This is a genomic window from Nostoc sp. JL34, from assembly GCF_017114945.1.
Lineage (GTDB): Bacteria > Cyanobacteriota > Cyanobacteriia > Cyanobacteriales > Nostocaceae > Nostoc.
This window is the reverse complement of the sequence record NZ_JABXKQ010000128.1, coordinates 1-54,605: the sequence shown is the minus strand read 5'-3', so window position 1 is coordinate 54,605 and position 54,605 is coordinate 1. Positions and strand designations below refer to the sequence as shown.

The 54,605-nt window shown below is 41.9% G+C and carries 38 protein-coding genes; 20 read left to right on the top strand and 18 right to left on the bottom strand.

The features are described 5' to 3' along the window. Window positions 1–175: leucine-rich repeat domain-containing protein (locus tag HWQ44_RS23140; protein ID WP_292723586.1), on the bottom strand; the 175-nt coding region annotated here is incomplete at its 3' end. A 247-nt stretch (window positions 176–422) separates the two neighbouring features. On the opposite strand from HWQ44_RS23140, the gene HWQ44_RS23135 reads away from it, so the two are divergent. Then, window positions 423–1,316 (top strand): peptidoglycan-binding protein, encoded by an 894-nt coding sequence (locus tag HWQ44_RS23135; RefSeq protein ID WP_292723580.1) that lies wholly within the window; start codon window positions 423–425, stop codon window positions 1,314–1,316. A 93-nt stretch (window positions 1,317–1,409) separates the two neighbouring features. Here the strand turns inward: HWQ44_RS23135 and hemJ are convergent, their stop codons facing one another. From hemJ to psbQ, 4 genes are all read right to left on the bottom strand, one after another. Beyond that, the gene (gene hemJ / locus HWQ44_RS23130) at window positions 1,410–1,991 is read right to left on the bottom strand and encodes a protoporphyrinogen oxidase HemJ (protein ID WP_292723578.1); all 582 of its coding nucleotides are present in this window, start codon (window positions 1,989–1,991) and stop codon (window positions 1,410–1,412) included. A 198-nt stretch (window positions 1,992–2,189) separates the two neighbouring features. Then, window positions 2,190–3,041 (bottom strand): alpha/beta fold hydrolase, encoded by an 852-nt coding sequence (locus HWQ44_RS23125; RefSeq protein ID WP_292723576.1) that lies wholly within the window; start codon window positions 3,039–3,041, stop codon window positions 2,190–2,192. A 119-nt stretch (window positions 3,042–3,160) separates the two neighbouring features. Continuing rightward, on the bottom strand, window positions 3,161–4,273 hold the full coding sequence (locus HWQ44_RS23120; protein WP_292723573.1) for an FAD-dependent oxidoreductase: 1,113 nt from the start codon (window positions 4,271–4,273) through the stop codon (window positions 3,161–3,163). A 108-nt stretch (window positions 4,274–4,381) separates the two neighbouring features. After that, window positions 4,382–4,843: a photosystem II protein PsbQ gene (gene psbQ / locus HWQ44_RS23115; RefSeq protein ID WP_292723570.1), complete on the bottom strand. Its 462-nt coding sequence runs from the start codon at window positions 4,841–4,843 to the stop codon at window positions 4,382–4,384. Between the two features lie 511 nt (window positions 4,844–5,354). Between psbQ and HWQ44_RS23110 the strand changes: the two genes are divergently transcribed. From HWQ44_RS23110 to HWQ44_RS23095, 4 genes are all read left to right on the top strand, one after another. Beyond that, window positions 5,355–5,789 carry a hypothetical protein gene (locus HWQ44_RS23110; protein ID WP_292723567.1) on the top strand — a complete coding sequence of 145 codons (435 nt, stop codon included), beginning with the start codon at window positions 5,355–5,357 and terminating at the stop codon, window positions 5,787–5,789. A gap of 214 nt (window positions 5,790–6,003) precedes the next feature. Further along, window positions 6,004–7,179 carry an alpha/beta hydrolase gene (locus HWQ44_RS23105; RefSeq protein ID WP_292723565.1) on the top strand — a complete coding sequence of 392 codons (1,176 nt, stop codon included), beginning with the start codon at window positions 6,004–6,006 and terminating at the stop codon, window positions 7,177–7,179. Window positions 7,180–7,396: 217 nt separating this feature from the next. Continuing rightward, window positions 7,397–8,848 carry an NB-ARC domain-containing protein gene (locus tag HWQ44_RS23100; protein ID WP_292723562.1) on the top strand — a complete coding sequence of 484 codons (1,452 nt, stop codon included), beginning with the start codon at window positions 7,397–7,399 and terminating at the stop codon, window positions 8,846–8,848. Beyond that, window positions 8,842–10,428 carry a tetratricopeptide repeat protein gene (locus tag HWQ44_RS23095; protein ID WP_292723558.1) on the top strand — a complete coding sequence of 529 codons (1,587 nt, stop codon included), beginning with the start codon at window positions 8,842–8,844 and terminating at the stop codon, window positions 10,426–10,428. The genes HWQ44_RS23100 and HWQ44_RS23095 overlap by 7 nt, the downstream gene beginning before the upstream one ends. A 197-nt stretch (window positions 10,429–10,625) precedes the next feature. Here the strand turns inward: HWQ44_RS23095 and HWQ44_RS23090 are convergent, their stop codons facing one another. From HWQ44_RS23090 to HWQ44_RS23055, 8 genes are all read right to left on the bottom strand, one after another. Then, window positions 10,626–10,907, bottom strand: coding sequence for a hypothetical protein (locus tag HWQ44_RS23090; RefSeq protein WP_292723555.1), 282 nt, complete (start codon window positions 10,905–10,907; stop codon window positions 10,626–10,628). Continuing rightward, the gene (locus HWQ44_RS23085) at window positions 10,904–11,134 is read right to left on the bottom strand and encodes a hypothetical protein (protein ID WP_292723552.1); all 231 of its coding nucleotides are present in this window, start codon (window positions 11,132–11,134) and stop codon (window positions 10,904–10,906) included. Before HWQ44_RS23085 ends, HWQ44_RS23090 begins: the two co-directional genes overlap by 4 nt. A gap of 325 nt (window positions 11,135–11,459) precedes the next feature. Then, on the bottom strand, window positions 11,460–12,953 hold the full coding sequence (locus HWQ44_RS23080; RefSeq protein WP_292723549.1) for a catalase: 1,494 nt from the start codon (window positions 12,951–12,953) through the stop codon (window positions 11,460–11,462). 206 nt (window positions 12,954–13,159) lie between these two features. Continuing rightward, the gene (locus HWQ44_RS23075) at window positions 13,160–14,533 is read right to left on the bottom strand and encodes an alkaline phosphatase family protein (protein WP_292723546.1); all 1,374 of its coding nucleotides are present in this window, start codon (window positions 14,531–14,533) and stop codon (window positions 13,160–13,162) included. Window positions 14,534–14,548: 15 nt separating this feature from the next. Next, window positions 14,549–15,772, bottom strand: coding sequence for a metabolite traffic protein EboE (gene eboE, locus HWQ44_RS23070; RefSeq protein ID WP_292723543.1), 1,224 nt, complete (start codon window positions 15,770–15,772; stop codon window positions 14,549–14,551). A gap of 147 nt (window positions 15,773–15,919) precedes the next feature. After that, window positions 15,920–16,852, bottom strand: a complete 933-nt coding sequence (gene eboC, locus HWQ44_RS23065) for a UbiA-like protein EboC (protein ID WP_334857303.1) — start codon at window positions 16,850–16,852, stop codon at window positions 15,920–15,922. 120 nt (window positions 16,853–16,972) lie between these two features. Then, window positions 16,973–17,956 carry a TatD family hydrolase gene (locus tag HWQ44_RS23060; protein ID WP_292723540.1) on the bottom strand — a complete coding sequence of 328 codons (984 nt, stop codon included), beginning with the start codon at window positions 17,954–17,956 and terminating at the stop codon, window positions 16,973–16,975. Window positions 17,957–18,049: 93 nt separating this feature from the next. Further along, window positions 18,050–18,931 carry an EboA family metabolite traffic protein gene (locus HWQ44_RS23055; RefSeq protein WP_292723537.1) on the bottom strand — a complete coding sequence of 294 codons (882 nt, stop codon included), beginning with the start codon at window positions 18,929–18,931 and terminating at the stop codon, window positions 18,050–18,052. A gap of 475 nt (window positions 18,932–19,406) precedes the next feature. On the opposite strand from HWQ44_RS23055, the gene HWQ44_RS23050 reads away from it, so the two are divergent. Continuing rightward, entirely contained in the window at window positions 19,407–20,609 is a 1,203-nt protein-coding gene (locus HWQ44_RS23050) for a 3-dehydroquinate synthase (protein WP_292723534.1), read from the top strand. Between the two features lie 344 nt (window positions 20,610–20,953). Here HWQ44_RS23050 and HWQ44_RS23040 read toward each other — a convergent pair whose 3' ends face one another. Further along, entirely contained in the window at window positions 20,954–21,655 is a 702-nt protein-coding gene (locus tag HWQ44_RS23040; protein ID WP_292723529.1) for a YdcF family protein, read from the bottom strand. Window positions 21,656–21,967: 312 nt separating this feature from the next. On the opposite strand from HWQ44_RS23040, the gene ctpB reads away from it, so the two are divergent. The 4 genes from ctpB (at window position 21,968) to HWQ44_RS23020 (ending at window position 26,879) form a co-directional block, all read left to right on the top strand. Beyond that, on the top strand, window positions 21,968–23,308 hold the full coding sequence (gene ctpB / locus HWQ44_RS23035; RefSeq protein ID WP_292723526.1) for a carboxyl-terminal processing protease CtpB: 1,341 nt from the start codon (window positions 21,968–21,970) through the stop codon (window positions 23,306–23,308). 137 nt (window positions 23,309–23,445) lie between these two features. Beyond that, complete coding sequence (locus HWQ44_RS23030) at window positions 23,446–24,414, top strand: glycosyltransferase (protein ID WP_292723523.1); 969 nt, start codon at window positions 23,446–23,448, stop codon at window positions 24,412–24,414. Window positions 24,415–24,763: 349 nt separating this feature from the next. Then, window positions 24,764–25,948 carry an AbrB family transcriptional regulator gene (locus tag HWQ44_RS23025; RefSeq protein ID WP_292723520.1) on the top strand — a complete coding sequence of 395 codons (1,185 nt, stop codon included), beginning with the start codon at window positions 24,764–24,766 and terminating at the stop codon, window positions 25,946–25,948. A gap of 118 nt (window positions 25,949–26,066) precedes the next feature. Beyond that, window positions 26,067–26,879: a DUF1838 domain-containing protein gene (locus HWQ44_RS23020; RefSeq protein WP_292723517.1), complete on the top strand. Its 813-nt coding sequence runs from the start codon at window positions 26,067–26,069 to the stop codon at window positions 26,877–26,879. A gap of 317 nt (window positions 26,880–27,196) precedes the next feature. Here the strand turns inward: HWQ44_RS23020 and HWQ44_RS23015 are convergent, their stop codons facing one another. Then, the gene (locus HWQ44_RS23015; RefSeq protein ID WP_292723514.1) at window positions 27,197–33,088 is read right to left on the bottom strand and encodes a translocation/assembly module TamB domain-containing protein; all 5,892 of its coding nucleotides are present in this window, start codon (window positions 33,086–33,088) and stop codon (window positions 27,197–27,199) included. Between the two features lie 260 nt (window positions 33,089–33,348). On the opposite strand from HWQ44_RS23015, the gene HWQ44_RS23010 reads away from it, so the two are divergent. The 7 genes from HWQ44_RS23010 (at window position 33,349) to HWQ44_RS22980 (ending at window position 45,520) form a co-directional block, all read left to right on the top strand. Further along, entirely contained in the window at window positions 33,349–33,795 is a 447-nt protein-coding gene (locus HWQ44_RS23010) for a DUF3110 domain-containing protein (protein ID WP_292723511.1), read from the top strand. Between the two features lie 149 nt (window positions 33,796–33,944). Then, window positions 33,945–34,871, top strand: coding sequence for an N-acetylmuramic acid 6-phosphate etherase (gene murQ, locus HWQ44_RS23005; RefSeq protein ID WP_292723507.1), 927 nt, complete (start codon window positions 33,945–33,947; stop codon window positions 34,869–34,871). Window positions 34,872–35,385: 514 nt separating this feature from the next. Next, window positions 35,386–36,585, top strand: coding sequence for a response regulator (locus tag HWQ44_RS23000; protein ID WP_292723505.1), 1,200 nt, complete (start codon window positions 35,386–35,388; stop codon window positions 36,583–36,585). A gap of 518 nt (window positions 36,586–37,103) precedes the next feature. Next, complete coding sequence (locus HWQ44_RS22995) at window positions 37,104–37,466, top strand: response regulator (protein ID WP_292723502.1); 363 nt, start codon at window positions 37,104–37,106, stop codon at window positions 37,464–37,466. 128 nt (window positions 37,467–37,594) lie between these two features. After that, complete coding sequence (locus HWQ44_RS22990) at window positions 37,595–38,068, top strand: chemotaxis protein CheW (RefSeq protein ID WP_292723500.1); 474 nt, start codon at window positions 37,595–37,597, stop codon at window positions 38,066–38,068. A gap of 126 nt (window positions 38,069–38,194) precedes the next feature. Next, window positions 38,195–41,503, top strand: coding sequence for a GAF domain-containing protein (locus tag HWQ44_RS22985; RefSeq protein WP_292723497.1), 3,309 nt, complete (start codon window positions 38,195–38,197; stop codon window positions 41,501–41,503). Window positions 41,504–41,896: 393 nt separating this feature from the next. Then, on the top strand, window positions 41,897–45,520 hold the full coding sequence (locus tag HWQ44_RS22980; RefSeq protein ID WP_292723494.1) for a response regulator: 3,624 nt from the start codon (window positions 41,897–41,899) through the stop codon (window positions 45,518–45,520). A gap of 198 nt (window positions 45,521–45,718) precedes the next feature. On the opposite strand, the gene HWQ44_RS22975 is transcribed toward HWQ44_RS22980, so the two are convergent. From HWQ44_RS22975 to HWQ44_RS22965, 3 genes are read right to left on the bottom strand one after another with little or no spacing between them, the layout of a single operon-like run. Then, window positions 45,719–46,423: a Uma2 family endonuclease gene (locus HWQ44_RS22975; protein WP_292723491.1), complete on the bottom strand. Its 705-nt coding sequence runs from the start codon at window positions 46,421–46,423 to the stop codon at window positions 45,719–45,721. A 54-nt stretch (window positions 46,424–46,477) separates the two neighbouring features. After that, window positions 46,478–47,374 (bottom strand): ABC transporter permease, encoded by an 897-nt coding sequence (locus HWQ44_RS22970; RefSeq protein WP_292723489.1) that lies wholly within the window; start codon window positions 47,372–47,374, stop codon window positions 46,478–46,480. 25 nt (window positions 47,375–47,399) lie between these two features. Then, a complete protein-coding gene (locus HWQ44_RS22965; protein ID WP_292723487.1) occupies window positions 47,400–48,485 on the bottom strand; it encodes a spermidine/putrescine ABC transporter substrate-binding protein in 1,086 nt (361 codons plus the stop codon). A gap of 338 nt (window positions 48,486–48,823) precedes the next feature. Between HWQ44_RS22965 and HWQ44_RS22960 the strand changes: the two genes are divergently transcribed. From HWQ44_RS22960 to HWQ44_RS22950, 3 genes are all read left to right on the top strand, one after another. Further along, window positions 48,824–50,389 (top strand): extracellular solute-binding protein, encoded by a 1,566-nt coding sequence (locus tag HWQ44_RS22960; protein ID WP_292723486.1) that lies wholly within the window; start codon window positions 48,824–48,826, stop codon window positions 50,387–50,389. A 109-nt stretch (window positions 50,390–50,498) separates the two neighbouring features. Then, the gene (locus HWQ44_RS22955) at window positions 50,499–52,058 is read left to right on the top strand and encodes an extracellular solute-binding protein (protein ID WP_292723484.1); all 1,560 of its coding nucleotides are present in this window, start codon (window positions 50,499–50,501) and stop codon (window positions 52,056–52,058) included. Window positions 52,059–52,241: 183 nt separating this feature from the next. Further along, entirely contained in the window at window positions 52,242–54,545 is a 2,304-nt protein-coding gene (locus HWQ44_RS22950; RefSeq protein ID WP_292723482.1) for an ATP-binding protein, read from the top strand. Window positions 54,546–54,605: the final 60 nt, after the last annotated feature.

Here is a 54,605-nt window from a genome sequence, read left to right as displayed (position 1 = left end):
CAAATTCCGGTGGCAGACTGCTCAGTTGATTACTGCGGAGGTAGAGCGATCGCAGATTGGTGAGTTGTCCAAATTCCGGTGGCAGCGTTGTTAAGCCTGTGCCAGAAAGGTCTAATTCTGTCACCTTGTCTTTGGCAGCTTGTTCAATAATTTGCAGCAGTTCTTCGTTAGTCATTTCGGGTTTTACAGAGGCGATGCCTGACGACGAGTTGCTGCTTGGACGCGCAGCAGAGAAATTGAGCTAATTAATAATGTAGCCTGTATGAAGTATTGCATTGAGGCAATGTGCGTTAGCGTAGCTCGTCGTAGACATCGCAGACTCCAGATGACATCATATTTTACGTTAGAGTATAGTTTTAGACGACATCAATTTTGAAAATGATGTTTATACTTAGAACTCAGTAAATGAAAGCAGGTGCATAATGAAACTACAAGATTTCTTGGGAAAAGATGAGAAATGGTCGTTTGATGCGATCGCAGAAGATGCAGACTTGGCTCGTCAGATTCAGATATTGTTAATCGGCTTAGGTTTGCTAGAATCTCCCGCAGATGGGAAATTTGGCCCTGTTTCTGTGATATCTTTCAAAAAATTTCAAGAATTAGCAAAGACTGAAGAGAGTGGCTTTTTAGGAGCAGTTACAGCCAAGAAACTAATTGAAACCAAAATAGATGATCTTCCTAAACCCCCATTAAAACTAGGCAATGACATCGCTAGTAAGATTGTCAAATATATGCTATCCAAAGGTTATCAGGTATTCACCAACCCCAAAGAATACAATATTGTTTATGTAGAGGGCATAGATGCAGACTGGACTCTCAACAGTGACACGCCCAATCAATTTAACGATCGCCGGATTGTGATTGAAGTAGTAAATGGCGTTCCCAAAATCGTAGATCACTGGGAAGCGACTACAGAACCAGGGAAGTACTACACTTATAATCCGATGAATCCCAAAGGAGCAGCTAGGATTCAGTTTGGACAATACAAAGCTTGGGCTGTGGGTACTCACGGCACAGCAGAGCCTCACGAGGCATTAGTGCAAGTTGGAGATATAACTGTTTGTAGAGATTTCAATCAAGATTTTAAACGGACTGGCGACAAACTTGATACAGGTGATAATTTTTATGTAAATCAACACTACGGCTTTGATTTTCCCCGGAATGATATTCGTCTTGCTAGCGCGGGTTGTTTAGTGGGACGGACTCGTGAGGGACATAGAGAGTTTATGGCAATTATTAAACAAGACCGCCGTTATGTCGCTAATCGTAAATATACTTTTTACACTACCGTAATTCCTGGGGATGATTTACTGTAAACGTTTTCAGGATGAAGTAATAGTTAATTGATAGCATTTATTGTTGTGATGCAACGTTTAGTAAGGTAGCACAGATGTGCTACCTTAGTTTGTCTAACTTTGTTCTTGTGGTTGCCCTATTTGTGCCGTCAATTTCTCTTTATCCAGCCTGCGTTTTTTGGCATAAAGTTGAATAGTGACTGCCATCAAAATAATCATGGCGAAAATAGCCCAAGCAGCGATATCTGTAGGGAGATTATTTTTAAACACAGCCAGCAAGACGATCGCTACTAACATAACTGTAGGCGCTTCATTTAAAGCCCGTAATTGCTGACCACTCCAGCGACACTCATCTACTGCTAATTTCTTCATCAGCCGAGCGCAGTAATGATGATAGCCAATTAAAATAGCCACAAACAGCAGTTTGATATGCAACCAACCCTCTTTTAAAATATCCGGTTCAGTGCTTACTAAACCGATAGCCATTGCGATCGTCACAAACATTCCTGGGTTAGTGATGATAGAGTAAAGGCGCTTTTCCATAATTTGATACTGATTTTTCAGTATCGTTCTTGCTGGTTCAGGTTCAACGTTCGCTTCAACGTGATAGATAAAAAGACGTACTAAGTAGAATAAACCAGCGAACCAAACTACAAATCCGACAATATGAAAGGCTTTAAACCATGAATAAGCCATCAATCCTAATCTCCTTTACTTATGGTTGTGATACATTTTTAATGGTAATAAAAAGTTCACAAATGCAGGCGGGGATAACATTTATAAATTTCGCAAAAATCCCAAATTTATTTTCCACTACAGATAAATATCTATGATTTCTCTATATTTATCTGTGGGTTAATTTTTATAATATCGATTTTTGCCAAAGCTATATTCTCAATGAGCATCTTTACGACGTACAAAGGGTAAAAGGTCTTGCAAAATCACCTCATGGTAGTGTTCTTGAGGATAATGTCCAACGTTATTAAGTTTTATTAATTCGGTATTTGGTACAGAATTGGCAAAGTTTTCGGCAATGTCTACAGGTAGCCAAGGGTCAATCATACCCCATTGAATCAGAATTGGTTGTTGCCATTCTTTAAAGCCAGTTTGTATTTCTGTCATGGCTGAATCAAGCTGTAGATTGCGAATACTAGCTAAAAGACTTCGACCAGATGTAGAAGCGGTCAAAAATGGTTTTCGATAAATATCTAAATCTTTATCTCCTATGCGATAACGGCTTCCACCTTCTAGTGTCCGATCGACTAACAAGGGGTCTTGGGTCATTACTTCGCCTGCTAAAGGTAAACCCATTTGTTTAATTTTCCAGGGTAATTTGGCAGCAGTTGAAATTGGTGTATTTAAAATAGCTAAATTAGCAATTTGTTCTGGATGACGCAAAGCATATTGCAGACCTACAGAACCTAAAAAACCTTGGACAACTAAAGAAAAATGTTCAAGTTCTAGGGCTTTAATAAATCCTTCTAACGCTGTGATAAAAGCATCGGGGGTGTAAGCAAAATCTCGTTTTTCTGGTTTGGCAGAAAAGCCGTAACCAATCCAATCTGGAGCGATCGCTCTTGTCCCCTGATTCGCCAACGCAGGTATAATATGACGCCAACTGTAACTTTGTGAAACTAACCCATGTAGCAACACCACAGGCGCTAAGTCACTTCTGCCGATTGGTAAAGATTCCCGATAAAACCATTCCAGTGAATCTACATTGATTTTATGTTCTGTTATTGACACGTTATTTTCCTATATTGGGGATTGGGGATTGGGGACTGGGTACTGGGGATTGGGTACTGGGTATTGATAAGAAGAATTCAGTCCCCAGTCCCTAGTCCCCAGTCCCTAGTCCCCAGTCCCTAGTCCCCAGTCCCCAACCCCTGAGAAATAATCATCTCACGAATCGCATAAGCTGTAGCGGGTGCTAGTAAAACGCCGTTGCGATAGTGTCCGGTAGCTAAGAGGACGTTACTAAACCCTGGCAGCTTACCAATAACTGGGGCTGGGCGTCCTTCAGGGCGGGGACGTAGCCCTGACCAAGTGCGAAGAATGCTTGCTGTGGCTAATTCTGGACAAAATGCGATCGCTTGTTCTCTAACAGATTCCAGCAGTTCTTGATTTGGCGGTATCTCATCGCCATTGCTGGGAAATTCCACTGTTGCGCCTACCCAATAATCTCCACCGCCCACAGGAACAATATGAACATCATTACCCGTTATCGCTGGCTGGAAGTCGGGATTGCCTAATGGATGCCCCACACGCATTTGCAAGGCTTGCCCAAGTACGGGGCGGATATCAATTATCTGATTTAATTTTGCTGTTAGTGGTGTTGAACCTAATCCTGCTGCAATTACAAACCAATCTGCGGTTATTTTTCCTTCTGTAGTCTCAAGTTGATTGCAAAATTCAGGTATTGAGGTTGGGGCATCCAAAACAGTCACGCCAAATTTGAAAATTACACCATTTTGCTGGGCAGCCTCAACTAAACCTAAGGTGAGGGCAGTTGGATCGAGCTGGCGGTCTTGGGGAGAATAGACAACGCCAGTAATTTTTTCGTTATTAATTTGAGGACAAATATTCTGAAGTTTAGCTGTGTCCCAAATTTCTAAATCCCAGCCTTGAGAGTGGCGAACTTCTACTAGCTTTTCCCATGCTGACATCCCCTCTAGGGAAGAATCAGACAAAAGCATGAGAATTCCCTGACGATTAAAAGGAATTTTGCGACCTGTTAAAGCTGCTAACTCAGGAATCAAGGTTTCATAGCGTTGGATGCTAGTTTGTCGCATCTGCCAAGCTTTACCCTTGATTTTTTGGCTGATTGCGCCCATCAAAACGCCAAGTGCAGCGCCCGTGGAAGCTTGTGCTGGTGATTGGCGATCGCAAACTGTAATTTTCAGCCCTTTTACTAGACTCAGTTCGTAAGCGATCGCAGCCCCAACCACACCACAACCGATAATAACTACATGATTCATTGCTGTTTTGAAGCGAAGATGGGAGAGATGCGGGAGATGAGGGAACAGGGGAAGCAATTTTTACTCTCCCTCATCCCGATCATCCCCTTAGATCATCTTACATTGCGCTTAACTTGCCCCTGTGCTGGTCTTAGGAAGCAGTTCGAGGAATTTGTCAATGTCTGCGAAAGCAGCTTGGGATTGATTCAAGGCAACTAGAGGATTGCCAGCACTAGTAGCTTTATCGAGTTTAACTAGGTCTTTAAAAAAATCTCGCGTTATTTGACGTGCTGTGGGTTGGTCTTTGGGTAGAAGGTTGGGAGTGACATAAGTCAGATTCAGCTTTGCTTCTGTTATGGGCCCATGTATAAAGTTACGCACATTAATCCAATCACCTTGTTTTATTAGAGTTGTCAATTCTTCTGAGCGATCGCGCACAGCCTGAATTTCAGGAACATAAGCCTGAATTTTTTCAAGTTGTACTGCTGTGTAAGTCGGAGGTGCCACCGCAACACCAGGGCCACCACAACTAATCAGGAATGTGGCCAATAGTACTAGGAAAAATGAAAAAATCGAGCGTTGACGCACCATATATTCAACTTAATTGCTTTTGGTTTACCGATTAACAGTGTCATTTTAGATCGCTAGCGCAGTCAATCGTTCTTGTCAGCCAAGGATTTTGCAGAAAATCTTGATATTTTCTCCAAAGAGCAGAGTTCCGTCTGCTTTGGAGTAATTTTTAAGTACAATTACTTAATAGGTGTTAGGCAGTCCCAACAAGAAGCGATTTTTGGCTTCTGTTAGTAACTGAACGTGAGTTCGATGAACCTCTCCCTCCCAGCCTCCCTCTCCGAAACGGAAAAGGAGGAGTAAGGAAAAATTCCGCTTTTTGCTCCCCTCTCCGTGTCGGAGAGGAGCTGGGGGAGAGGTCAAATAAAACTTGTCGAACTCACGTTAACTGATATTGTTAGGGAAATATGATTTAGAGTTGCTAAATCTCAAAGGTCTTGATAAGCTGAAACACCAATATATATAAGCCTTCTGGCGGTTTTTCTCTCTTCACATCCCCGAAGATGCCGACGCAATATAGGAGTGTTTTTTAGTGAACGCAGCTGAACAGGCAACGAACCTTGAACTCGCCAGCAACATTGCCACGGTGGTTAATTTGTTCAAATTCGAGTTTCCTGATGCCAAATCCGATCTCAAACCCTGGAAGAATGACCCGGAAACTAGGGAGTTAGTCGATCCAGATTCTATAGATATTGGCTTTCACTTTCCTGGTATCAGCAAATCTTGGCGAAGTCGCAGTATTTTAATTCAAATCCGATTTTATCAAGATCCCATCAATCATTCCCGCCGTGCGATCGGCGTGGAGGTAGCTGGATTCGATCATCGAGGTGAAGCGTGGCGACTTTCTACGGTAGAAAACTGGAGTGTTGTCGGCGCATCTTCGCCTTCTAGTGAAATCGAGGATAAGCTCAAACAGATTTGCCGACAGATTTTAGAAGTTTTTAATAAACCAGGACTTATGCATTGAAAACCTGAAACCTAGATCCCCCCTAACCCCCCTTAAAAAGGGAGGAACGATAAAAGCCCCCTTTTTAAGGGGGTTGGGGGATCTCTTGTGCGTAAGTTTTATAAACCAACTGAATGAAATCGACTTGTGTCAGAGAAAGTAGTAAGGAATAATACAGAGGAAAGCTTTGTGTAGGCATAGCCCAACCCAGGCATCACTAGCCACCCATATCACAATGACTACTGTAATATTTGTACATGGCACAGGCATTAGGGAACTAGAATACAACGAAACTTTTCAGATAATTGAGCAAAAGATTCACGCCCAACGTCCTGATATCAAAGTTTCTCCCTGCCTTTGGGGTGTATTAGGTGCAAAATTCAATGATAATCGGGCATCAGTACCTTTGGATGATGCAACACTGGCTTTATCTCAAGGAGAAGAAGACGCAGATATTGTATTGTGGGGGCAATTATACCGCGATCCTCTGTATGAATTGCGGCTGTTGTCTTTGAAACCGATTGAGTCAGGAAATCCCTTTGGGGAAGAACCAGGGGATGTTTTACAATCTCGTGTAGCCAGTCTCACTCCGGGATCTCAACTGCAAGCTAAGTTGCAAGAGGCGGGAATTGCAGAGGTATTTGAGCCAGCACGAGAGGCGGTTATCCACAGCGAACCGTATGAACGGGCATTGCTCACAGTTTCCGAATCTGAATTGAGTGAATATTATGAACCAATAGCTAGAGCAGTTGTGGCTCAAGCAATGTTTATTAGCCAACAGCAAGAAAAATTTCCCCCCATACTCACCGATGCCCAATTGCGGGATAAAGTTGTGGAATTGCTGACTCTGGCTTTGACAGAGGCGGAGTTAGGATTGGGTGGCTGGTTATTAAAGCCATTTATTGAACTAGCACAGTACGGCGGAACAAATTATGTCAGAGGAAACCGCCTTGAGTTAACTGATAAAATTTCGCCTATGCCTGGTGATATTTTGTTGTATCAGACGCGGGGTGAAAAAATTAGGGCGTTTATCCAGCAACAAATAGAACAAGCAGAACCGCCAGTGGTTTTAATCGCCCATAGTTTGGGAGGTATCGCTTGTGTAGATTTGCTAGTGCAGCAGCAGTTGTCTCAGGTGGAATTATTGGTAACAGTTGGTTCCCAAGCACCATTTTTGTATGAGATTAACGCCCTCTACAGCTTAGAATATGGGCAGTTATTGCCAGAGCATTTCCCGCAATGGTTGAATATCTACGATTTACGGGATTTTCTTAGTTACGTGGGTAATAGAATTTTTCCTGATAGAGTGCAGGATGTGCGAGTGGATAGCAGACAACCATTTCCCCGTTCCCACGGTGCTTATTGGACAAATACCAAAACCTGGGAGGCAATTATTTCGAGGTTGCCATAATGGTTTACTTTTTACGGAATCTAGAAAACCCCTCTTCCAAAAGGCAGAAATCGGCGGTTAGAAACCGCGTCTATACAGACAAAACCCGCCTACGCGGGTTTGAAAGCCTTAATTTTCTATTAGTCCGCGTTCGCGTAGCGTTCCGAAGGAAAGGCGGACTTTGTTTATGTAGCCGCGAATTCCATTCGCTGGGGCTTGGTGCAACATCATGCAGTTGATGGCTAAACCTGAGCGGACATTTGGGTTAATTGTGGGTATTGAAAAGTACCACGAAACCGCTTGGAACGTGCCAGGTGGAGGGCCAGCCGATGACGCGCTGAAATTTGCTCATTGGCTGCATCAGCACGGTGTACCGAAGGAGAATATCCGGTTATGTTTATCAGCACTGGAAGAAAATCATCAGTTAATTGGGGAATGTGGGTTAACTGTAGAGAAGGCAACAGAGCAAAATATCTCCGACATTGTGACTAACTTTTTATCCCCAAAGTCGGGGGATTTACTCTACATTTTTTGGGCGGGACATGGTTGGATTACCTCAGAACGAGAGCGGAGGTTGTTTTGTGCCGATGCGAATGAACGGAATTACCAGAACTTAAATTTTAATTCTTTATTAGTTTATTTGGCTTCAGATAAATTTCAGATTCGTAATCATATTTGTATTGTTGATACCTGTGCTAATTTTCCTTTATTGCTACGAGGCCAATCAGGTGAATTACCTGGGAAAACTTTTTTTAGTGGACAGCCAAGGAAAGATAGTCAACAATTTGTTTTACTGGCTACGCGGGAAGGAGAGACAGCAAAGGTAAATTCTGAAAATAAAACAGGATACTTTTCTCAAGCAGTGCGGGAGGCTTTAGCCGCAGCTAATGGGAATTTTCCCCCGAATATGAAGGAAGTTACTGAGGCAGTTAAGCAACGATTTACCAGTTTAGATAAAAAACAACTGCCGACTTATTTTTATTCTCGCAGTTGGGATGGAGATATTGAAAAATCTCATTTCAACCCGTTTGATATTCCGCATAATATCCCACAGAGTCAAGCTCGTAAGTTTGTTGGGAGGGATGAGCAAATAGAAGAATTGCATCAGAAGCTGCAAGCAAATGATGTTGTGGCTATTACCGATGTGACTGGGCAAGGTGGCGTGGGTAAAACAGAGTTAGCTATTCAATACTCAGAGCAATATTTGGGAGATTATTCTGGCGGGTGTTGTTGGTTAAATCCCCAAGAAACTGATTTGGGAACCCAGCTATTAGAGTTTGGTATCTCCAAAAAGTTTTTTGATTTCAAGATTTTTGAATCTCTTCAACAATTCAGCCCTGCGGGTAGAGTTTTCTATTGCTGGGATAACTGGCAAGATGGCAAAGTTTTATTAGTCTTTGATGATGTCAAAGACTGGAAGCAAATTCAATCCTATCTACCACTCCAAGGTTCTCGATTTAAGGTGTTAATTACCACTCGTCAAAACACAGGGTTAACATATCCATCACTGCCGTTAGGTGAATTGTCACCAGATGCAGCCTTAGAATTATTAACAACCCTGCTGGGAAAAGATAGCGTTGAAAAGGAATTAGAGTTTGCTAAAAGACTTTGCCGATTTGTGGATTATGTACCTATTGGACTTTACCAAATAGCAGCACAGTGCCGAGAGCCAGGGAGAGTATTATGCTAGCAGACATTCTCGCACAGCTAGAAAAGCAAGCATCAGCAGGCGAGTCTGGTGTAGCAGTAGCTTTTGAGTTGAATTGGCAAAACTTGGAACCAGAGGCGCAAAAATTGGCTTGTCTGTTGAGTTTATTTGCCTTGGCTCCTATTCCTTGGTCTTTGGTAGAATCAACAGCAAGTGCTAGCCATTTGGAATTTGACTTTAAAGCTAACTGCACCGTTTTAGTTGAGCGTTATTTGCTGCAAGAATTGGCAGAGGACACCTACCAAGTTCATGATCGCATTCAGGAATTATTGCGGCAGAAGTTAGAAGAGTTAACTGAAGCTAATGAACTCAAGCGCGGCTTTTGTCAAGCGATGGTAGCCGTAGCGCGAAGTATTCCTCAGACACCTACATTGATAGAATTTGCTGAAGCAACCCTGGCTATCCCTCACCTTGGAGAAACTGCCACAGTTTACCAAGCTTGGTTAAGCGATGATGATTTAATCTCACCTTTTTTGGGCTTGGGTAGATTTTACCAAAGTCAGGGAGGCTACGCACAAGCCTTACCTTGGTACGAACAAAGTTTATCAGCTGCTAGAAAACGTTTTGAGGATGAACACCCCTCTGTGGCAACTAGTCTGAACAATTTGGCATTACTCTACGATTCACAGGGAAGGTACAGTGATGCCGAACCTTTGTATATCCAAGCTTTGGAGATGACAAAACGTATGCTGGGGGATGAACACCCCTCTGTGGCAACTAGCCTGAACAATTTGGCAGAACTTTACCGTTCACAGGGAAGGTATAGTGATGCCGAACCTTTGTATATCCAAGCTTTGGAGATGACAAAACGCCTGCTTGGGGATGAACACCCCTCTGTGGCAACTTGCCTGAATAATTTGGCAGCACTCTACTATTCAGAGGAAAGGTACAATGATGCCGAACCTTTGTACATCCAAGCTTTGGAGATGACAAAACGCCTGCTTGGGGATGAACACCCCTCTGTGGCAATTAGCCTGAACAATTTGGCAGCACTCTACGATTCACAGGGAAGATACAGTGAAGCTGAACCTTTGTACATCCAAGCTTTGACGATGAGAAAACATTTTCTGGGAGATGAACACCCTTCTGTGGCAACTAGCCTGAACAATTTGGCAGAACTTTACCGTTCACAGGGAAGGTATAGTGATGCCGAACCTTTGTATATCCAAGCTTTGGAGATGACAAAACGCCTGCTTGGGGATGAACACCCCTCTGTGGCAATTAGCCTGAACAATTTGGCAGCACTCTACGATTCACAGGGAAGATACAGTGAAGCTGAACCTTTGTACATCCAAGCTTTGACGATGAAAAAACGCCTGCTGGGGGATGAACACCCTTCTGTGGCAACTAGTCTGAACAATTTGGCATTACTCTACAAATCACAGGGAAGGTATAGTGATGCAGAACCTTTGTACATCCAAGCTTTGGCGATCGCTGAACAACGGTTGGCAGCAAATCATACCTCTACAATAAGCATTGGCGAAATTCGGCAAGACTTGCGGCGGAATCGTCAGCCTTGGTTCAGGAGAATGGTTGCTTTTGTCTCCCGTTGGTTTCAGTAATTTAGGTAATCTGTATCCGTTGCATTACCTGTCTGGGATTCAAATCCTAGTCTAATAAGTAGGCAACATAATTAATTACACAATGTCATTGCAAATGCAGTGAAGCAAAATAATGCGATCGCACAACCTAAAACTACTTCTCTACGATATGCTTTGCGAAGAGTGCGATCGCAATAGCTGTAAATATTTTTGTTTATCTAGTTAATGAGTCTCTGAACTCCGTGAACGAGTATTTTAGCTCCGTCAACGAGGCTTTTATCTCCGTCAACGAGGCTTTTATCTCCGTCAACGAGTATTTTATCTCCGTCAACGAGTATTTTAGCTCCGTTAACGAGGCTTTTATCTCCGTCAACGAGTATTTTAGCTCCGTTAACGAGTATTTTAGCTCCGTTAACGAGTATTTTATCTCCGTCAACGAGTATTTTAGCTCCGTTAACGAGTATTTTATCTCCGTTCACGAGTATTTTAGCTTCGTTCACGAGGCTTTTATTTCCGTTAACGGGTTATAGAGATAACGATCGTGGTTAATTGCACCATCTTTTACATCACATTCCATAGGATTTGAACCTAAATCCCAAATAGAAGATGTTTGTTTAATACTAGTAATAATAATTTTTCCATTTTCTTGAATAATTTCAAACTCTTGGTTTTCTCCTAATAGTTCTTTAGGGATTAATAAGCCTTTTTCTGTTGCTGTTAATTTCATGTTAATTACCTCAATTGATTTTGTAAGTTAATCAAATGAATTTGCTTTAGGGCGGGCAAGATGCCATTAGTGTCAACTTAAGGTTAAAACCCATTTGTCAACGATAGGTTTTGTTAGGAACGAAGTATAAAGGTGAACTTTTTTCTGACTTTTATACGCAAGCTGGGAGTGATGCTAATAAACAAAGCATTAATAGTCCCTGAAAAAGTTCGTTTTTTGTCCCTTTCAAACCAAATTGTTAAGCATAAATGCTTATTGATATAGGAAGTTTGAGCTTAACTTGACACCTATGGCAAGATGCCCACCCCACAAAATTGGATAAGGCTTACCAGTTACCTACAGGTTGAGCAGTAGCACCCAGCATTGAGGGATCGATTGAAATGCCCAATCCTTCAGCTACACGACGACCATAAGAAACATCTGCCCGGAAGAAGTGGCAAAGTTGGCGCATTTGGATGTCTTCCCTTGCTTGAGAAAGACTACCGACAATATTTTTTGCCAGACGCTCTTGCTGTTCAGGAGTTAGTAAGCGATACAGATTACCTGCTTGCGTATAATCGTCGTTTCCTTCACGATGACTGTAACGATCGACTGTGACATCGCCTAAATGATTAGGTGGTTCTGCATAAGCTGGATTTTCTTTGGGCGTACCCTCAGCACTATTCGGTTCATAGTTAGGAACGCTACCGCCGTTGTTCCCCGATGCCATAAAGCCATCTCGCTGATAATACATCACTGGACATTTGGGCTGGTTAACGGGTAGTTGCTGATAGTTACCACCCAAGCGATACCGTTGAGCATCTGGGTAAGAAAAAATTCGAGCTTGCAGCATTTTGTCTGGAGAGAAACTAATGCCAGGAACCACCGCACTAGGGCTAAAAGCGGCTTGCTCAACTTCGGCGAAATAATTCTCAGGGTTACGATTTAACTCTAATATCCCGACTTCAATTAAAGGATATTCTCCTTGTTTCCAAACTTTGGTCAAGTCAAAAGGATTATCAGGATGTTTTTCCGCTTGCTCCTCGGTCATCACCTGAATACACATCCGCCACTTAGGATAGTCACCTTGAGCGATCGCTTCAAACAAATCGTGAGTCGCATGATCGGGATCTTCGCCCTTAATCTTAGCCGATTCTTCCTCTGTCAAGGTTTGATGCCCTTGCAGAGTCTTAAAGTGAAATTTACACCAAACGCGATCGCCTTCAGCATTAATTAAGCTGAAAGTATGGCTACCAAAGCCGTCCATGTGGCGATGGGTTTTGGGAACTCCCCGATCTGAAAACAGGATCGTCACTTGGTGAAGCGATTCTGGACTGAGTGACCAAAAATCCCACTTTGCATTCTGGTCTTTGCAATTGGTTTGGGGATTACGCTTTTGGGTATGGATAAAATCAGGAAACTTCAAAGGGTCGCGGATGAAGAAAATAGGGGTATTGTTACCTACAAGATCCCAGTTGCCCTCCTCAGTATAAAACTTGAGGGAAAAACCTCTAGGGTCGCGCTCGGCATCTGCTGAACCTTTTTCTCCTCCGACTGTAGAGAAACGCAAGAGAAGTTCCGTTTTCTTACCAATTTCAGAAAAAAGTTTGGCTTTACTGTAGCGGGTAATGTCATTGGTAATAGTCAAAGTACCGTGAGCCGCCGCACCTTTAGCGTGGACAACTCTTTCAGGAATACGTTCTCTGTTGAAATGAGCCAGCTTTTCTATCAGGTGGAAATCCTGGATTAATACAGGGCCACGCGCTCCAGCCGTGAGTGAGTTCTGATTATCGCTAACTGGAATACCGTCAGCAGTTGTCAATTTTTGGTGTTCAGTCATGGGTAAAGAAGCTCTCCATTAAGTTACTCAGATTGCCCACAGTACATTTTAGTCAGTAGATTGACGGATGCCTACTGATACAACAATCTAATTCATAGTCATAACGACTTTATATATAAAACATACTCGATATGATTATGAATTACAAGGAATTTTTTTGTATTTTGGTAAGATGTAGAGACGATATATCGGCTCTATACTGCCTTTCAGGTATTTAAATGTTTGAGAATCAACGAGCAAACATCTGTCGGCTCAATTTGATGTTTATTAACTAGGTGAGTTTGATGAGTGATAAATAGAGGCCCTTCATCTGGAGAAGTGGTGATATTACCGTGAGAGCCACGCACCAGGGAAGCATCCAGAGGGATCACATCCATTAAGTAGCGAAAACCTAGTTGTTTCTTAAGTAACTTGAGAGCAATTTTTCCTTGAGGAAATTTTATTTGCGGATCGAGGAACAGTTCTACAGGATCGTAACCAGGTTTGCGGTGGATATCTACAGTTCTAGCAAAATCAGGCGCTTTCGCATCATCAAGCCAATAATAATAGGTAAACCAAGCGTCAGATTGTGCGATCGCTACCAACTCACCCGATCTAGGATGATCGAGATGGTAGGCTTGTTTTCCCTGTTCATCCAATACCTGCGCTACGCCTTCAGTCGCTTCTAAAAGCGATCGCACTTTCGAGATATACGCTGGATCGTTGACATATACATGAGCAATTTGGTGATCGGCAACGGCAAAGGCAATGCTAGCCCCAAAATCGAGCAGTTCTCGCCCTAATTCTTCTCGGATAGCTATTAAACCGTTTTCTCGTAGTACGCGGTTCAAATCCACCGCTTTAGAAACTGACGTAATGCCATATTCAGAAAGAATAACTACCTGAATATTACGTGCTTGATAATATTCAATTAAATCGCCACAAACAGCATCAATTTCTTGCAAATCTGCTTGAATTTGTGTTTGATTGTTACCAAATTTTTGCAGACAGTAATCTAAATGTGGTAAATAAACCAGTGATAATGTCGGGCTGTAACGTTCCTCAATCCATTTTGCCGAATTGGCAATCCATTGGCTAGAACTAATGGAAGTTTTTGGGCCCCAGAAATCGAACAAAGGGAAATTTCCTAAATCAGATTGAATTTGCGATCGCACATCACTAGGATGGGTATAAATATCAGGTAATTTTCTCCCATCTGCGGGATACATTGGGCGCGGCGTAATCGCATAATCTGCTGTAGAGTACATGTTGTACCACCAAAAAAGGTTGGCACAAGTGAAATTTGGATCAATTGATTTAGCTATTTCCCAAACTTTGGGAGCCTGCACTAGTTTATTAGACTGCCGCCAAAACTTCACTTCACATTCATCACGGAAGTACCAACCATTAGCGACAATTCCATGTTCATCAGGCAATTTTCCTGTTAAATAAGTAGCCTGAACTGAACAAGTTACAGCAGGTAACACTTTTTTGATGGAAGCTACCTGTCCTTTAGCAGCCCAAGAAGATAAAAACGGCGTGTTTTCTCCTAGTAAGCTGGGCGTTAACCCCACGACATTTAGAACAACTGTTTTTTTCATAAACTTAGTTTCTTATTAATTTGCGACGAATTCTTTTAATACCCACTCATATTCACGCTGAATAGAAGTCAGCATATCTATCTTCATTTCTGACGGCAATACATCCCAAGTGTAAGTTTCAATTTCTAAATGTGAACAAGCATTATTTGTCTGAAGTAGCTGTAAAACAGTAGCAATGTCATCTTGCGTAGATTGCAATATTTGATAATCATGAATAAAAATTGGGACATGGAAGTGAGTACGCCATTCTTCAGCTAGAGATTGCTCTAAATGTGGTAATGCAGTTATTAAGTCATGATAATGATGCAGTGTATCATCGCTGCGACGTTCTATTACCTGGTGAAGATAGGTAGATTCTGCAAAAGGACGTAAACGCTCAACTATCAAACTACGCTTCTCAACCTCAGCAGGTATTTTTACTTTAATTGCAGCGCTGATTTGAATTTTTCCAATTTTAATTCCTGCCGATTGCAAACGTGCAAATACAGAAGCTGGCTGCTCATATTCAACGGAAAAATGGCAGGTATCATAGCAAATGCGAACGTGTTCTAGGAATTTAGTCTCTGCTAAATTCTGCTCAATATTTAATTTTTCTGATAAATAACTACCACCGATTGGCAATAAACAATTTTGATAGAAGTCAATTACTTCTGAGGTGTTTTCAATTAAACCATCAGGCTCAGGTTCTAAATCAATATGGAGTATCTTTCCTGTTTCTTCGCAGATGCGAATCATTTCTACAACAACAGATGCGATGTTCAAACAACTCTTTTTCAAAACAGTCTCGAAAGTTGCTTGGTCTTTTACCCACCAAGGTTTATAGGATAATGGTAGTGTAGAAATTCCGCCATCAAGTTCTTGGGGTAATAGACTAGCTAAAATATGTGCCAAGTTTAATGTATAATTAACCCGTTCTTGTGTAGACCAATCTGGTGCATAAACTTGGTCTTTTACCACCTGTCGATGAAATCCGCCATAAGGGAATCCGTTTAAGGTGAAAACATATAAATCTTGTTGAGTTAGCCAAGTTTTAAATTGAGCTAAATTATTACTTTCTAAAAGTTGTTTTGCAGCAACATCTGCTAACCTCAAGCCAATACCAAAAGGTTCTGTCGGCGATAAACGTGATTTGAGTTCGGGAATATACTTTTCTAAATTCGTGAAAACCTCTAGCCAACTTTCACCAGGATGAATATTGCTGCAATAAGTTAAGTGAAAATTGTTGTTCGTAATTTTCATTTTCTAGCTCTATCCCTTGTTTATGTAATTTGTTTTATTTGGCTTAAACTATTTCACAAAATACTTGCTAGATATTCATAGTTAGGGGCGCATAGATGTGCGCCCCTACAGCCGATTAATGGTATTACTGGGTGTATACATTCAAATTTAAGTAACAGCAAATACTTTTGCTAACTTCATCGAAATGGGTAACAAGATTAGAACTAATAAACCGTAATACAAACCAGCAAAACCAGATGCAATGGTTGCATCTAAGACTATTAGAGATAAAACGCCTATTTTCACGGCATTTCGGATGTTTTCAGCTATCGGTTCGCGCGCCGCTTTGATAAAGTTAGGCAAGATTCTGATAGCTAAGAAAATAGCGAATGGTAAGGCTGCGATCGCTGTATAATCTTCTAATAATCCTAAAGCTAAAACTGCTGTCAAAACTGTTGCAATTAGCAGTAATGCAAGTACTCCTGTAATCTTCTTACCTCCGTGAACTTCACCCTGACTAATTGCAGTGATAGCAGCAATATAAAGAATAGGAATCAACGCTAAATACCAGCGTTCTCCGATTATTTCTGGTACAGCACTTACGCCTAATAATAAGTTACTGCCACGACACAAACCCATATTTAAAGGGCCGAAAAAAGGATGATGTTTGGCGAGTGAGTTATAGAGGAGGCATGAAAGAGTGATAAAAATAGCGATCGCAGCACTCAACAATGATACTTGAAATGCAGCTAAAATCCCAATCGCAAACAGTATACTCCCCAATAAAGTAGCATTTTGACTAGATACGCGACCACTAGGAATTGCTCTATTTGGGCGCTCTTTTGCATCTAATTCTGCATCAAAAACATCGTTAAAAACTATACCGCCGCCATATAAACCAGTTGTAGCCAATAACAACCAAGTTAATGGAATTAATATGGCAACACTTGCTTCACCATTAATTAATTTAGTAAAAATTATTCCAGAGCCAGAAGCAGCAAAACCAAGAAGAATATCCGCCCAAGCAGTAACAATATTAGCAGGACGCATCAATTCCAAATAACCCCGCCAGCTTTGAAAATTTAAGCTTGCAACATTCACTTATCTGCCTCCATGCCTAGTAATTTCTCAAAATAAACCGCATATCACAAATGAATTAGATATTTATGCAATTCCTCTTCCTCAGTACAGACGCGATTAATCGCGTCTCTCCGCCATTTTCTATTCAATCAACACAAAATCTGAAACTGATTTGATTCCTGGTTCCTGTCCCCGCAGCACAGAATTACCACTGAACAACTGGCGTTGATCGACAGATTGCGGATTGAGCCAATCTGAAGCTTGCATCTGCCCAGTTTGACTGTAAGCAGCAAGGGCATTTTCATAACAAACTGCTTGCACATGTTCTTCAGGAATGCCCCTATCTAACATCAACTGAGCAGTTTTTGGGACTGCCAAAGGATCGCTAATACCCCAATCAGCACTACTATCTACAATGATGCGATCGCATCCATACTTGCGGACAACTTCAACCATCCTGGCGTTACCCATCTTCGTTTGTGGGTAAATCGTAAAAGCTGCCCAAAAACCGCGTCCTAATACTTCTTCAACAGTTTCTTCGTTGTTGTGGTCGATAACTACTTGTGAAGGATCTAAACCATATTCAATACAGCGATCCATACTCCGACTAGCACCCGCCTTTTTATTTCGGTGAGGAGTATGAATTAGTACCAACGTATCAAGTTCTTTGGCTAATTCTAACTGTTGACAAAAGTACTTATCTTCTGCTTCTGTCATATCGTCATAGCCAATTTCACCAATGGCAACAACTCCTTCTTTACAGGCATAAAGTGGTAGCAGTTCCATAACTTCATCTGCTAGCGCTTCGTTATTAGCTTCTTTCGGATTTAAGCCGATTGTGCAGTAGTGTTGGATGCCAAACTGACTAGCACGAAACCGTTCCCAGCCTACAAGACTACTGAAGTAGTCTTTAAATGAGCCAGCGTTGGTTCGGGGTTGTCCTAACCAAAAGGCTGGTTCAATAACGGCGACAATTCCATATTCCCGCATTACTAAGTAATCGTAAGTAGTACGGGAACACATGTGAATGTGAGGATCGATGAACATCATGGTTTTAATGATTGGGCATTGAGTATGGGGCATTGGGCATGAGGCATTGAGTATGGGGCATGGGGCATTGGGCATTTTCCTTGTCCTCCTCGTCTCCCACGTCTCCCTTGTACAGACGCGATTAATTACGTCTCTCCCCAGTCCCTTTTATTTGTAAACAAAGAGGCGTTAGCGCAGCTCGCCGCAGGCATCGCGGCTAAAACTGCTCCAAGTCAGATTACCTTGTTGAATGGATGACTGTAAATCTGGGTAATAAGAAAGTAATGCTTGCGCTTGGGGTAAAGAAGACTCAGCACAAGCTAACGCTGCTGCTTCTTGCTCGTGTATATCCCCATTAGCCAGTACTTTTTCTAAATCTGTGATGATGGCACTATCGGCAAACCGCCCTACAGACCGCCAAAGTTCTGGCGTAACTGAGCGTTTAGCTGCCCAACGTTCATGGGCATAGTCTGCCAACATTCTCGCCAATTCTGGGTTAGCACGCCGATCTAGACCCCAAATCAGATGCAACGGACTGCCGACAAACACAGCCTTCAGTACCATCTGATTCCAAGCAGCATTATCTAAGTAATTTGCTGGATAAGGGTTACGCAGTGCTATAGCTTGAAATACATTACTCATATTGCTGCGAATTCCCTCAGCAGTACGGTGGCGATGTAATTCTGGATGTGGTAAAAGCGGCAAACTTTGATAAAGGACAACTAACTCCCCCATATCGGCAGTGGAGAAGACTTGATCAAGCGATCGCACATACCTCTGGGGATCATGGTGGGGCAAAGCTAAAAGCAAGAGTGTGCGACCTGCTTGATCTACACTCCAATGACCAGGATACCAACCGGGAATCACATCCTGTGCTGCTTCCAAGTCCTGGAATGTTAGCTGCAAATCCTCTTTACCTAGATAACGCGGCACAGCACTAAAAGCCGTAAAAAACACTCGTTCCGCAGCGCTGTTAGCAATCTGCGCCTGCTTCTGTTCCAACCAAGCAAAAGCTTTTTCTGAAACAGACTTTAACAGCCAGTGATGCAGTAACTTGTTTACTTTACTCATGATAAATTCAGGAGAAGTTGTCCAACTTTTTTGTGACAACCAAGTATAAAATCTACCACTAAACTTGATATTTTGGGTTTGAAGCAGTTAAATAATATACTACTAAGATCATAACTTTACTGAATCTATAAAAATCTCCTGACTTTAAAGAAGATACTGTAAAGATACGATTTTGATTAGATAAATTCTCAAACTATCTTACGGAAAAAACTTAGAATTCTATGTAATAATGATATGAATTGCCAACCTTAGACATAAAGTTTAGGCAAAAATAAAAACTATTATCTAATGTTATTATTCATTTTATCTACTAAGTGAAGACGCTTCAAAAGAATGATTTATTTAGTAACTAGATTTGTCTAGTAAACTATTTAAACATTTGAGGCGTTTCATTGATAATGGTACTATTTTTGCTGCCAATAAAAATTGTAGTAATTCATCTATTTACAGTTACTTAAAAAGCAATAATATTCAAATGGCTATTCAACAAAAAACCGCTCTTAATCTGCAACCAATTAACCAATGTGTCCGTGTGACCTTCAATTATGATGTTCACTTCACTAAAGGTTTATTTCAGTTAGATAATCCTTTACTTGCACAAGTGATTGCCGCAGATAGAGAGACAACTCCAAAACGAGTGCTAGCAGTGGTAGATGCAGGATTGTTGCAGTCCGAAGATGGGTTGCTAAAAAAATTATCAGCCTATGCCCAGCGTTATGAAGATGTGCTAACACTAAGCGGTGAACCGATAGTAGTGCCGGGTGGAGAAACAGTTAAGAATGATTCTCGATTTATAGAGCAAATTCATCAACAGATCAATGCATCTGGATTGTGCCGTCACTCCTACGTTTTAGCAATTGGAGGTGGAGCCGTCCTAGACATGGCAGGATACGCAGCAACAACGGCTCACCGAGGAATTCGGCTGTTACGAGTACCGACAACAGTATTAGGGCAAAACGATTCTGGTGTAGGGGTAAAGAACGGAATCAATGCCTTCGGTAAGAAAAACTTTTTGGGTACATTCATGCCACCTTATGCTGTCTTGAATGACTTTGATTTTCTTACTAGCCTCGACGATCGAGATTGGCGATCGGGTATTGCAGAAGCGGTGAAAGTAGCGCTAATTAAAGATGCAGATTTCTTCGATTTCATTATGACTAATGCTGAGAAATTGGCTAATCGAGATATGGACATAATGGAAAGACTGATTTATCGCTGTTCTCAGTTGCACTTAGAGCATATTGCTGGTAGCGGCGATCCCTTTGAAATGGGTTCATCACGTCCTTTAGATTTTGGACACTGGGCTGCTCACAAACTGGAGCATTTAACTAATTACAGCTTACGTCATGGTGAAGCTGTAGCGATCGGCATTGCTTTAGACACCACCTATTCATATTTAACAGGGCAACTCTTGCAATCAGAATGGCAAAGGGCTTTAACTACACTCAAAAAATTAGGCTTTACTTTGTACGTATCAGCACTGACAGAGCAGTTAGATCAACTAGACCATCCGCATTGTCTATTTAGGGGGCTGACCGAGTTCCGTGAACACTTGGGAGGACAATTAACAATTACCCTTCTACAAGGAATTGGAGAGGGAATAGAAGTTAACCAGGTGGATTTGTCTTTGTATAGAGATGCTATTTTGATGCTGCAAGATTGGGAACTTTTGCATTAATTCTCCATTGGGTGCAATTACCAGAAGCGATGTTTAACAACAAGCCCAGAGGTGGAGAGTAACATTTTCTTCACCTTTGCCTAATTGCGATTATTTTATTCTGCAAAAATATAGCTGAATTTTTACGGCGATCGCTACTTCGTGGTTCGGAATTGCAAAATACTTTTTAGTTCCTCTTCTTCTTCGTTGAGAACGTGGTAAGTTTCTCAACATGAAAAGCTAGTTGTTGACTTATCAGGTGCTTATATCTCGGAGGATAAATATACAGCATCGGTTGGTATATGAGGTCATCGAATTCGAGCAAGTAGTCAAGATAATTCGCATGTGGACGCATTACGAGTAAGTTATCTCCTCAACCCACCTTGGTGTTCACAATGAAAACCTCGATTCTCCCAAGCTTGCATATCTACATCAGTAAGTCTTGTCACATTTGAGCATTGCGGTTGAATAATTTGACTTAAAATCGCCCAAAATAAGCTGCGTGTTACATCTAATCCAGTTTTGAGCCAAGATTCACTATTACCAGGAACACCCAACTCCTGAACAATCTCTGACTCTACCCAAATACCATGAGCGCCCAAAAGAATCTGTGCTATCCATTTGGCTCTAGGTAAGTGACTTGGCGAGGTAATCAACATGACTTTATGCACTCCCCAACGCCGCAAAATTGGAATACCATAATAAAAATTTTCAAAGGTAGAATTCGCACAGTTTTCTAACCAAACGTTTTGTAACCCTGCTAATTCCGCCTGAAAAATTAACCATATACAGGGGTCTGGGGAACCATGAGAAATTAAAATTGGGGTTTGCGGGTATTGTTTTGCTTGTTGGGCAACATAAGTTTCTCGGCGAATACTGCCACCAAGCACAAAGAAGGCATCTACATTTGGCTGCGAATAAGCAAAAACTAAGGTTATAGTAGTAAAAATCAGCCAAGCACCCAAGACAACGTACAATACACCAGTTAGTTTTTGTAACAATTGCCACAGATTAGCAGAATGTTTTTTAATAGAAATTAATGATTTGATGGTAAATTTGCGTTTCATGACTTCGGTAAGAAAAGCTGATTTAATAGCTGTCTAACAGTGCTACAATTCAGTGAGCAAAGTGCTATCTTATGAAAGTAATCTAGAATGCAAACATGACGCTAATCAAAGTGTCACATGGTCAGTATACCCTTCCGGAGAAGACTAACAAACTGAGAAATGATTGTTAATAACTAATGCGGCATTTTGGCATCATTTAAGCATAAAAATGATGAAGGAGCATAGTTGATTTTGGGGTATAAAAACTTAAAAATTTCTGGAAAGCCTGATTGCTAAACTGTCAACAACACAATTATTCCAGCTAAAGTATACATGAACCAATCTGCGAAAAGTTACTCACCGCTCCAAGTAGCCTTGATTGGTGGAGCGATCGCCACAACAGCTACGATGTCTGTATTCGGTCCTGCTTGGACTCGTGGTGTCCGTGCTGCTCTAGCCCTACAAGACAGCCCGAAAGTGATAGTTGACCAAGTTTGGCAACTGGTGAATCATGAATATGTTGATGGTAAATTTAATCAACAAGATTGGCAAGCAACCAGGCAAAGCCTGTTGAGCAAAGACTATTCTTCTAAGGAAGAAGCTTATGCTGCCATCCGCGAAGCTTTGCAAAAGTTGGGAGATCCTTACACTCGGTTTATGGATCCCCAACAGTTTGAAGCCTTGACTAGCCAAACATCTGGGGAAGTCTCTGGCATTGGCATTCGGATGGAAGTGAACGAAAAAACTCAGCGGCTCACCGTTGTCGAAGCCATAGAAAATTCTCCGGCGCTGAAAGCTGGGATCAAAGCAGGCGATGAAATTTTGGCTATTGACGGCAAACCCACTCTCAAAATGAAAGTGGATGACGCCTCCAAGCTAATCCGTGGCAAAGCGGGTACTCCTATCAAACTAAAGCTGGGACGGGCGGGGCAAAATGCCTTTGATTTAAAACTGACGAGGGCAAGTATTGAAGTCCCAACGGTACGCTATACCCTCAAACAAGAAGGGAATCGCCGCGTTGGCTATATTCGTTTGCGAGAATTTAGCGCCCACGCAGCAGACCAAATGCAACGAGCCATCCGCGATTTGAACACTAAGAAAGTTGATTCTTATGTCTTGGATTTGCGAGGAAATCCTGGCGGTTTGTTGCAGGCGAGCATTGAAATCGCTCGGATGTGGTATGATAACGGCGGAATTGTCAAGACAATAGACCGTGTGGGCACCAGTGAAGAAACTAAAGCCAATCGCACTGCTCTAACAAATCGTCCTTTGGCGGTCTTAGTAGATGGTAATTCAGCTAGTGCTAGCGAAATCCTCACAGGAGCGCTCAAGGATAATAAGCGAGCGGTAGTTGTAGGTGGTCAAACCTTTGGCAAGGCTTTAGTGCAGTCAGTTCATGAACTCGCAGATGGTTCCGGCTTGGCTGTCACCATAGCCCATTACTACACCCCGGCGGGAACGGATATTAACCATAAAGGGATTGCCCCAGATATCAAGCTAGACTTGACAGAGGCGCAGGAGCGTCAGTTAGCTTCTAATCCAGATTTAATCGGAACTAAGAGCGATCCGCAATATGCCCGTGCGATCGCAATTTTATCAAATAACAACTTTGCCCAGCCGCCAGCAAATCAACCGACTCGACCCATGAGCCGCGCTGGTGACTTGAAATTTTAGGTGAGTGATTTGTTACCAAGTGTTCATATATTCCCAAATTCGGATTTTTGGATTTATGGAAACTGCTTGATATTACCGTTCCAAGATTTTGATTTGGGAATACTAGCTAGTAATCCCATCTCCAAAATCTCAGATTTATGAATCATCAGCCAGTTGATGCAACCACCGCCACCAGCTTTTTACCAAAGGTGTCGGTGGTTGTTCCTATTTATAACGGTGAGGCGGATTTACCAGAGTTAATCAATTGTCTGTTGTCTCAAACTTACCCAAAAGACCGGGTAGAGTACTTGTTGGTGGACAATAATAGTAGCGATCGCACTCTCACCATGCTCAAAACATCTGCTGAAAATTGCCCAATGACAATTCGCCCTTGGAGCGAAACCCAAATTCAAAGCTCCTACGCTGCTCGTAATACTGGGATTCGCGCCGCTACGGGGGAAATTATCGTTTTTACCGATGCAGATTGCCGTCCACAACCGCAATGGGTAGATGCATTAATTCAGCCTTTTGTCAACAAAGAAGTGATAATTGTCGCTGGGGAAATTTTGGCACTACCAGGCACAACTCTGCTAGAACAACACGCAGACCGTGAAGAAACTTTGTCGCAAAAGCATACCCTTAAACATTCCTTTCGTCCCTATGGTCAAACGGCTAATTTGGCGATTCGACGCATAGCCTTAGAAAAAGCGGGTTTATTTCGTCCCTATCTTACCACTGGTGGCGATGCCGATATTTGTTGGCGGATTTTGGGAGAAAACATCGGGCGTTTGGAATTTGCCCCAAATGCGATCGTTCAGCACCGCCACCGCGCTACACTTCAAGAACTGCAAAATCAATGGCGGCGCTATGGACGCTCAAATCGCTATCTGCACGAACTGCACGGTGTCGATTTAATGCGAGAGATGACACCCAGAGAATACGGCTATCGTTTGGCACGTTGGTTATTGAAGGAAGTACCAAGAGATATTAAAAAGGCGATAGCGGGTCAAGCCACCCTTGTAGATTTATTAAATACTCCCATTGGTTTGTTCACCGCTAGGGCGCGGACTGCTGGGCAAAGAGACGCCAAGCTGCCAGAAAATGCCAAGAGAATCGATCGACTGTAACAATATTAGTAGTGCGTCAAGCCAACTAGGCTGGGTGAGATGTCTGGGTTAACCGCTCCATCTTTCTCCGTGCATCTGTTCCTTTAACCACGGCTTGACATCGTTTATTTAATTGTTTTGGTTAGCGATGTCTAGCGACAAGCCGCTCCGCATCTACGCAGTTTTATGCTGACTCTGGACTCAAATTTACAGTATACTTTTTTGCTTTAATTACATACTTACCCAGACTTAAATTAGCTTATCAAAAATCCGTGTCACCAAGCATTGTTGGCTTCACGGACTACTAGTTATCTTGTGCGATCGCATTAGCTTGAGTACATCAGTTAAATTAATAAAAAAGCTCGGATCGATGAATCAAAGCCTAAGTGCTGCTCCCACCCTGGAAGAACACACTCATGAAAATCCTGTTATTACCAAACCCCAGTTATTTGCGAAGCAATTAATTGTCCTTGTTTTGGAAATGCTTCTAGCATTACCTTTGGGTTTACTCCTGGCAAAGTTCCAAATTGGCAGGATTGCCTGGATATTTGGCGGGATTGCCGCTGGTACAGTGGTTCTTCAAGGATGTCGAATTTTTTATCAATATTCCCCCCAACCTAACCGCACTGCGAGAAAAGTGGGAATGGCACTTGTAGGCTTAACTGTCGGCGCTTCCAATGCCCACAGTAATCTAGCTAGTGTTGCTTCTGGTATTCCCATATTTATTTTTCTTACCTTGTTTCTGCTGCTGAGTGGAAGTTGCATTGGTTACATTTACTCCCGCCTCAGCAAAACCAACATATTGACAGCAATGCTAGCTACAGTTCCTGGTGGTGTAGGAATTATGGCAGCGATCGCCGCCGATTACAATAAAAATGTTAGCTTGGTTGCCCTAGTTCAGGCGATTCGCGTCACCTCAGTAGTTGTTCTAATTCCCTTCATTGTGAGAACATCATCTGGTAATTACTATCCTCAAACACTCCCAATCAACAGTGCTTGGCTCAACCTCGATCCATCTCAACTAGGATTACTTTTGGTAGTACTGGTAATCACTGGATTAGTAGTTTATCCAGCTATATTATTTAAAATTCCTGCTGGCGATTTCTTTGGTGCATTGTTGATTGGTATTGGGTTTAATCCTTTGCTACATTGGCTGCCTTTTGTGGGTGATATTAGCTTTAGTCCACCGCCAATAATAAACTTATTGGGTCAAATGCTCCTGGGAATTACTGTTGGTGAGTATTGGGGAGACAAACCCAACTTTAAAAAGCGGACTATCGGCTATGCCTTGATGTCTGTAGGGATGACCCTCGTAGCCGGAGCGATCGCTGCTATACTTGCGATGCAATTAACCTCTTGGGACTGGTTAACTTGTCTTTTAGTCACAGCACCAGGAGGATCGGCAGAAATGATCCTGGTTTCCCTGGCATTGAATCATAATGTTGAAATTGTCACAACTGGTCATTTAGTGCGACTGATTGCGATTAATAGTTCCCTACCACTTTGGGTGTTTTTGTTTCGCCGTCTGGATGAGCAACTTTCTGAACCAGTTTAATTCATGAAGGGATTGGGGCATGGGGCAGATAAAACTTCTTAACTCCTAACTCCTAAAGATGCAACTTCAATGCTGATTAGCTTATTCTTTTGTTATCCAAATATTAAGGATGCTTTAGATGGTTGCCCAAATCCAAGAACTTGAAGCCCAACACTGGGTTAAAACTCGTTCTTCCCTCGACCCTAGCGAATCCACTTTCCTGATTTGGAAGGGTAAAATTTACGCCTTTATCCCCGGTGAGAAAAGACAACTCCTGTTTAAGATCCTGGGATTGAGTGTTAGCCGATGTATTCCCACAGCAGAAGGTAGCTGGGATTTTACTTCTAGAGAACTGACTTACTACCTCAACCCAAAAACAGATGAAGTCTTACCCAAATGGGAGAATCCTTGGACAGGTGAGACAGTTCCGGTGATTCACGTTGCCAATAATCCTGTGCAGGGAACGTTTGAGGGAAATTTCCCCGCCCAAGTAGATGGTGACAGCACAACCTTCGTTTTTGACATATTTCCCTATTACCCCAATCCCTTGGCAGACGAACCCAAATTTGCCGAATACAGCCCAAATCCAATTTATCAGGCAGCGGAACTGTTTAAATTAACAGTGCCAACCGCAGATTTATTCAACCCAGAACTTTCCTCAGTTTCTCAACTCAAACTGAGTTGGGATCGGATTGGTCAATGGCTTCCCTGGATGAAAATGGGCGATCGCCCCGGTCAACTTATCTACAGTGCTGTTGGCAGCAAAGTTAATGGTTTAACAGAACTTCCCCCCGTGCTGCAAGACGAAATTAATAACCGTATTCCTCTATATAAACAAGCCCCAAAAGCATTAATAGATGGGGAAGATATGACTTCTTGGTTATACTTCCAAAAACATTTTCAAGCTTATTTGGCTGGTGAAATCTTCCCGCTTCCTCAAGCAGAAGAGTGAGGAGTAGGGAATTAGGAGTTATATTATGTCCGGTTAATTACTTATGATTACCGCATCCGTGCAAAAGTCAGGAAAACCTCTTTCTCCCTGCTCCCTGCCCCCTGCACCCCTGCGGTCTAAATAATAAGTCTTTACTCGAACATGATATTAGGAATTTTATTCCCTCCTACCCTATACCCTGGAGATAATTTTGTCGGGTGTGTTATGCCGTAGGCTAACTTATATCTTGCACTAGGCGACTAGAAGTCGATTTTCGGTGCGTTAGGACTAATGTCCATAACGCACCCTACCAGATTCCAGACGTGGATCAATTTCCTTTAAAACCGCGTTTGATACTCCACGACTGCACGACTGTCATCAGTTAAATTAGTGGAAGCCCGCACACGAAATTCATCGTTTATCCGGTAATTAACACCCCATTGAAAGGGGTCATTAGTTGTCAAAATCTTGATACTAGAAACGGATATCTTAGAAGAGATATCAACCCCAGCCTCCGCTGCCAATTCCAAAGTTGAAGTGCTTCTTCCCGCTTCAGGATTCTCAGAAATAACGGTAGGAAATATTCGCAGTTCACTTAAGCCAAAAGCACTTCCAATCTGGTTAAAAGCTGACTGAAAATTATTGAGCACAGCTGAACCTGCGATGTTAATCAGACCTAAAGTACTGTCAGCACGTCCTTGGGTGTCTACAAATCCACCTCCTAAAAGAGCAACAATTTCGGTTTGGCTACGTGACGGACTGCTTGTTAGTTCTAGATTTTCATTGAGTTTGCTGGCAAGACCGTTGATCGTGGCTTCGACTCGAACACTCTCTAAGGCTGATAAACCAGTGGAATTTACCCGACTGAAGTCATTACTTTGAGTTACGTCTAGTACTTTGGCAAATAGCCGAATATCTAAGTTGGGGTCGCGAGGTTGAGAGGGACTAAAAGTTGCGGTGTGTTTATAGCCACGAGCAAGGTTAAATTGGGTAGTAAATAAATTCACCCCTCCTTGTTCTAACCGAATAGTGCCATCGGGGACAGGCTGATTGATTGAGCCGTTAACGATGAGATTACCAGTGGCGCGGAAGCTGAGAATTGGGGCACGGGTAATTTGGACATTTTTGCCTAGTTCTAAATCTAGATTATTAAATCTGGCGTTTGCATTTCCTGTCCCATTCCCAATTTCCGGCTTGTTCTGCTTATTGGCTTTTGTGGGTGATACACTGAGACTACTATTTGCAGATGTATTAGCGTTGGTAGATTCTGCCAGCAATACCTGACCATCAAATAAATTTACTCTACCGCCAATCATGGGATTCAGGGCAGAACCAGTAATCTGCAAATTGCCGCTAGCACCTCCCTGATAAAGTCCCTTGAGATTCAATGCTAGCTGATCGAGATTAACGGTTAGGGGATTCTTGATAGTCGCATTCTCATTGTTGAAAATGGGAATTTCTCCAGCAGCTTCTACCTTCCCACGGCTAAATCTACCTTGAAGATTTTCTACTAAGATACTGTCAAAATTAAACAGCACTCTACCTGTAACACGTCTCAGCTTCCCTGGTAAAGCTTGGGCTGAAAAAGTAGCATTATTGACAGTAGCAATTCCATCTACTTGGGGTTTTTGCAATGTTCCCCGCACCTTTAGGTCTACTTCTCCTTCACCTTTCTCAAATACCACTTGATTAGTCAATGCGTTTAACAGTGCCAATCCCTCATTTTCCAACTTCATATCCAGACTAATTTGGTCACTGTCTGGTGCAACGGTTGCAAAAGGCAATTTATAAGGAATGCTGCCAGTAATATCAACAGGTTTTGGCCCAGCAACTGCTACAGTACTACCAAAGTTTAAGCGTCCGTTGGCATAGCTGAAACTTGCTGTTGCTGACTCTATTTTGTTCTGATTTAGTATTCCTTCTGTGATTTGCAATTCCCCTCTAGATTGGGGATTAGCAATGCTGCCTGCTAAAGCTGCTGTACCGTTAAGATTACCTGTGATTCCAACTGGCAGTTTGACAAAATTATTCAGTACTTGTACCGGAAAATTATTCACCCGCAGCTGGCCAGATTGTTCATCACCGCCAACGTTACCTGTGAAGGCAATCAGCCTGTTTTGAGATTCGAGCCGTAAAGGTCGCAAACTCAAAACACCGTTTTCAAAGTTGCCTTCGGCAATCACTTTGTCGGCAGTATAATAACGATTTCGTTCTTTCTTTTTACCCCAGGCAAAGTCTTGTCCATTCAAATTAAAATCCACTGATAATCCACTGGCTGTAGCTGTATTTACAGCCACTTCTCCGTTGAAAGTCCCCTTTAAGTCTGCCAAATCCGGTATTGGAGTAGAATTAAGTCGCTGTTCTTCCTGTTCTGCTATCAAAGCTTCAATTTCAGAAAACCGTTGGATTTGGGTTAATAAGGGTTGATTTTGCGCTCCTTGGGGGTTGGTAGTCAGATCCGCTGCTGTGCCATAAATTGGTGCTGAACCACCTTGCAAATTTTGTAAATCAAATGCCTGTGCTACAGCTAGAACATCTTGGATCTCTCCCTGGTTGATGTTCAGTTTACCTTGTAGTTGAGGCCCTTTAGGGCTTTGAGCAAAAGTCCCGACAAGGGCATAGCTACTTTTACCTTTGACAAATTCACTACTGGCGAGTGTGGCTTTACCGTTAGCGTAGCGGAATTGAGCAGCTATTCGATCGCCGCGAACCCGGCCAATTTGCGGATTAGCGATCGCTAAATTCCCCGTTGTTGCAAACGTCTGCTGATTAAACAGCAAATCCCCAGTTAACAAGCCAGCTATCTTACCAGTACCCAGGCGAGTAACTGGTGGCGGAGTCAAATTCAATATTTGTAAGGGGAAATTGGCAACTTTGAGTGCCCAATCATTCCCTTGAATATTGCCTGTGGCTGATGCTTGCTGCCATTTTACTAAGAAAGATTTCAGGCGATTATTGGCATCTAAATTGAAGGCAAGGCGATCGCTATTTCCTGCTAAGTTCAAATTCAACCCGCGTCCCTGTGCTGAATCGATATTTCCAGTTAACAACGGCTCAAAAGCAATATCTTGAACAACCAAGTCTCGTAAGTTGATTTGCCCTACTACATTTGGCAAGGGCAACTTACCAGTGATTTGACCATTAAAATCTACTCTCCCCGCCACAGCAACCTGATTAGGAAGATTAATCGGTAACTGTTTTAAGTTGTAATTCTGCGCCTGGACGTTGAGATTTAGGGCAATAATTTCCGGTATACCTGCTTGTTTTGCATTGGCTAATATGTTACCAGTAACACTTAAACCGGGAGCAGTTGCTCGCTCAATAGTCAGCCTTTCACCACTCCAAGCGATCGCAGCACTCAAGGGTTGCTCTAGACCAGGGATACCTTGAGATAATTGCACCTGTCCAGCAGCACGTACATCAGCTAATTTGGATGATCCGAGCGTGCCAGCTAATTGCAACTGACCGCCAAACTGACCCCGCAATTGCTGATTGAACCGATTTAATTCCACACCGTCAGCATCAACTACAGCTTGATAGCGACCATTAGCTACTTGGATATTAGAGGCTGCGATCGTTCCACCTGCAACATCCAGCCGTCCCTGACCACTGGCTTGAATAGTTTGCGGTTGGAAGGATTCAACAGAACCCGCCACGTTTGCTTGACCAGTTAACGTCCCTCGAAACTGTGGTGGTACTGCTGCTAACTGCTGTAACGGTACATTAGTTGCCTGAACTTGCGCCTGATATAAACCATTACCCACTTGGATATTAGAGGCTGTAATAGTTCCACCCGCAACGTTTACCCGCGCCTGACCGCTGGCTTGAATAGTTTGCGGCTTGAAAGAATCAACAGAACCTGCCACGTTTACTTGACCAGTTAAAGTCCCTCGAAACTGCTTTGGTACTGCTGCCAACTGCTGCACAGGTACATTATTTGCCTGAACCAGTGCCTGGTATAGACCATTACCCACTTGGATATTAGAGGCTGTAATAGTTCCACCAGCAACGTTTACCCGCGCCTGACCATTGGCTTGAATAGTTTGCGGTTTAAAAGAATCAACAGAACCCGCTACATCGAACTGACCATTTAATGCCCCTTGAAACTGCTTTGGTACTGTTGCCAACTGCTGTACAGGAACATTCTTAGCCTGAACTTGCGCCTGATAGACACCATTCGCCACTTGGATATTAGAGGCTGTAACCGTACCCCTGCCAATAGCAAGGCGACCTTCACCACTGCCACGGAGGGTTTTCAGGCTGAAATTCTCTCTATTGCCTGCGATTTGAAACGTACCCGCTAATGGATTATTTAAAGCTGGGGGAGACTGTTTCAATATTTGTCCCAACCGCACACCATTAGCTATAAGTTGAGCCGAGAAGCTTTGGTCTTGTAGTTGGATATTAGAAACTGCAACTGTGCCGCCACCAATTTGAACTCCTGCACCATCACTGCGAATTGTGGCAATTTCAAATGGTGCTGTGCTGCCTGAGAGGATGAGACGACCATTGAACAGTGCCCCAGCCAAAGAGACATTTTGCAGTTGACTTTTGTCTACAAAGGGTTCCAATTTTACCCCAGAGGCAACAGCTACAGCTTGCCAACGCTGATTGGCGTAACTACCAGTTGCCCGGACTGTACCACCACTTACATTAACAGCTACATTACGAAAAGAGACGGTGCGATTTGGGGCGATTGCAACTTCACCTGTTCCGGGGTAAGTTCCGTTAGGAGCTTGGTATTGCACCACCGTTTGGACATTGGTGGGAGCGCCAGTTAGTTGGGCTGTAGCTGAGACATTACCGATTTGAAAAGCAGGTGTTGTTTCATAAACTTTGGCGATCGCATCCCCTGGAACATTCTTGGCAGCGAAATTTAAATCTAGTCGAGGTGTTTTACCAAGTTGAATTGTGCCAGCGCCCGTGATGTCACCACCAACTTTGGCTTTCCCTTGAATATCTTTTAGGGTAATTAAAGAGGAACTAGTAACAAGCTCAAACTTACTACTGATGCTATTAAAATCAACTTTATCAATTCGGGCAGTTTGGATCGTGGAAACTGAGCCTGAAAGAATTGGCTCTTTAGTTGATCCGGTAATTTGCAAAGAAGCTTGTACTTGTCCAGCGATCGGTACAGGTAATTTTACCTTGAGAGTCTCCTGAGCATTCGCTAAACTCACGGCATTTACACGCGCTGCCAACTTAAAGCCTGCTTTCGTGTCGATGATTCCCGTAGCCACTAAAGGAATTTTGCCGTAGTTGCTAGTAACATTATTTAACTGCAACTCTGTTCCCTGGAAGTGGAGGTTTCCTTGGCTATTGCTCAACAGTTGCGGGACTTTGGGTATTTGAAGCGTTACCCCTTGCACGGTAGCGTTGCCAAACAATAAAGTTTGCTGTCCTGGTGTCAATCGAATTAACAAGTCACCATTGGCTCGACCCGCTTGTAAGTTTACTGGTAACTTAATCAACCGAGTAATATTCTCAGCCAAAAAATCTTGTGCTTGCACCTGGAAGTTCCCTGCTAGCACCTTGGAACGTGTCTCTCCCTGAATGGAAATATTGCCACCACTGTCTGCTTGACCCCCGACTTCAAACCGTATCAACTGGTTGTTTGCTAAAAGTTGAGCAGAGCCATTCAACTGGGAAAATGTTACTGGCGATGATGATGAGGGAGCTTTTACTCCCCTTGCTTCCTCTGCTCTCTCCTGCGGCATCAATGCCAGCTTGGCATTGCGAAACCGCAGGTTGTCCAAATCGGTTTTAATGGCGCCGCCTTCACCTGACGACGCTATAGTAGTGGAAATCCAGCGCCCTTGGTCATCCTGTTCAATGAAAATATCTGGGTTGACTAAGGTGACATCTAGCTTTAAATGGTGGTTAAAAATTAGTTGCAACAGATCAAAACCCACCTCTACAGATTCGACTGTGGCCCGATCTTGATCTGTGGGTGTGGCTGGGATAGCTGAAGCCCCAAACTGCACTCCCGTCAACGAAAATTGTGTGACTCTTCCCAGTTTTACTGGACGGTTGAGTGTAGTCGTGAGACTTTGTTGTGCCAACGGTGTTAACTCTGTTTGCACAAAAGTCCATAACCGCCAAATACCGACAAGAATTCCTAACAGTAAAAGTCCGCCCAAGGCAATGCTACCCCGACTCAACACCAGCAACCACAGACGCTTGCGGTTAGTGTAAGGGAAGTGATGATCTTGATTGGGAGATTTAGTCATTTGCTTTCACTGTATTAATTGCCGGATATCGCTGGCACACACAAGCATTAACTGGCACATTGATTCAGTATGCCATTTCCAGGATACGCCAACTAAACCCAAGACCCCATTGGTTGAGTTACGGTATTTGCTCGATCCAATACTTATGCTTAATAATATTGGCGTTTTCAGGAAAATCTGAATAGAGTGAAAATTGTTCCTGTGACTTTCCTTGAGACACAATCTCGAACTTTAATATGAATAGACCTTAAAAAGGACAGATGATTACACCAATGCGTGTCTTTGTGTTAATTTTTAATGCTCGAACGGAAAATGAGGGGATTCACACGATTCGGGAGGGCGATGCCGAAGGCGGCAAGCTACGCAATAAAATTCTGATGTTCGAGTCAGAAGACGATGCGACACGCTTTGCCCTGATGTTAGAAGCTCAGGATTTCCCCGCGCCCACACCGGAGCCGATGGATGCTGAGGAAATCAAGGAATTTTGCGAAAGTGCTGGGTATGAATGGGAAATCGTCCCAGAAAACAGCCCTTTAGTTAGTAAAGTCCCAGAACTTAATGTGGAAGAAACCGACTGGCAAGCAGATGCCCAGAAGGGGGATACTGTTGAAGACACCTTCCCTCTCAATCAACAGCCACTAGAAGAACCAGAATTGTCTGATTCTGAACTAGAGAAGATGCGTCGCAAATTGGAAGGGTTGTTGTAATTAGTCATTAGTCATTAGTCATTAGTCATTAGCCATTAGCCATTAGCCATTAGCCATTGGCCGCTAACTGACTAATGACAACGGACATAGATAGATGCCCAAAGAAAGGGCGGCGTAGGGTAGAACAAAGGACAAAGGACAAATGACAAATGACAAATTTGCAAGAACGCGGGCATCTTTTAACCGAGCTGGTAAATCCTAACAGTCTTAACTTAGACCAGCTCAGTTCTCTGGAATTGGTGGAGTTGTTTAATGATGAAGATCAAAAGGCTGTTGCAGCAGTTGCAGCGGCAAAAATTCAGTTGGCTGAAGCAATTGATAGCACCGCAGAGCGTTTGCGCCACGGAGGACACTTATTTTATATCGGTGCAGGGACAAGTGGTCGGTTAGGGGTGTTAGATGCTGCTGAGTGTCCACCTACTTTTTGTACACCCCCAGAGTTGGTACAGGGGATTATTGCTGGTGGTGCTGGTGCGCTGGTACGCAGTTCTGAGGATTTAGAAGACAGCATCGAAGATGGTGAGGCTGCGATCGCTGGGCGACACGTTACCCAACTGGATGTTGTAGTTGGTATTACCGCTGGTGGGACAACGCCATTTGTCCACGGTGCGCTTCATGCTGCTCGTCAGCGGGGAGCCACGACTATTTTTATCGCCTGTGTTCCATCTGAACAAGTTAGCTTTGATGCCGATATTGACATTCGCTTATTGACAGGCCCAGAAATAATTGCCGGCTCAACTCGCCTGAAAGCTGGTACAGCCACTAAATTAGCTTTAAATATCCTTTCTAGTGGGGTGATGGTCAAGCTAGGCAAAGTTTATGGCAATCGAATGGTGGATGTGGCGGTAACAAATCAAAAGTTACGCGATCGCGCTTTGCGAATTTTGCAAGACCTCACGGGTTTAAGTCGGGAAGCTGCTGGTTTTTTACTAGAACGTAGTGGTAAATGGGTCAAGCTAGCGCTATTAATGCACTGGACTGGTTTAGAAAAAGACGAAGGCGATCGGCTTCTTTCAGAACACCAAAGTAATCTCAGGGCAGCTGTTATGAGCTATGAAAACCACAAGCAACCTTGAAGAAATTTTCCTAAATAAATAGTCTATACATGGCTGCTACTTATCTTAGTAGCACGCCTTTTTTTAAGAACAATATTCTCTAGAAAAGCTGACATTAACTGATAAAAATTAGTGAACAGTAAAGTTAAGTAAATATTTTTAACATTTATTGTCAATCTCAGTAACTAATCTATTTTTAACCAAAATTCAGAACTTATACGGATATAATTCCGGATGAAAATTCTTAAAATAATATATCAAATACTGAATTCATTTTTATGATGTGAACTATGGCAACCTACTTGAGTAATGAAATATTAGCAGAAAAGAAAAGTCTGCCAATAAGAAACTCTGTGCTAGATAAATATATATTTACTAGCAATAGCTTTGCGAACTTCCCATCTTTCTGCTTTTAATAATCTTGATTTAGACTGCTACAGACCAAATGTATTTGCACTGATTCACATATCTGCTGACCACTATATAGCTAGCATAGGTTTTTCAAGAGTTAGCTTTTTTATAAAAGGAACAAACTATGTCCCCTCGGGAAGTTATTTCAAATAATCTAGTAAATGAATTTAAAACTTGTACTCAGCTGCAATATAATGGCAAATTAAATATTAAGAGTTCAAAGGGCAGCCAATGGACTTTTTACTATCGGCTGGGACGAATAGTTTGGGCAACGGGGGGAACTCATCCCTTTCGACGCTGGCGTAGACATATGGCTCAAAACTGTCCCCAAATTGATGTTGATAAGTTACAGTTGCGTTTGCAAGACCTATCGATTGATTATTGGGATTATCGTCTTCTAGAAATATTGTATAAAAAACAGAAAATCCAGAGGGAACAGATTAACTCTATTGTCGATAACACGATAGCAGAACTATTATTTGACCTAGCTCTGCAAGGAAACTTTGCTTCTATAAGTTGCAATCGTAGCCAAGAAGTGATCCTAGAAACCCCAATGAGTTTCACGAGTGCAGAAATGTCTGTAAAGCATATGCAAGACTCGTGGAAAATTTGGTCAGAAGCCGGTTTAGCAAATTTTTCTCCTGACTTGGCACCAGTTCTGCGGCGACCAGAGCAACTTGAGCAGATGGTAAGTCCATCTGTCTATAAAAACTTTGTGAATTTAATCAACGGCAAATTAACTCTGCGAGATTTAGCCATGAAAATGAAGCAGAGTGTACTGCCACTTACCCGTTCGTTGCTTCCCTATGTCCTTAAAGGAATCATTGAATTGGTGGAAGTCCCAGACTTGCCTTTAGGAGTTACTGAAGTCAACAATAACTCCACCACCACACAAGTAAAGAAGCGGATTGCTCCACTAGTGGCTTGCGTTGATGATAGCCCTCAGGTATGTAAAATGCTAGAGGATATTATCACTTCACATGGATTGAGATTTATCAAGATTCAAGATGCTGTACAAGCTCTACCAACCCTCATTCAGGATAAACCAGACCTGATTTTCTTGGATTTGATTATGCCAGTTGCCAGTGGTTACGAAATTTGCACTCAGTTGCGACGAATATCTACTTTTGCCAACACACCAATAATTATATTAACAGGCAGTGATGGTCTTTTAGATAGAGTTCGTGCCAAAGTAGTTGGTTCTACAGATTTTCTCACTAAACCTGTAGTGGCTGATAAGGTAATGGGTATAGTGCGTAAATATTTACCTACACCGACTGTCTCCACTGACAAGAGTAAATCTAATTTAGAGATTTGTAATTAGGGAGAATTAGAGGCTATTTTTGATTCTAAATTCTTCTTCAAAATTTATATATTTTTCCACCTCAGTAAAAATTAAATTCCTGAGGTAAAACAATTTTAGTTTTTGTATTTGAGATTTACCCCAACAATTAAGTCAGGAGCTTGCCAATTAATTTTAGATTTTGGCAGACAGAGTTTAAATTTATTTTCGTGTTTTAATTCGCTTCATATTAGATATTTTTGGATGTGTAATCAAAAATTCAAAATTTCAACCTCGGCGATAAAAATATTTTGCATCTATATATATTAATTTACGTTTATTACGTACTTTTTCTGAGGTTGATACATAAAGATTGAATCAAAATTAGACAAATACAAATTTTTGTATTTATAGCAGTCCTATTTGATTTGTGAAATATTGGTTAGGGCAAAGGGGTTAGGGCTAGTCTCTAGTCCCTTCCATGTCTTTTTTAAGAAATCATTTAGGATTTGTATGCCTAATTTACTTACATTTTGAGAAAAATTTAACGAGTAATTGCCATGAATACTGTTTTAGTTGTTGAAGATGGCTTAACAGATATGGAAATAATCAGCCGTTACTTACAACAGGCAGGTTATTCTGTGATTAGCGCTACCAGCAGTGAAGAGGCTCAAGAAAAAATAGATAAAAATAAACCAGACCTAATATTTCTCGACGTAATTTTACCAGGTAAAAGTGGCTTTGAAATTTGCCGAGAACTGAAAAATAATCCCAACACTAGTAAAATACCCGTGGTTTTTTGCTCTACAAAAAATAGTGATGTAGATAAAATTTGGGGTAATATGTTAGGCGCTGATGGTTATCTCTCAAAACCGATCGATCGAGACGAATTAGTGGTAATTTTAAAGCGATTAATTAATTAATTAACAAAAATGTTGTTAATCAACAAACACTAGAAGTTATTTTTTCTAAAGTATAACCTCTGTGAAATCAAATAATAACTGCAAATAGTAGCTAAAGGTAAATTATCAAGGATAAAGGATCAATAAGTTTGGAAACCAAGGAAAAGTTTTTAAGTTTTAATTTGGGAGTAAGTGATACAGCCGTAATTTCGTTACAACACATTACAGAAGTTTTGCAAGTATCATTACCAGAAATATGTGGCGTTCCTCAGATGCCCAGTAGTGTTTTGGGTATTTATAACTGGCGTGGTGAGATGCTTTGGTTAGTAGATTTAGAGGGAATGTTAGGTTATCCTCCAATTTCGCAAGGGCCAAATTTACTTTCAAGAATGATGGCGATTGTTTTGGAAAATAAGGGTAAGTACTTGGGACTATTGGTGCGACAGCTTATAGATATTGAATGGCTGGATACTAAAGAAATGAAACCCGCAACTGCTGAATTATTTTATCCTAAAATATCACCTTTCTTACAGGGATACTTTATTAATGATTCGGAGGACATGATTTTTAATTTGAATGCCATAACGATTATCCAAGCTCCTATGTGGGCAATTCATAATTGAATACTTCGTAACAGTTGATCAAGAGTAGTATTTTCACAATCCCTAATCTTTAATGCTCAAATATCAGATTGCTCTTATCTGCCACATATTAAATTATTACTCATTACAAATTTTGAGGTTAATCAAATGACGTTCTTGTATAACAATAGCCATGAAAATGATCATCTAATCTCTGAATTAGAAAATCAAAATGGTAACGTGAATATATCGAATATTGCCAGTAATGAAATATCTTTATTAAATGCGATTGCTCAGGAATTTAAAGCTTGGCGGCGACAGTTGCAAGACATTGCAACTCATATGCGTCAAGCACCAGACCTGGATACACTACTCAAAATTACTGTAGCGCAAATTAGAGAAAAGATTGGTTGCGATCGCGCTTTAATTTATCAGTTTACTTCTCGAGAATCAGGTAATGTTTTAGCAGAATCCAGAACACTAGGTTGGACACCGACTTTAGGCGAAAATATTCCAGGAATTATTTTTGGCTTATATACCAATCAAGACTATATAGAATCTGTAGTTATTGACGATATCAATCAAATACAACTTACACCCTATCAAAAGCAACTGCTAGAAAAATTTCAAATTAAAGCTAGTTTGAGTTTACCGATTTTAGTAGAAGGGAAAGTATGGGGATTACTATCAGTAAATAATTGCTACTCAACGCGACAGTGGCAAGAAGTAGAAATTAGTCTTCTGTCTCAAATTACAACAGAACTGACCTATAAATTGCAGAGCTTTGAATTCCAAAAAGAACAGCAACAGCGGATACTAGCAAAAAAATCGGTAGCTAAAGTCATTGACAAAATTCTGCGGGCATCAAATGTCGATAAGCTTTTTCAAACAACCACTCAAGAAGTACGTCAATTACTAAAATGCGATCGCGTCGGTGTCTATCGCTTCAAACCTGACTGGAGTGGCGAGTTTGTTGCTGAGTCAGTGGGTAATGGCTGGATAAAAATGGTCGGGCCTGATTTTTCCATGGTCTGGGAAGATACCCACTTACAAGACACAAAAGGAGGACGTTATGCCAAGGGTGAAACCTTCATAGCCAATGACATTTATCAAATGGGCCATTCTCAATGTCACATTGACATTTTAGAGCAGTATGAAATGAAGTCATACGTCATTGCGCCAATATTTTCTGGAGAAAAATTATGGGGTTTGCTGGCAGCTTACCAAAATTCTGGGCCTCGTGATTGGCAACCTTGGGAAGAAACTTTTGTGACTCAAATTGGGCTGCAATTTGGTGTGGCTATCTCACAAGGGGAATATCTGGAACAAGTGGATAAAAAATCTGAGCAACTAGCTCAAATACTTGAACAAGAAAAAGCTTTAACCAAAATAGTCAACCGCATCCGACAATCCTTAGATGTAGATAGCGTCTTCAAAACAACCACCCAAGAAGTACGCCAATTATTGCGATGCGATCGCGTTGTAGTTTTTCGCTTCAATCCTGATTGGAGTGGTGAATTTGTCGCTGAGTCAGTGGGTAATAATTGGATAAAACTGGTAGGCCCCGATCTTAAAACTGTCTGGGCAGATACCTATATGCAAGAAAATCAAGGGGGTCGATATGTCCAAGGTGAAAGCTTTGTCGCTAATGACATCTATAAAGTAGGTCATTCTCCCTGCCATGTTGAGATGTTAGAGCAGTTAGAAGTTAGAGGCTATGTGATTGTACCTGTATTTTCTGGAGAAGAATTATGGGGCTTGCTAGCAGCTTATCAAAACTCTGGGCCTCGTGATTGGCAACCTTGGGAAGTCAGCTTTTTAACTCAAATTGGCTTGCAATTTGGTGTAGCTATATCACAGGCAGAATATCTTGAACAAGTGCGAGTTAAATCTGGACAACTAGCTCAGTTAGCAGAACAAGAAAAAGCTGTTACAAAAATCAGTAACCGCATCCGGCAAATCTTCGATGTGGAAGATATTTTTAAGATAACCACTCAAGAAGTACGGCAATTATTGCGATGCGATCGCGTCGCAGTCTATCGCTTCAATGCCGACTGGAATGGTGAATTTGTGTCTGAGTCAGTAGGTCATGGTTGGGTAAGACTGGTAGGCCCCGATATCAAAACTGTCTGGGAAGATACCCACTTACAAGAAACTCAGGGAGGTCGATATGTCCAAGGGGAAAACTTTGTTGTAAATGACATCTACCAGGTAGGTCATTTCCCCTGCCACATTGAGATGTTAGAGCAGTTTGAAGTTAAAGCTTATATGATCGTTCCTGTATTTGCTGGGGAACAATTGTGGGGCTTGCTAGCAGCTTATCAAAATTCGGGAACTCGTGATTGGGAAGAATCGCAAGTCAATTTGTTGGCACGCATTGGCAGTCAGTTAGGACTAGCATTACAACAGACCGAATATTTGCAACAAGTAGAAGCGCAGTCAGCAAAATTAGCAGAAGCAGCAGCACGGGAAAAGGCAGCCAAGGAGTTACTACAACAACGATCTATTCAACTTCTAACAGCCCTTAGACCCGCCCTCAACGGCGACTTAACGGTACGCGCACCGATTACCGAAGACGAGCTAGGTACGATCGCCGATGCCTACAATAATACCCTACAAGCGCTGCGGCAAATCGTTATTCACGTACAGGGCGCTGCTCAACAAGTTGCCCAAACTTCTAGTAATAGTGAGGCTTCACTAGCGGGACTGACCAATCTGGCGCAACAACAGTCTGAAGAAATTACCGCAGCCTTAGGCGAAATTCAACATATGGTGGACTCTACTGAAGCTGTGGTGGCAAATGCCGAGTTAGTGCAACTAGCAGTGCAACAAGCCAATCAAACTGTAGAGTCTGGGGATACCGCTATGAACTTGACTGTAAAAGCAATCCAAGGAATTCGCGACACCGTTGCTCAAACCAGCAAAAAAATTAAACGCCTCAGCGAATCCTCACAAAAAATCTCTAAAGTGGTGAATTTGATTGGTAATTTTGCCACACAGACAAACGTACTGGCTTTGAATGCAGCCATTGAAGCCACCCGTGCAGGTGAATATGGCAAAGGCTTTGCAGTTGTAGCTGATGAAGTCCGTTCTTTATCTCGCCAATCAGCAGCAGCAACCATCGAAATTGAAAAATTAGTTCAGGAAATTCAAGCAGAAACTGGGGAGGTTGCAGTAGCAATGGAGACTGGTATTCAGCAGGTAGTTGAAGGTACAAATCTTGTCAGTGACACTCGCCAAAACTTAAATGCGATCGTTTCTGCAACTGCCGAAATTAGTCAGCTAATCGAGCGAATTACCGCAGCGACTCAAAAACAAATGGCGCAATCTGTAACAGTAACTAAATCAATGCAAGATGTAGCAGAAATTGCTAATAAAACTTTTGCTGAATCTCAAGAAATTGCTAGTGTGTTCCAAGATTTATCAGGGATGGCGCAAGAGTTATTAACAGCTGCTGGTAAGTTTAAAGTGAATTGATCAAAAGTTAGGACTTAAGTAGAGTGGCGTGAATAATTCAAGGTTTGTAGTGAGGACTTTAGTCCTCATTTGAGGGCTGAATCCCTTACTACGAAATAATCTCAGTATTTGTTACATTACTTAATGTACCTTGACTTATTCTCACAGACTTACTTAGGAGCTATGGCGACAAAGCATTTTTTTGATAATTTTTGACATCGTAACGATATTTCTAAATGCTTTGTCCATATTTGATTGTGAGTTTTGATTTCGACTAAAGAAGAGTGCAATTGGCAGAAAATATTCTTCAGCATAAAAGTTTTTAATTTGCTGTTGATCAACTCCTAACTCTTAACTCCCAGTTCCTAACTCCCACTTCCTAATTCCCAACTCCCAACTCCTAACTCCTTAATTATGATCACAGATAAAGAAATTCGCGAGCAAGGATACATCTACTTTCTGGCTGAAGCCCCGGAATTAGTCCAAATTATTGAACAAGAACTATTTAGTTTATCGGAAGGTTATAGCACTGCCAAAGTTCATAACTTAATGCGGGCTACTCATACACTTAAAGGTGGTGCTGCTAATGTTGGGCTAGAAGTAATTAAGATGATAGCCCATTTTTTAGAAGATGTATTTAAGGCTCTATATAATCCAACAGTAGTAGTTGATGCCGAATTACAAACACTTTTGCTACAAGCTTATGAGTGTCTAAGCATAGCATTAAATACTGAACTAATAGGCAGTACTGTTAACGATGAAGAACTGCTACATAGAGCCACTTCAGTATTTGCACAGTTGCAAGAAAAACTAGGTGATGCATTTGGGGCTGAATCTCATATTCCCACTTCTGAAGAATTGGGATTTGATATTGTGCAGTCCGTTTTTGAAGTGGGAGTAGAGCAGCGTCTCAATAGTATTGCTGACGCTGTTAACAATCCACCAAATATTGAGGAATTTATCGAGTTCTTACACTCTCAAGCTGAAGTATTTATCGGATTGGCAGAATCTCTAAATTTACCTGGATTAGGAGAAATTTCTCAAACAATTTTATCAGCACTGCAAGCAAATCCTACCCAGGTGCAGCAAATTGCAGAAATTGCCCTTGCAGATTTACAAGAAGCACAAAAATTAGTATTAGAAGGCGATCGCACATCTGGTGGAGAGCCTTCTCCAGGTTTGCGAAAGCTTACAACAGTGGCAAATAATGAGTTATCTGAAGAATTGCCAAATAATTCATTGGCTGGCACATTTATTATCAATGAAAAAGAATTCTACCAGTTTCTTACTACATCTGATAACCAGAAAAATGAATCGGTAAAGCCAGCAACTGCCAAGTTTTATTTAAAAGTAATTCGCTACATTTTTGGCTGGTTTAATCATCAGATGCAAATACCAGAGGTAGAACTTAGCTTGACTTTGTTGGTTCCTACATTAGAAAGAAAAAGTCTACTTAATTATATCGAAAATTGGCTGGAAAAGTTTATTGATTTTGTCCAAAATGAAGAAGATAGTCAAAGTCTTTGTATTTATCGACGGGGGATCATCTTAATCATTCTATTTGCAGTTGCAAAATTCCAATATTCCCTAAAACCCTCTGACAGCTACCTCTTAGTAATTAAAATTCTCCAGAACCAAATTCATAAATTAGCAAAAGAATATAAAAATTATCCTCCTGTTACTGGCGAAGAGAAAAACTGGCTTGATAGTCCCAAGTTACAAACACTGCTAGTTATTAAAGAAATATCTGTATCTCCTCAAGCAATTGACAACTTACTAGAAACAATATGGGGAGAAGACGCTAATCAAAATCTTGCTGCTGAAGTCGTGACGACCCAGACTGATGATTCTTCAGAAAAGCTTGATTCATTAACTGTCAGTGAGCAGGTAGTTATAAATACTGCTGAAACAGCTATTGAAGTTGTACCCGATTTAGCTACACAAATCAACAAAGAAATAGAATATCAATCGCAATATGTTCAAACTAAAAATTTTCGTCAACCTTCATTTATTCGAGTCGATACAGAAAGACTGCAACATCTCAATTATCTAGCTGGAGAATTACTGATTTACCAAAAACGGCGTAGTTTGCAAGATGAACAAGTCAAAGAAATAATTGAACAATTAATACAACAACTCACTAGACACCAAACTACTTTAAATGAATTACGTGATTTACCATTACAAATACAAAATATTACCTCCCAACAAACGCAAAATTTTGCAGTGAACTTTGACTCTTTAGAAATGGATGTATATACAGAATTTCATATGACATTGCATGAAGCAATAGAAGAAACACTGCAACTACAAGAAACCACAGAGTCTCTTGACTTGCTTGTGACGCAAGCTGCTCAAATTAGTGACAAACAAGAAAATTTAACTCTTAATATTATAGATAGCTTAGTAGAAGCACGAATGTCGCCCTTGGGCAATATCCTGAATCGCTTTCCTCACATGGTAGATAAGTTGGGGAATGTTTATGCCAAACTTGTAGAATTAAAACTTACTGGTACTGAAGTACTAGTAGATAAAGCGATCGCAGAAAAGCTCTACGATCCCTTGTTACACTTAGTGCGTAATGCTTTTGACCACGGTATTGAAGCTCCGCAAGTTCGCCGAGAGCTTGGTAAACCAGAACAAGGTTTAATCGAAATCTGCGCCTATCATCAGGGTAGCCAAACTGTTATCGAAGTTCGGGATGATGGTCAAGGATTGAATTTAGATAGAATTCGCAGAAAAGCTGCTGATTTTTATCCCATACAAACTGAAGAAAAAACTAGAACCTATGCTTCTAATTTAGCTGAACCTGAACTTTTAGATTTGATATTTTCGCCTGGATTCTCTACTGCTAATAAAGTAAGCGAAATTTCTGGGCGCGGTATGGGTTTAGATATTGTGCGTACTCAGTTACACGCACTTAACGGCTCAATTTCAGTTCAATCTTTACCCAACCAAGGATCAATATTCATACTCAAAATTCCTTTTTCTATGACTACAGAAAAATTAATGCTAGTTCAAGCCAAAGGTGTTATTTATGCCCTGCTTTTGGACAGTGTAGAAAAAATCTTGATTCCCTCCGAGCAACAGATTAAAGAAATTGAAGGAAAAAAAGTCTTGCATTGGAACACAGACAATGATGAAACTATGGTCAGCCTCCGTCAACTTTCAAAGTTGATTGATTATAATGATTCATTCTTTAATAGTGCTACTTCATACAATACATCAAATACTCACGATCCAAGCGTAGCGAAAAATCCGGTACTTTTGCTACGACGAAATCAGGGAAAGGTTGCTTTAGAAGTTGACCAAATAATTGGTGAACAAGAACTGGTAATTAGACCTTTAGGAAATGCGATCGCACCGCCAAAATACATTTATGGTTGTAGTAGTTTAGCTAATGGTAATCTCATCTTAGTGATTGATGCTTCCTTGCTAGTAAAGTCTAGTGAAATCCAACAAACAACACTTGATATCAGGGCGCTACCAGTAGCTTCTTCGCCAAATAAAAAAGCTTTGCCGATATCAGGACATACTTTTTCATCTACACCATTACTTGTTGCATCTACTTCTACAACAACTATAGAAACCCAACCCAATTATTCTCAAGAGCCAGAAAATAAATCACCAAAATTTATTTTAGTAGTAGATGACGCAATTAGTCTCCGACAAACTCTCTCTCTCACTCTACAAAAATCTGGCTATCAAGTAATACAAGCTCAAAATGGTGTAGAAGCTCTAGAAAAGTTGCAGTTACATCCAGAAATTCAAGTTGTTGTCTCCGATTTAGAGATGCCACGGATGAATGGTTTTGAGTTATTGAGCAATTTCCGTCAATACCCCAATTTAGCAAAAATACCTGTAGTAATTCTGACTTCTCGCAGCGCTGAAAAACATCGCCAGCTTGCCCAGGAATTGGGTGCTAAGGCTTACTTAACCAAGCCTTATTTAGAGCATGAATTTTTGTCTACAATCAAAAGTTTAATTAACAGTAACAAAGATGATTCTAAGCATTTACTTATGGTGACAAATTATTGATTAAGTAGTCATTATTCATTAGTCATAGGTCGTTGGTAAAACCAAGATTTTGGTGCATATTCCGTCCTTTGTGGGCAGAAAAATTTTGTCTTTCACCGGACTAATTCAAACCACGTTAAAGAGTGGGCGTGATATTTCAAGCAATAATGACTAATGACTATCGCATTGCGGTTTGATCTTTTTGGAAATACCATCGCCTTAATTACCAGGTAGATTATTTGGATCTACACCTAGAGAACGTAAATACTGCACTAACTGTTCAGCCTTTTGCCGCTCCTGTTGTGCCTGTTCTGCATCTGTCAAATAGCGGTTTCCTTGCTCATCATACCAACATAAAAACTCCTGTTGTATCCCGGCAATTACAGCTTGGTGTCGCCCAATACCTAACCCCACCTCTGGCATCAAATAGGGTTCACCTATTTGTAGTTGGTAATTTCCATCTATCAACTTATATACTTCAAAAGGTTGATGTTGGTCGCGTCGCCAAAACTCAGGGTTATAAATTACGTAGTTCAATACACCGAGTTTTCTATATGTATCTAGCTTTTCGTCGTATTCACCTCCTGGAGTATGGGATACCATTTCTAATGTGAATATTGGAACTATCCCATTTTCTTCCCAAACCGCATAACTTTTGCGTGATTTACCACCCTTTTTGCGTTCTACTCCCAGACTTAAAAAAGCATCTGGGACTACGGGTACTCTGGGATTTACTCCTGTGGTGTGATACACTCCCATATCTACTCCGAAGTACCAATCCATGCGATTTGCCCAAATGGAGTTAAGTAAGAAGAGTAAAATATTGGGCAAAAAGTTTTGATCTTCGTTATCCACCGGGGTATCGTCTGAACAGGGAAGTTCATCGGTAGTTGGTAACGCATTTTTGAGATCGGGTGAGAGCATAACCGTTGTCTCGCTGGCGTTTGATGCCTTTATTATAAATGAGCCAACAAAAGTTTAGCGTTTGGGTGCAGCTTCCCCAAACTTAATTAAAAGTGCGATCGCAATACTAACAAGCAAAATTAACATCATACTTAAAGCTGAACCAAATCCCCAATTTTGCGTTGCTCCAAGAAACTGGTTATAAATTAACCGCGCTGCCGTCATACTAGAAGCACCACCGAGTAATTCTGGATCGACAAAATCCCCCAACCCAGTGATGAATACAAGCATTGAAGCAGCCGCAATTCCAGGTAAAATTTGCGGTACGGTTATTTGGTAAAAAGTTTCCACTGGATTTGCACCTAAATCAGCCGCAGCTTCTAACAAGCGCTTGTCTAGCTTTTCGAGAGAAGCATATAAAATCAAAACCATATAGGGTAATAAGCTGTAACTCATGCCAATCAATACAGCTTGACTATTGTTAAGTAATTCCCAAGTAGGCAAGCCTAAATTGCTAAATAAACTGTTCAATAAACCAGTAGGACGAAGAATTGTAATCCAAGCATAAGAACGGAGTAACGAGGAAGTCCACAAAGGTAGAACAAAGCCTAATAGCAGCAAATTTCGCCAACGCTGCGGCGCTATCTGAGCAATCCAATAGGCGACGGGGAAGCCCAAAATTAAACAAATGATGGTAGTACCAAATGCAAAAAATAGCGATCGCCCAATGACTTGCACGTAAAGGGAGTCAAATATTCTGATGTAGTTTTTGAATCCGTTGGGATTGACCACATCTCCCGGTCGGATGTCTGCAACTAAACTCAACTCGAAAATTATCAAAGTTGGCAGCACCAACAAAAGTAATAACCAAATCGCAGATGGTGCCAGTAATACCAAAGGTTGCAGCCAATTTCTTACGGGGTGCTGCAATTGTTCTATTTTAGAAATCTCATTTTTTTCCAAATTAATCATTCCTAACTCCTAACTCCTAACTCAATTAACTGCTAGTTAATTGAGTCCAATAACGATCGTAAACCTCTTCAAATTCTCCTACAGGTGTAACACGTTCACAATTTTTTAACAGTGACTCTGGGGGAAACAAATTAGTGTTGTTTTGGATTGTTTTTGGCAATTGCTCAAATCCGGCGTTATTCGGTGTAGAAATATTTAGGCGTTGAGTGATTTGGGCTGCGATTTCTGGTTGCAAAATCATGTTAATCCAAGCATAAGCTCCAGCTTGGTTGGGGGCTGTTTTGGGAATTACAATAGTGTCTGTCCATAATGAGGAACCACTGCGAGGAATTACATATTTGAGTTTAGGATTTTCTTGAGAGATTTTAACTGCATCTGCCGAATAACACATTGCCAGTAGCAAATCTCCTGCCAGAATTTGATTTTGCCAAGCGTCAGTGTCAAAACGGGCGATCGCAGGTTTTAGAACCTTCAATTTTTCATAAGCTTGTTTGATTTCTTGTTCATTTTTTGAGTTATAAGAATAACCGAGCATTCGTAAGGTTGCACCCATCACTTCTCGAACATCATTGAGCAAAGTAATTCGCTGATTAAGTTGCTCTTGATTTTGCCAAAGGTAATCCCAGTCTTGTGGTGCATCTTTAATTTTTTCAGAATTGTAAAGTAAACCTGTCGTACCCCAGTTAAAAGGGATACTATAGCGGTTATTGGGGTCATAACTAGGATTTTGAAAACGGGGAAATAAATTCTCTAGACCGATTAAGCGATCGTGATTTATTTCTGTTAACAAGCCTTTGTCTACCATCTTCTGCACCATATAATCAGATGGGTTGATGATGCTGTAAGTGCCACCGCCTCCAGCTTGTAATTTAGCCAGCATGACATCATTGGAATCATACACATCTGCCAGCACTTTCATGCCAGTTTGGGCGCTAAAAGTTTTCAGTAATTGATTGTCAGTATATTGTGTCCAGGTAAAGATATAAAGTTGGTCACGCTGACCATTCGTATTAGAATTAGCACGGACTTCAGCCAGCCTCCAGCCACAACCACCTAAAGATAAGCTAGAAAATGCTGTCACCCCTTTTAAAAATTGGCGTCTGTTAGTCATTAAGTTAATAGTTAATCATCTTTTGTATTGTTGTCGATTGATTCTAAATATGCCTTTAATTGGAGTGCCCATAGGTAGTTTAAAGATTAACTTAAGTGTATCTACCTGTGCAACTGTTAATAAATTACTGCTGTCAGCTAGTGTTAAACACGGTTTTTAATCAAGCTTGAGTTATAAAAATTAACAAAGCGAGCGATCGCCAAATTATCAACGAAACTCAGTGTGGCAAGCTGAACTGCACTTCTGTAGTAGCAAAAATTACAGGTTTTGTCCTTACCTTAGCAGTTAAAACTGTGACAGGAGTTTTGGATTCATAACTGTAAGGAGGTAATTATAAAATGTCTTATTGGCAAAGCTTTCGCTCTCAGTGGCAGCGAGTTCGATATTATCTGATTTTTCTGACTGCCATCTGGTTGAGCTTAGGGGTTCCAGGTTGCAGTTTCTCTCCACCCAATTCTCAAACAGCTTCATCTCCAGGGCCTACCCAGATAAACCCGGCTGTACAACGTTTTGACGGTGTGACGATTAACGTCATTACCCAAAAAGGGGTACTGGATGTTGCACTTAATCGGCATATCGGTAAGTTTGAATCTCTGACTGGTGCAAAGGTGAATATGGTAGCTTTTCCGTTTGGAGACCTCTACCAGAAACTACAACAGGACTGGTCGAGCCGCACTCCTAAGTACGATATGGCAGTCATTCTTTCTAAGTGGTTAATTGACTTTATCAATACCAACGATCTAGAAGATTTAACCAATCGGGTTCAGTCTGACTCGGCCTTGCAATGGCAGGATATTGCTCCCATCTTTCGAGATGTGAGTGCAAGGTATAAACAGCACATTTACGCGATCCCGTTGGATGGTGATTTTCAGATGGTGTACTATCGCAGCGATCTCCTCAAAACTGCTGGATTAGAGCCTCCGACAACTTGGGACGATTATCTGGCGATCGCTAAACAGTTTCATGGCAAAGACTTAAATAATGATGGGGAACCGGATTACGGCTCTTGTATGGCAAAAGGCCCTCGCTTTGCCGGTTACTTGCTGTTTGCCTCAATTGCTAGTTCCTGGCTGCAATCTCAGGGAACAGCACAAGGAATATTTTTTGATCTGGAAACCATGAAACCTTTGGTTCGCAATCCAGCGTTTGCTAAGGCGTTAAATATCTATAAAAAAACGATGGAGTATGGCCCGCCCAATGAAGCAAACTTGAGTCTCTTTGAAGAAAGACGACTGTTTACCAGCGGCAGATGCGCCTTGACTCTGGAATCGGGAGATATTGGCACATTAGCAATCAATCCGGCTACGTCGAAAGTAATTGACAAAGTAGGCGCTGTTGTGACTCCGGGCAGCACTCAGGTACTCGATCGTCAAACAGGGAAATTGGTAGCTTGCGATAAGTTTAGCTGTCCATATAGCATTGCTGGGGTTAATCATGCGCCTTTTACTGCCTTCGTGGGTTGGTCTGGTGTTGTGTATGCAAAGGCAGTACCAACAGTCAAGGATGCTGCATATTCGTTCCTTTCCTATATGAGTCAGCCTGCTCAGGCAAATGTGGATGTCACTATCGGCGAGACAGGTATCAACCCTTACCGGATTTCTCAATTTCAAACCATTGATTCTTGGCTCAAAGCAGGGATGTCGCCCGATGCTGCCAACAACTATTTAGGTGCGATCGGTGTCAGCCTGAATAGTCCAAACATGGTTTTGGATCTGAGGATTCCTCATAACCAGCAATATCAATTGGATGTCCTCGATGTTGTTCTCGCCGATTTCTTAGCAAGCAAACTGACGACACAGGAGGCAATGCAGCAGATTGAACAGGGATGGGAGCAGATTACCAACAAAGTGGGGCGTGAGTCTCAACGCGCTGCTTACCGCGCTAGCCTTGGGCTAACCCCATAAGGGGCAGTGGTAGATAAAAAAGCTTAATGATCGCTCGTCAGATTGTCAAATCAACCCACAGTGGAAAATTAAAACCAATTATATACCGATTACAACTATGAAGGATAAAATGTCTCATTGGCGGAGCTTTTGCTCCCACTTTCAGGTAGTTCGATATGGTCTGATTTTCTTGGCTGCCCTCTGGTTGAGCTTAGGAGTTCCAGGTTGCAGTTTTTACCCACCCAATTCTCAAACAGCTTCATCTCCTGGGCCTACCCAGACCAACCCGACTGCACAACGCTTTGACGGTGTGACGATCAACGTCATTACTCATGATGAAGCCATTTATACGGGGACTAAGCGACATATTGCTGAATTTGAATCGCTGACTGGAGCGAAGGTCAATCTAACGGGTATTCCCTTTAAAAATCTTTACACCATATTGCAAAAGAACTGGTCTGGTAACAATTCAAAGTACGATATAGCAGTTATCTTGCCTCAATGGTTGATTGACTTTATCAACGCTGGTTATCTGGAAGATTTAACTGCACGAGTGAAGACTGATGCTGCTTTGCAGTGGGATGATATCGCTCCGATCTTTCGGAATGTCAGTGCGACTTATAAAGGGCGCACCTACAGTATTCCGTTGGATGGCGATTTTCACATGGTTTATTACCGCAGCGATCTGTTAAAGGAAGTTGGTTTAACGCCTCCAGAAACGTGGGATCAGTATTTGGCGATCGCTAAACGGTTTCACGGTAAAGACCTAAATGGCGATGGTAAAGCAGACTATGGCTCTTGTATTTCAAAGCGTGCTCATGAAAATAGCACAAGTATGTTGATATCTATTGCTACTCCTTTTTTGCAATCTCAGGGAACAGTACAAGGGGCATTTTTTGATCCAGATACGATGAAACCCCTAGTGAACAATCCAGCTTTTGCCAAAGCACTGGATATTTACAAAAAAACGATGGATTATGGAGTTCTCCAGGATGAAAATCTGGGTGGTTCTAAAGCTAGAGAATTATTTATCACTGGCAGGTGCGCTCTGACTATTGATTGGGGCGATGTCGGGCCTCTAGCTATAGATTTGTCTGTGTCTAAAGTGATGGATAAAGTCGGTGCTGTCATCACTCCAGGTACTACTCAAGTCCTCGATCGCAAGACCAACAAATTGGTCGCCTGTAATAAGTTTACCTGTCCTTATGCTATTGATGGTGTCAATCACGCGCCCTACGCAGCCAATGTCGGTTGGACTGGTGTGATTCATGCCAAGGTAGCACCGAGGGTACAGGATGCCGCATATGCGTTTCTCTCCTATATCAGTCAACCTACTCAGTCCAATGTAGATGTAACCATTGGTACAACTGGCTTCAATCCCTACCGAATTTCGCAATTTGAAAACTCAGATCCCTGGATTAAAGCAGGACTGTCGTCCGAAGCTGCCAACAACTATCTTGGAGCAATTGGAGTAAGCCTGAACAGCCCCAACATAGTTTTGAATTTGAGCATTCCCCATAATCAGGAATATCAATTTGAAGTCCTCGATGCGGCTGTATCTGATTTTTTAGCGAACAAACTTACCACAGAGCAAACAATGCAGCAGATTGAACAGGGATGGGAGCAGATTACCAATAAAGTGGGGCGTGAGTCTCAACGCGCCGCTTACCGCGCTAGCCTTGGGCTATGAGGGGGACAAGGAGAAATAACAAATGCTCAATCCTTAATCTCCACTCCCCAATCCCCAATCCAACTGTTCATCTCACAGATGAAGTGGGCATCTTAGAAATAATTGGGCAAGAATAACATTAGGAGTGATTAACAATGCACTGCCTATCTCAGTAGTTTGAGACCGCAAAAGGAGCCACAGAGCGTGCGAAATTGGAACCTCAGCACAAAAATTATTGCTTCTTATTCAGTGCTAATCGCAGTGATGGCTGGAACAATAGCTTCTGGGATGTACTGGCAGTTGTACTCTAGTCAACGACAGGCAATCCGTAATCGTCTTTTGGCGATTGTCAGTCTAGCAGTTCCCCAAATCGACAGCGATTATCACGGATTGGTTCTCCAGCGTAGCGATCGCACCTCAGCCTTTTACAAAATTAATCAAGAGAAGCTTGTAGCAATTCAAGCAACCAGTAAAGATATTAAGCGTATTTATACGGTACGCCAACAACCAAATAAAAAATTTGTCTATGTCTTAAACTACGACCCTGCCGATCAAGGCAAAGGTGTATTGATTGGCATGGATTACACAAAGTCATTAGATGATTTGTATGCAGCCGTTGCCCACAATGCACCGTTTGTTGAGGAGGAATTTCACCAAACTGCAAATGGCGAAACCATTCTTTACGGCTATGCCCCAATTACCAATCTCCAGGGGCGGGTGAATGGATTCTTGGTGGTTGAACTGGACGCAAGTTCTGTAGTTCGCCAGGAATATTCGGTAGCCGGATTTGCTCTGATAAATTTTTTCGCTGTGTTGTTAGTAACTGTAGTTTTAGTGCGTTGGCTATCGCGATCACTGGTAGTGCTACCCATTTTACAACTCAATAGCGCTGCCAAGCAATTAGAAACGGGGAATTGGAATGCCACTCTACCAAGCAATGTCTACGACGGGCTACGCCTACGCACCGATGAACTTGGAGAACTCTCCGTATCTTTTAACAGCATGGCCAAACAGTTACAAACCTCCTTTGCCACCTTAGAACAAAAGGTAGAAGAACGCACACTTGAACTAGCAGAAGCAAAAGAGAAAGCCGATACTGCAAACCTTGCCAAGAGTGAGTTTCTTGCTAACATGAGCCATGAACTGCGAACTCCGCTCAATGGCATCCTGGGCTATGCCCAAATTCTCCAAAATGGTGAACCCTTAACAGAACGAGCTAAAAAAGGTGTAGATATCATCTATCAGTGTGGTAATCATTTGCTCAATCTGATTAATGATGTCCTTGACCTCGCCAAAATCGAAGCCCGCAAGTTGGAATTATATCCCAGCGATGCGTATTTACCGGCACTTCTCGAAGGCATTGCTGAGATGATGCGCGTGCGTGCTGGTCAAAAAGGAATTCCCTTCATCTATCAACCTGATGCTAATTTACCTGTTGGCATTACAGTCGATGAAAAACGCCTCCGCCAAGTGCTGATTAACTTATTGGGCAATGCTATTAAGTTTACTGACGAAGGTGAAGTTAGATTTCGCGTTAAAACTCACAAACTGGAAACTGCAACCTATCAAATTCGCTTTGAAATAGAAGATACAGGGGTCGGAATATCGCCAATCGGACTCACAAAAATCTTCCAGCCCTTTGAACAAGTGGGCGATCTGAAGAAACAAGCAGAAGGTACTGGATTAGGACTAGCAATCAGTCAGCAAATCGTTTCTCTGATGGGTAGCACCCTAAATGTAGACAGCCAGGTTGGACAAGGTAGCACCTTCTGGTTTGAGGTGGAACTTCCCGAAGCTCAAGAATGGGCAACAAGTCTGCGAACAACTAAGCAAGGGAAGATTATAGGATTTGAAGGCAGCAAGCGCCAGGTGTTGGTAGTCGATGATCGTTGGGAGAATCGGTCAGTTTTGGTCAGTTTACTGGAACCTTTGGGTTTTGCAGTGATTGCCGTCAGCAACGGTCGAGAAGGATTGGACAAGGCGAAGGAGATTCATCCTGACCTGATTATTACAGACTTGATGATGCCAGAAATGGATGGTTACGAGATGCTGCGGCAATTGCGACAGATTCCAGAGTTGCAGAATGTTCCTGCGATCGCCTCTTCAGCTAGTGTATTTGAAAGTAACCAAAATGAGAGTATCACAGCCGGAGCCGATGCGTTTTTACCCAAGCCTGTAGAAGCCCCAGCGCTGCTGAAGTTGTTGGAAAAATACCTGGGTTTGAAATGGATTTATAACCAAAACTCCATTGTTGTAGAAGCAATGACAGGCAACTCAGAGGCAATGTCTCTATCCACCCCAGATGAGATCGTTCCCCCAACCGCAGAGGTTTTGTCACAATTGCACACATTAGCGTTGCAGGGGCGCTTGATGGCCATCGAGCAACAGCTAAAAACTTTGGAAAAAGTGGATGAACAGTACCAACCGTTTGTTAAAGCAGTCCGTAAGTATGCAGATAATTTTCAGATTGAAAAAATCCGAACATTTCTTGAACAGCATCTTTCCTGATCGAAGGACTGGGGACTGGGGACTGGGGACTGGGGACTGGGGACTGGGGACTGGGGACTG

Excerpts from the sequence above, each read along its gene's own strand:
- HWQ44_RS23135 (WP_292723580.1), top strand. The coding sequence starts at position 423 with ATGAAACTACAAGATTTCTTGGGAAAAGATGAGAAATGGTCGTTTGAT.
- hemJ (WP_292723578.1), bottom strand. The coding sequence starts at position 1,991 with ATGGCTTATTCATGGTTTAAAGCCTTTCATATTGTCGGATTTGTAGTT.
- HWQ44_RS23120 (WP_292723573.1), bottom strand. The coding sequence starts at position 4,273 with ATGAATCATGTAGTTATTATCGGTTGTGGTGTGGTTGGGGCTGCGATC.
- psbQ (WP_292723570.1), bottom strand. The coding sequence starts at position 4,843 with ATGGTGCGTCAACGCTCGATTTTTTCATTTTTCCTAGTACTATTGGCC.
- HWQ44_RS23105 (WP_292723565.1), top strand. The coding sequence starts at position 6,004 with ATGACTACTGTAATATTTGTACATGGCACAGGCATTAGGGAACTAGAA.
- HWQ44_RS23100 (WP_292723562.1), top strand. The coding sequence starts at position 7,397 with ATGGCTAAACCTGAGCGGACATTTGGGTTAATTGTGGGTATTGAAAAG.
- HWQ44_RS23095 (WP_292723558.1), top strand. The coding sequence starts at position 8,842 with ATGCTAGCAGACATTCTCGCACAGCTAGAAAAGCAAGCATCAGCAGGC.
- HWQ44_RS23085 (WP_292723552.1), bottom strand. The coding sequence starts at position 11,134 with ATGAAATTAACAGCAACAGAAAAAGGCTTATTAATCCCTAAAGAACTA.
- HWQ44_RS23080 (WP_292723549.1), bottom strand. The coding sequence starts at position 12,953 with ATGACTGAACACCAAAAATTGACAACTGCTGACGGTATTCCAGTTAGC.
- HWQ44_RS23075 (WP_292723546.1), bottom strand. The coding sequence starts at position 14,533 with ATGAAAAAAACAGTTGTTCTAAATGTCGTGGGGTTAACGCCCAGCTTA.
- eboE (WP_292723543.1), bottom strand. The coding sequence starts at position 15,772 with ATGAAAATTACGAACAACAATTTTCACTTAACTTATTGCAGCAATATT.
- HWQ44_RS23060 (WP_292723540.1), bottom strand. The coding sequence starts at position 17,956 with ATGCCCAATGCCCCATGCCCCATACTCAATGCCTCATGCCCAATGCCC.
- HWQ44_RS23055 (WP_292723537.1), bottom strand. The coding sequence starts at position 18,931 with ATGAGTAAAGTAAACAAGTTACTGCATCACTGGCTGTTAAAGTCTGTT.
- HWQ44_RS23050 (WP_292723534.1), top strand. The coding sequence starts at position 19,407 with ATGGCTATTCAACAAAAAACCGCTCTTAATCTGCAACCAATTAACCAA.
- HWQ44_RS23040 (WP_292723529.1), bottom strand. The coding sequence starts at position 21,655 with ATGAAACGCAAATTTACCATCAAATCATTAATTTCTATTAAAAAACAT.
- ctpB (WP_292723526.1), top strand. The coding sequence starts at position 21,968 with ATGAACCAATCTGCGAAAAGTTACTCACCGCTCCAAGTAGCCTTGATT.
- HWQ44_RS23030 (WP_292723523.1), top strand. The coding sequence starts at position 23,446 with ATGAATCATCAGCCAGTTGATGCAACCACCGCCACCAGCTTTTTACCA.
- HWQ44_RS23025 (WP_292723520.1), top strand. The coding sequence starts at position 24,764 with ATGAATCAAAGCCTAAGTGCTGCTCCCACCCTGGAAGAACACACTCAT.
- HWQ44_RS23020 (WP_292723517.1), top strand. The coding sequence starts at position 26,067 with ATGGTTGCCCAAATCCAAGAACTTGAAGCCCAACACTGGGTTAAAACT.
- HWQ44_RS23015 (WP_292723514.1), bottom strand. The coding sequence starts at position 33,088 with ATGACTAAATCTCCCAATCAAGATCATCACTTCCCTTACACTAACCGC.
- HWQ44_RS23010 (WP_292723511.1), top strand. The coding sequence starts at position 33,349 with ATGATTACACCAATGCGTGTCTTTGTGTTAATTTTTAATGCTCGAACG.
- murQ (WP_292723507.1), top strand. The coding sequence starts at position 33,945 with ATGACAAATTTGCAAGAACGCGGGCATCTTTTAACCGAGCTGGTAAAT.
- HWQ44_RS23000 (WP_292723505.1), top strand. The coding sequence starts at position 35,386 with ATGTCCCCTCGGGAAGTTATTTCAAATAATCTAGTAAATGAATTTAAA.
- HWQ44_RS22995 (WP_292723502.1), top strand. The coding sequence starts at position 37,104 with ATGAATACTGTTTTAGTTGTTGAAGATGGCTTAACAGATATGGAAATA.
- HWQ44_RS22985 (WP_292723497.1), top strand. The coding sequence starts at position 38,195 with ATGACGTTCTTGTATAACAATAGCCATGAAAATGATCATCTAATCTCT.
- HWQ44_RS22980 (WP_292723494.1), top strand. The coding sequence starts at position 41,897 with ATGATCACAGATAAAGAAATTCGCGAGCAAGGATACATCTACTTTCTG.
- HWQ44_RS22975 (WP_292723491.1), bottom strand. The coding sequence starts at position 46,423 with ATGCTCTCACCCGATCTCAAAAATGCGTTACCAACTACCGATGAACTT.
- HWQ44_RS22970 (WP_292723489.1), bottom strand. The coding sequence starts at position 47,374 with ATGATTAATTTGGAAAAAAATGAGATTTCTAAAATAGAACAATTGCAG.
- HWQ44_RS22965 (WP_292723487.1), bottom strand. The coding sequence starts at position 48,485 with ATGACTAACAGACGCCAATTTTTAAAAGGGGTGACAGCATTTTCTAGC.
- HWQ44_RS22960 (WP_292723486.1), top strand. The coding sequence starts at position 48,824 with ATGTCTTATTGGCAAAGCTTTCGCTCTCAGTGGCAGCGAGTTCGATAT.
- HWQ44_RS22955 (WP_292723484.1), top strand. The coding sequence starts at position 50,499 with ATGTCTCATTGGCGGAGCTTTTGCTCCCACTTTCAGGTAGTTCGATAT.